The 57,671-nt window shown below is 43.4% G+C and carries 53 protein-coding genes and 1 pseudogene (2 of these 54 cut by a window edge); 47 read left to right on the top strand and 7 right to left on the bottom strand.

The window, feature by feature from the left end; all coding sequences use genetic code 11:
- On the top strand, window positions 1-453 hold the 3' end of the coding sequence (locus MHB78_RS21590) for an N-acetylglucosaminidase (protein WP_052948505.1). The gene continues 2,181 nt to the left of window position 1, outside the view; 453 of the gene's 2,634 nt are visible here — the last part of the coding sequence; the start codon falls outside the window, past its left edge; it ends in the stop codon at window positions 451-453.
- Window positions 454-483: 30 nt separating this feature from the next.
- Here MHB78_RS21590 and MHB78_RS21585 read toward each other — a convergent pair whose 3' ends face one another.
- Together MHB78_RS21585 and MHB78_RS21580 are read right to left on the bottom strand one after the other, a co-directional pair.
- Complete coding sequence (locus tag MHB78_RS21585; protein WP_046130108.1) at window positions 484-1,647, bottom strand: CDP-glycerol--glycerophosphate glycerophosphotransferase; 1,164 nt, start codon at window positions 1,645-1,647, stop codon at window positions 484-486.
- Between the two features lie 19 nt (window positions 1,648-1,666).
- A complete protein-coding gene (locus tag MHB78_RS21580; protein WP_046130172.1) occupies window positions 1,667-2,446 on the bottom strand; it encodes a WecB/TagA/CpsF family glycosyltransferase in 780 nt (259 codons plus the stop codon).
- A gap of 404 nt (window positions 2,447-2,850) precedes the next feature.
- Between MHB78_RS21580 and tagD the strand changes: the two genes are divergently transcribed.
- The 4 genes from tagD to MHB78_RS21560 all read left to right on the top strand — a co-directional run bounded on the left by tagD (window position 2,851) and on the right by MHB78_RS21560 (window position 10,023).
- Window positions 2,851-3,240: a glycerol-3-phosphate cytidylyltransferase gene (gene tagD / locus MHB78_RS21575; RefSeq protein WP_023857183.1), complete on the top strand. Its 390-nt coding sequence runs from the start codon at window positions 2,851-2,853 to the stop codon at window positions 3,238-3,240.
- 126 nt (window positions 3,241-3,366) lie between these two features.
- On the top strand, window positions 3,367-4,908 hold the full coding sequence (locus tag MHB78_RS21570) for a glycosyltransferase family 2 protein (protein WP_046130107.1): 1,542 nt from the start codon (window positions 3,367-3,369) through the stop codon (window positions 4,906-4,908).
- Window positions 4,909-4,956: 48 nt separating this feature from the next.
- Window positions 4,957-7,092, top strand: a complete 2,136-nt coding sequence (locus MHB78_RS21565; RefSeq protein WP_046130106.1) for a CDP-glycerol glycerophosphotransferase family protein — start codon at window positions 4,957-4,959, stop codon at window positions 7,090-7,092.
- A 261-nt stretch (window positions 7,093-7,353) separates the two neighbouring features.
- Entirely contained in the window at window positions 7,354-10,023 is a 2,670-nt protein-coding gene (locus tag MHB78_RS21560) for a glycosyltransferase (RefSeq protein WP_046130171.1), read from the top strand.
- 83 nt (window positions 10,024-10,106) lie between these two features.
- Here MHB78_RS21560 and MHB78_RS21555 read toward each other — a convergent pair whose 3' ends face one another.
- Window positions 10,107-11,429, bottom strand: coding sequence for a glycosyltransferase family 2 protein (locus MHB78_RS21555; RefSeq protein WP_231947401.1), 1,323 nt, complete (start codon window positions 11,427-11,429; stop codon window positions 10,107-10,109).
- A gap of 345 nt (window positions 11,430-11,774) precedes the next feature.
- On the opposite strand from MHB78_RS21555, the gene MHB78_RS21550 reads away from it, so the two are divergent.
- Together MHB78_RS21550 and tagH are read left to right on the top strand one after the other, a co-directional pair.
- Window positions 11,775-12,590, top strand: coding sequence for an ABC transporter permease (locus tag MHB78_RS21550; RefSeq protein ID WP_046130105.1), 816 nt, complete (start codon window positions 11,775-11,777; stop codon window positions 12,588-12,590).
- Between the two features lie 20 nt (window positions 12,591-12,610).
- On the top strand, window positions 12,611-14,191 hold the full coding sequence (gene tagH / locus MHB78_RS21545) for a teichoic acids export ABC transporter ATP-binding subunit TagH (protein WP_046130104.1): 1,581 nt from the start codon (window positions 12,611-12,613) through the stop codon (window positions 14,189-14,191).
- Between the two features lie 51 nt (window positions 14,192-14,242).
- Here tagH and galU read toward each other — a convergent pair whose 3' ends face one another.
- Window positions 14,243-15,121, bottom strand: coding sequence for a UTP--glucose-1-phosphate uridylyltransferase GalU (gene galU / locus MHB78_RS21540; RefSeq protein ID WP_046130168.1), 879 nt, complete (start codon window positions 15,119-15,121; stop codon window positions 14,243-14,245).
- A gap of 222 nt (window positions 15,122-15,343) precedes the next feature.
- On the opposite strand from galU, the gene wecB reads away from it, so the two are divergent.
- Window positions 15,344-16,486: a UDP-N-acetylglucosamine 2-epimerase (non-hydrolyzing) gene (gene wecB / locus MHB78_RS21535; RefSeq protein WP_046130103.1), complete on the top strand. Its 1,143-nt coding sequence runs from the start codon at window positions 15,344-15,346 to the stop codon at window positions 16,484-16,486.
- 37 nt (window positions 16,487-16,523) lie between these two features.
- Here wecB and MHB78_RS21530 read toward each other — a convergent pair whose 3' ends face one another.
- The gene (locus tag MHB78_RS21530) at window positions 16,524-17,450 is read right to left on the bottom strand and encodes a LytR family transcriptional regulator (RefSeq protein WP_046130102.1); all 927 of its coding nucleotides are present in this window, start codon (window positions 17,448-17,450) and stop codon (window positions 16,524-16,526) included.
- Between the two features lie 194 nt (window positions 17,451-17,644).
- Here MHB78_RS21530 and MHB78_RS21525 point away from each other — a divergent pair, with 194 nt between their 5' ends.
- The 13 genes from MHB78_RS21525 (at window position 17,645) to MHB78_RS21465 (ending at window position 33,070) form a co-directional block, all read left to right on the top strand.
- Complete coding sequence (locus MHB78_RS21525) at window positions 17,645-17,962, top strand: DUF3221 domain-containing protein (RefSeq protein ID WP_046130101.1); 318 nt, start codon at window positions 17,645-17,647, stop codon at window positions 17,960-17,962.
- Window positions 17,963-17,997: 35 nt separating this feature from the next.
- The gene (locus tag MHB78_RS21520; RefSeq protein ID WP_046130100.1) at window positions 17,998-20,115 is read left to right on the top strand and encodes a SpoIID/LytB domain-containing protein; all 2,118 of its coding nucleotides are present in this window, start codon (window positions 17,998-18,000) and stop codon (window positions 20,113-20,115) included.
- Window positions 20,116-20,206: 91 nt separating this feature from the next.
- Window positions 20,207-21,694, top strand: coding sequence for an N-acetylmuramoyl-L-alanine amidase (locus MHB78_RS21515; protein WP_046130167.1), 1,488 nt, complete (start codon window positions 20,207-20,209; stop codon window positions 21,692-21,694).
- A gap of 237 nt (window positions 21,695-21,931) precedes the next feature.
- A complete protein-coding gene (locus MHB78_RS21510) occupies window positions 21,932-22,591 on the top strand; it encodes a sugar transferase (protein WP_046130099.1) in 660 nt (219 codons plus the stop codon).
- 23 nt (window positions 22,592-22,614) lie between these two features.
- Complete coding sequence (locus MHB78_RS21505) at window positions 22,615-24,063, top strand: MOP flippase family protein (RefSeq protein ID WP_046130098.1); 1,449 nt, start codon at window positions 22,615-22,617, stop codon at window positions 24,061-24,063.
- Window positions 24,064-24,065: 2 nt separating this feature from the next.
- Window positions 24,066-25,247 carry a glycosyltransferase family 4 protein gene (locus MHB78_RS21500; RefSeq protein ID WP_046130166.1) on the top strand — a complete coding sequence of 394 codons (1,182 nt, stop codon included), beginning with the start codon at window positions 24,066-24,068 and terminating at the stop codon, window positions 25,245-25,247.
- A gap of 123 nt (window positions 25,248-25,370) precedes the next feature.
- The gene (locus MHB78_RS21495; protein WP_099047126.1) at window positions 25,371-26,702 is read left to right on the top strand and encodes a UDP-glucose/GDP-mannose dehydrogenase family protein; all 1,332 of its coding nucleotides are present in this window, start codon (window positions 25,371-25,373) and stop codon (window positions 26,700-26,702) included.
- Window positions 26,703-26,719: 17 nt separating this feature from the next.
- Entirely contained in the window at window positions 26,720-27,649 is a 930-nt protein-coding gene (locus MHB78_RS21490; protein WP_046130096.1) for an NAD-dependent epimerase/dehydratase family protein, read from the top strand.
- Window positions 27,650-27,715: 66 nt separating this feature from the next.
- A complete protein-coding gene (locus MHB78_RS21485; RefSeq protein WP_046130095.1) occupies window positions 27,716-29,173 on the top strand; it encodes an O-antigen ligase family protein in 1,458 nt (485 codons plus the stop codon).
- Between the two features lie 27 nt (window positions 29,174-29,200).
- Window positions 29,201-29,878: a hypothetical protein gene (locus tag MHB78_RS21480; RefSeq protein WP_231947400.1), complete on the top strand. Its 678-nt coding sequence runs from the start codon at window positions 29,201-29,203 to the stop codon at window positions 29,876-29,878.
- 29 nt (window positions 29,879-29,907) lie between these two features.
- Window positions 29,908-30,666, top strand: coding sequence for a glycosyltransferase (locus tag MHB78_RS21475; RefSeq protein ID WP_046130094.1), 759 nt, complete (start codon window positions 29,908-29,910; stop codon window positions 30,664-30,666).
- A gap of 18 nt (window positions 30,667-30,684) precedes the next feature.
- Entirely contained in the window at window positions 30,685-31,863 is a 1,179-nt protein-coding gene (locus tag MHB78_RS21470) for a glycosyltransferase (protein WP_046130093.1), read from the top strand.
- A gap of 142 nt (window positions 31,864-32,005) precedes the next feature.
- Window positions 32,006-33,070, top strand: coding sequence for an MraY family glycosyltransferase (locus tag MHB78_RS21465; protein WP_046130092.1), 1,065 nt, complete (start codon window positions 32,006-32,008; stop codon window positions 33,068-33,070).
- A gap of 51 nt (window positions 33,071-33,121) precedes the next feature.
- Here MHB78_RS21465 and MHB78_RS21460 read toward each other — a convergent pair whose 3' ends face one another.
- Window positions 33,122-34,213: an LCP family protein gene (locus tag MHB78_RS21460; protein WP_046130091.1), complete on the bottom strand. Its 1,092-nt coding sequence runs from the start codon at window positions 34,211-34,213 to the stop codon at window positions 33,122-33,124.
- 14 nt (window positions 34,214-34,227) lie between these two features.
- Window positions 34,228-34,866, bottom strand: coding sequence for a YigZ family protein (locus MHB78_RS21455; protein ID WP_046130090.1), 639 nt, complete (start codon window positions 34,864-34,866; stop codon window positions 34,228-34,230).
- A 219-nt stretch (window positions 34,867-35,085) separates the two neighbouring features.
- Between MHB78_RS21455 and MHB78_RS21450 the strand changes: the two genes are divergently transcribed.
- The 26 genes and pseudogenes from MHB78_RS21450 to MHB78_RS21325 all read left to right on the top strand — a co-directional run.
- On the top strand, window positions 35,086-36,243 hold the full coding sequence (locus tag MHB78_RS21450; RefSeq protein ID WP_046130089.1) for a histidine kinase: 1,158 nt from the start codon (window positions 35,086-35,088) through the stop codon (window positions 36,241-36,243).
- Window positions 36,244-36,325: 82 nt separating this feature from the next.
- Window positions 36,326-37,015, top strand: a complete 690-nt coding sequence (gene degU, locus MHB78_RS21445; RefSeq protein WP_046130088.1) for a two-component system response regulator DegU — start codon at window positions 36,326-36,328, stop codon at window positions 37,013-37,015.
- A gap of 120 nt (window positions 37,016-37,135) precedes the next feature.
- On the top strand, window positions 37,136-37,978 hold the full coding sequence (locus tag MHB78_RS21440) for a DegV family protein (protein WP_065894697.1): 843 nt from the start codon (window positions 37,136-37,138) through the stop codon (window positions 37,976-37,978).
- Window positions 37,979-38,096: 118 nt separating this feature from the next.
- Window positions 38,097-39,506, top strand: a complete 1,410-nt coding sequence (locus tag MHB78_RS21435) for a DEAD/DEAH box helicase (RefSeq protein WP_046130086.1) — start codon at window positions 38,097-38,099, stop codon at window positions 39,504-39,506.
- 55 nt (window positions 39,507-39,561) lie between these two features.
- The gene (locus MHB78_RS21430) at window positions 39,562-39,864 is read left to right on the top strand and encodes a competence protein ComFB (protein ID WP_046130085.1); all 303 of its coding nucleotides are present in this window, start codon (window positions 39,562-39,564) and stop codon (window positions 39,862-39,864) included.
- Window positions 39,852-40,540 (top strand): annotated as a pseudogene (locus MHB78_RS21425) (phosphoribosyltransferase family protein). The gene MHB78_RS21430 and the pseudogene MHB78_RS21425 overlap by 13 nt, the downstream one beginning before the upstream one ends.
- Window positions 40,541-40,597: 57 nt before the next feature.
- Window positions 40,598-41,017 carry a TIGR03826 family flagellar region protein gene (locus MHB78_RS21420; RefSeq protein WP_046130084.1) on the top strand — a complete coding sequence of 140 codons (420 nt, stop codon included), beginning with the start codon at window positions 40,598-40,600 and terminating at the stop codon, window positions 41,015-41,017.
- A 79-nt stretch (window positions 41,018-41,096) separates the two neighbouring features.
- Window positions 41,097-41,363, top strand: coding sequence for a flagellar biosynthesis anti-sigma factor FlgM (flgM, locus tag MHB78_RS21415; protein WP_046130083.1), 267 nt, complete (start codon window positions 41,097-41,099; stop codon window positions 41,361-41,363).
- Between the two features lie 21 nt (window positions 41,364-41,384).
- Window positions 41,385-41,861 (top strand): flagellar protein FlgN, encoded by a 477-nt coding sequence (locus MHB78_RS21410; protein WP_046130082.1) that lies wholly within the window; start codon window positions 41,385-41,387, stop codon window positions 41,859-41,861.
- A 17-nt stretch (window positions 41,862-41,878) separates the two neighbouring features.
- Window positions 41,879-43,402: a flagellar hook-associated protein FlgK gene (gene flgK, locus MHB78_RS21405; RefSeq protein ID WP_046130081.1), complete on the top strand. Its 1,524-nt coding sequence runs from the start codon at window positions 41,879-41,881 to the stop codon at window positions 43,400-43,402.
- 9 nt (window positions 43,403-43,411) lie between these two features.
- Window positions 43,412-44,329 (top strand): flagellar hook-associated protein FlgL, encoded by a 918-nt coding sequence (gene flgL / locus MHB78_RS21400; RefSeq protein ID WP_046130164.1) that lies wholly within the window; start codon window positions 43,412-43,414, stop codon window positions 44,327-44,329.
- Between the two features lie 44 nt (window positions 44,330-44,373).
- The gene (locus MHB78_RS21395) at window positions 44,374-44,940 is read left to right on the top strand and encodes a DUF6470 family protein (RefSeq protein ID WP_046130080.1); all 567 of its coding nucleotides are present in this window, start codon (window positions 44,374-44,376) and stop codon (window positions 44,938-44,940) included.
- A gap of 21 nt (window positions 44,941-44,961) precedes the next feature.
- Window positions 44,962-45,393, top strand: a complete 432-nt coding sequence (gene fliW / locus MHB78_RS21390; RefSeq protein WP_046130079.1) for a flagellar assembly protein FliW — start codon at window positions 44,962-44,964, stop codon at window positions 45,391-45,393.
- Complete coding sequence (csrA, locus tag MHB78_RS21385) at window positions 45,387-45,611, top strand: carbon storage regulator CsrA (protein WP_046130078.1); 225 nt, start codon at window positions 45,387-45,389, stop codon at window positions 45,609-45,611. The genes fliW and csrA overlap by 7 nt, the downstream gene beginning before the upstream one ends.
- Window positions 45,612-45,741: 130 nt before the next feature.
- Window positions 45,742-46,629: a flagellin Hag gene (gene hag / locus MHB78_RS21380; protein WP_046130077.1), complete on the top strand. Its 888-nt coding sequence runs from the start codon at window positions 45,742-45,744 to the stop codon at window positions 46,627-46,629.
- A 279-nt stretch (window positions 46,630-46,908) separates the two neighbouring features.
- Entirely contained in the window at window positions 46,909-47,787 is an 879-nt protein-coding gene (gene hag / locus MHB78_RS21375) for a flagellin Hag (RefSeq protein WP_065894695.1), read from the top strand.
- A 278-nt stretch (window positions 47,788-48,065) separates the two neighbouring features.
- Entirely contained in the window at window positions 48,066-48,953 is an 888-nt protein-coding gene (gene hag / locus MHB78_RS21370; protein ID WP_065894693.1) for a flagellin Hag, read from the top strand.
- Window positions 48,954-49,139: 186 nt separating this feature from the next.
- Entirely contained in the window at window positions 49,140-49,478 is a 339-nt protein-coding gene (flaG, locus tag MHB78_RS21365; protein ID WP_046129455.1) for a flagellar protein FlaG, read from the top strand.
- A 16-nt stretch (window positions 49,479-49,494) separates the two neighbouring features.
- Entirely contained in the window at window positions 49,495-50,979 is a 1,485-nt protein-coding gene (locus tag MHB78_RS21360; RefSeq protein WP_046129456.1) for a flagellar hook-associated protein 2, read from the top strand.
- Window positions 50,980-51,000: 21 nt separating this feature from the next.
- On the top strand, window positions 51,001-51,402 hold the full coding sequence (fliS, locus tag MHB78_RS21355) for a flagellar export chaperone FliS (RefSeq protein ID WP_046129457.1): 402 nt from the start codon (window positions 51,001-51,003) through the stop codon (window positions 51,400-51,402).
- Window positions 51,402-51,743, top strand: a complete 342-nt coding sequence (locus MHB78_RS21350; protein ID WP_046129458.1) for a flagellar protein FliT — start codon at window positions 51,402-51,404, stop codon at window positions 51,741-51,743. Before fliS ends, MHB78_RS21350 begins: the two co-directional genes overlap by 1 nt.
- Window positions 51,744-51,752: 9 nt before the next feature.
- On the top strand, window positions 51,753-52,130 hold the full coding sequence (locus tag MHB78_RS21345) for a hypothetical protein (RefSeq protein ID WP_046129459.1): 378 nt from the start codon (window positions 51,753-51,755) through the stop codon (window positions 52,128-52,130).
- A 293-nt stretch (window positions 52,131-52,423) separates the two neighbouring features.
- Entirely contained in the window at window positions 52,424-52,984 is a 561-nt protein-coding gene (gene raiA / locus MHB78_RS21340; RefSeq protein WP_046129460.1) for a ribosome-associated translation inhibitor RaiA, read from the top strand.
- 167 nt (window positions 52,985-53,151) lie between these two features.
- Window positions 53,152-55,677, top strand: coding sequence for a preprotein translocase subunit SecA (gene secA / locus MHB78_RS21335; RefSeq protein WP_046129461.1), 2,526 nt, complete (start codon window positions 53,152-53,154; stop codon window positions 55,675-55,677).
- 61 nt (window positions 55,678-55,738) lie between these two features.
- A protein-coding gene (gene prfB / locus MHB78_RS21330; RefSeq protein WP_099047125.1) for a peptide chain release factor 2 occupies window positions 55,739-56,840 on the top strand; the annotation gives its coding sequence in 2 pieces (ribosomal slippage) (window positions 55,739-55,810 and window positions 55,812-56,840; 1,101 coding nt in all).
- Between the two features lie 213 nt (window positions 56,841-57,053).
- On the top strand, window positions 57,054-57,671 hold the 5' portion of the coding sequence (locus MHB78_RS21325) for a YitT family protein (protein ID WP_046129463.1). 237 nt of this gene lie beyond the right edge of the window; only the first 618 of its 855 coding nucleotides appear in the window; its start codon is at window positions 57,054-57,056; its stop codon lies off the right edge, out of view.

Raw genomic sequence — 57,671 nt, 5'->3', positions numbered from 1 at the left:
TTAGCCGGAAAGGGCCAGGCATTCATTGATGCCGCGAGAGCATACAGCATCAACGAACTGTATCTCATCTCACACTCCCTCCTTGAAACAGGGAACGGCACCTCGCAATTGGCAAAAGGAACGACATTCAACGGCAAGAAGGTCTACAATATGTACGGCGTCGGGGCGTATGACAGCAACCCGCTCTACTACGGCTCAAAATACGCCTATGAACAAGGCTGGTTCACCCCGGAAGCCGCCATTATCGGCGGAGCCAAATTCATCGGCCAAACGTACATCCACAATCCGGCCTACAAGCAGGATACGCTCTATAAAATGAGATGGTCTCCGAACGCCCTGCATCAATATGCGACAGACATCGGCTGGGCTTCCAAGCAGGTCAGCAGGATGTACAGTCTTTATACATTGCTTGATGATTATACGCTGTATTATGATGTGCCGGTTTATCGATAGGCTGGCACAAAAAAGACCGGTCCTGCTCCATTAGGAACAGGCCGGTCTTTTTTTTCCTTCAAGCATATGTTGTTCGATAAACTCGAGCAGCTTCCTGCTGGCATCGCCTTTTGAATACTCATTCCACTCATTTGAAAACCGTTTAACCTCTTCATGCGCATGGTGAAGGTTCTTTAATTCCTCAAGAAGCATGCCGCGGGTGATGCAGGCTTTCCCAGGGATCACCGCTTCATAGTCATCAATCAGTCCCCGCTTTTCATCATACTCCTTTAAATCATACGTATAAAAAAGCATCGGTTTATCCAGCAGGGCGTATTCGAAAGGGATCGAGGAATAATCCGATATCAGCACGTCGCTTGCATGCAGAAGATCCTTTAACGGAAGGTCTGAAACGTCCTTGATCATGCCTTCATATTCCTCAAGCCCTACATGTTCGCGGACAGCCGGGTGCAGCTTGACCCAAAGCAAAAATTCTCCCTTTAATTCTTCAGAGAGGTGCTCTTTTGAGAAAGGGAGTTTTACGCTTGTCATATTATAGTCTCTGTATGTCGGCGCATAAAGGATGACCTTTTGCCCCGAAGTTTCCAAAGGGCGTGTCTCAATTTTAAAATACTGATCAGTCAGGGGAACGCCTGTCCGCAATATCTGCTCATCCTTTACACCGAATGAGCGCCTGAAAATGTCTGCCATCTTCTCCGATCCGACAGCGATATAGTCAAATGAGGCGTATACTTTTTTAAACCTCTTCATATCTGCGGGCGTTCTGCGGCGGTTTCCGATATCCTCAAGGCCGAACTTCTTCAGCGCGCCGTTTGCATGCCAAATCTGGATGCACTTCGTCTGCGGCCGTTTGCAAAGCACGCTCGTCAGCAAAAAATAATTATCCGTAATCACGCATTTGCTTTTGAACATGCTGTAAACGGCCCGCATCAAATGAAAAGGATTTTTTTCATTTATGACGCATGATGAAACAGACGGGTATTCATTAGCAAGAGAAACCGCATGCCGGGTATACAGCACTTCCAATTCAAACGGACAGCCTGAGTCCTCATATTCATTTAGGAGCGCTCTTGCGTTATCCTGGAAGGAAACGAGAAGAACGGCTCTGTTTCGGGGCTTCACCCTTGCCAGCATAAAGCTGATCACCGAAAGGAAGCCGGAATAAAACATGACGAGCAAAGATCGTATATTCATGATTCAGCCTAATCTCTTTCTATGCATCGATTTGTTTTGACCGCTCTTTCACCTGTTCAGGATAGTAGCTCTGTTTTTGAACCTTTTCTTCTTTCAGAACAGTAAAAGCATATTTCGGGATATTGAGCATCCGTTTCCATCTTGAAGGGTTTGTCAAAAGCCGGTACAGCCATTCAAGGTTCAAGCGAATCAGGAAGTTCGGCGCGCGTTTTACCGTGCCGCTGAAAACGTCGAAACTTCCGCCAAGCCCGATTGCAATGGCCTGCGGAAACAGATGCTTATATTCATAAATAAACCTTTCCTGATGCGGATAGCCGAGAGCTACGAACACCATGTCAGGCTTGGCCTTCGCGATGCGTTTGGCCACCGCTTCTTTGTCCTTGGCATAGCCGTCTGAATAACCGACAATGCTGATGCCCGGGTATTCAGAAGAGATGCGGTCCACGACCGCTTGATTGACTTCTTTCTTCGCACCGTATAAAAAGATTCTTTTCTGTTTTTCGTTGGCGATCTTCAGCAGGTTGACAAACACATCATATCCCGCAATTCTTGATTTTAACCGGTTATTCGTCAGCTTTGACATCATCACGACGCCGATGCCGTCGGGCAGTATAAAATCCGCTGCTGACAAAACGTCGCAGTAGCTGCTGTCTTTCGCAGCTGCATATCCGATTTCTGGGTTGACGGTGGCGATATAAGCACCGACCCGCTGATTAATGTATGACTTCTCAAGATGATGCAAAAAGCCGGATAAATCGGCGTTTACATATGACAGGTTATAAATTCGCTCTGTTTGCAACATCGTCTCCTCCTTCCGATATAAAAGTCCAATTTATATTTAAACGAAATGAAAATGTCTAAGAAAAAAACAGCCCAAAAATTCCATCGGTCTAACGTATATTTTAACATAGATGATTCATAAAAGCTTAACAATATCTTTACAGCAGATTAAGATTTTTTACGCTGTCTTCAGACATCAGACGAAACGGGATGAATCTTAAAACAAAATTTGGAATTTCATTTGCTATTTACAATGCTTAACGTTTAATATGCAATGTGCTATAATAAATGATCAGTGAAGACATGCGGAAAAATTGTCTTTTTTTAGTGAAGAGTATACGTGTTTTTCGGATAGAGAAATTTCGGAAAGTTAATCATAGTTGTTTTTGAACGTTATAGATTAGGAAGGAGAGTACATTTAACATGAAGAAAGTCATCACATACGGAACGTTCGATTTATTGCATTGGGGACATATCAAATTATTGGAACGCGCCAAACAGTTGGGCGATTATCTTGTCGTAGCGATTTCTACGGACGAGTTCAACCTTCAAAAACAGAAAAAAGCTTATCATAGCTATGAGCACCGCAAGCTCATCCTGGAAACCATCCGCTACGTCGATGAAGTCATCCCGGAAAAAAGCTGGGATCAGAAAGTCCAGGATGTCATCGACCATGATATTGACGTTTTTGTCATGGGGGATGACTGGGAAGGAAAATTTGATTTCTTAAAAGAACACTGTGAGGTCGTCTATCTGCCGAGAACAGAAGGAATTTCGACGACAAAGATCAAAGAGGAAATCGCCGGCCTGTAATGGAAAGAGAAATAGAGTTCTTTCAAGAAGTACTTTTCCTGAAAAAGGAAAAGTACTTCTTGTAATTTTGAGCTTGTTTAGCTATATTTGTATTGCACAAATTCCTATGGATAGAGGAGAAAATAAATGAATATAAATCGTTTATTTAACTTTAAACGAACTGAAAAAGAGGAAGATATTCTTCAAAAACATGGTTTTCAGGTATTAAATAGAGATGCTTTAGAAGAGAAAAAAGAAGTGGCAGTAGTCGTTCCCGTCTACAATGCGGAAAAGTATCTCAAAGAAACGGTAGACTCGGTCATCAGACAAAATTTCGGTTTTCATCGCATATCTTTAATCTTGGTTGATGACTGTTCAACAGATCGTTCAAGGGAAATCCTGAACGAATATGCAGACCTTTATGGAAACATCACGGTCGTTCTTTTAGAAACCAATACCGGAACGCCGGCCCATCCGAGAAACCTGGGAATCGAATTGGCAAATGCGAAATACATCACGTTTCTTGATGCAGACGACTGGTTTGCCCCGAATGGAATTCTAAGTTTATATAAAATACTAGAAGAGAGTCAAGTCAACTACGCGGTAGGGAAAACCATACAGGTTGAAGCAGGCGGTCAAAAAATAATCGGCAAATATGAATCTGTGAAGAAAAGACTGAATGTTTCTCCGCTTTCGATTCCGCACATTTTTTATCATCTTGGCCCGCGCGCTAGAATGATGCGCCTCGATTTTATCAAGGAAAACAAGATCAGGTTTCCTGAAATGAAATTTGCGGAGGACAAGCAGTTTTTCATGGATGTTTTATTTAATTGCCGTGAAATTTCAACCACAACAGACCCTGTCTACTATCTGAACCGGCTGGATGAAAATAACGGTTCACTGACGAAACAGACAAATATTATAGAAAAAACAGACTCAAACATAGCCGTCATGAAATACGTTTTGAGTAAAAAACTGGACAAAGATATAGAGAAAATGGCTATCAACCGCCTGGTTGAATTCGATGCCATTACCCGTCTTTTTGACAGGCACCACTTCTTAAAGAGCGAAAGCAAAGAAGAGTATTATGAAAAGTTCAAAGAAATTCTGGGGATCTTAAAGAAAACAAAATACGATATTTCCGAAACGTTTTTCAAGCCGATGCATAAAATCGCCTTTGATCTATTGAAAGAAAAACGGTATGACGAGATCGAACAATTATTCCGCTGGTCGAAAAAGGAGCCTAATAAAAAAATCGTCATTAAAGGTGATACAGCTTACTATGAAGGCCCTTTAAAAGATGAAGCATATAAACTGATCGAAATACCGCTGTATGCAGAGGTAAACAGCCACGAATTTAACGATGATGTATTTGTCATGAATTTTTCCGCTTACGGCAAACAAAGAGTCAATATAAACGGAATACAGTTTCAGCACAGGGAAAAAGCCAATATTGATCATGATTTCAACGTGACTGCAGAAGATGACGGTTCCTACAGCCTGAAGCTGACCATTCAACAATTGGCTGACCTGCGCGCAGGTGGATATGTCATGTATCTTGTGTATAATGATTATGAAAGAATTAATTTAATAAAGGATACAGATGTTAAATCTGAGAAAGACATCAATCAAAAAACGTATATTTTTTATAAAACCGTAAAAGGCAATATTTCTTTGAAAATAAAGTGAAAAACGTTCTGCTAATTGGATTTGATAAAAGAGGAGTAGACTTATTTTATGGTTAATGCAGTTGCAATAAAATGCAATTTAATCGATCTAAAAATGAAAGATTGGCAGGTCCACCTCGTTTTCTCTTTTGAAAGCTCAGCCCCTGCTGAAGAAATTGGTCTGCTGGCAGTCAATCGGAAATCAAAGGAAGAGCTGCAGTTCCCCTGCGAAAAAGTGGGGGGATCAGAAGAACAGCGATACAAGACAGTCATCAATTTAGAGGACCTTTTAAGCCATGTCAGAGGGACGGGGTGTGTTGATTTCTATGCGACATATCGGATGACTGAGGACATGACTGACATCCTTCTGAAGAAAAGAATGAAGACAGAGTTTCAACCGATTGAACTTTCCTGGAAGCGGGATGATGAAGCAGGAGTTTTCTTCCTTCCGTATACGACCAAAAAAGGAAACTTTTCTTTGAAGGTTCTGACGAAAAAAGCCGTTGCTGAAGTTGAGCGTGTCGAATTAAATCCTGAAGGTGAATTGACGCTTAAGGGATATGCTTTTTTGCTTGACAGTGAAGGATTCGGCGTCAAGCAAAGACGGCTTGTGTTAAATGAAATCTCGGATTCAGAGGAAAAAAGGCTTTTCCAATTTCCTTTGGAAGAAGAAAAAAATGCCGGTTTTACCGTGCGAATCGGTCTTAAAAAGCTTTACGAAGAAAACGTTATGCCTGCCATGTTTCAGTTTCATATCGAATTTATAGGCAAAGACAAAGATCCCGAAACAGGCGAGGAAGTCGTTAAACGAAGCAAAGCGTTAATGCTGAAAGATAAAGCGAATCCGCAAAACAGCCAATTTACGATTCTCGAAACGGAAAAAGGCCCGGCGCGTTTTCATGTCTATCCGCAAAAGAAAAAGAGAATGATGCGCTTAAGAATGAATGATTATACATTTAAAACAAGGGCTGTTTATTTCGTCGTCGGGAAAAAGAACAGGGCTGTTTCCTTTTTCCGCAGAAGAAAAAATAAACTGAAGAAGAAAATAGACAGAGGCGTGAAAAAGGCATATTATTTCACCTTCGGACTTGCTGCAAAACTGCCCGTCAAAAAGAAGACCGTCATTTTTGAAAGCTTCGCCGGAAAGCAGTACAGCTGTAATCCGCGGGCGATTTACGAATATATGAAAGAGAACAAACCGGATTACGACATGTATTGGAGCGTAAATCCGGATTATACAGATATCTTTGAGGAAAAAGGCATTCCTTACATCAAAAGGTTTACCCTGAAGTGGCTGTTTGCCATGGCAAGAGCCGAATATTGGGTTGTAAACAGCCGCATGCCTTTATGGATTCCAAAGCCGAAGCACACGACATATCTTCAAACATGGCACGGCACGCCGCTAAAACGTCTTGCCGTCGATATGGATGAAGTCCATATGCCAGGCACCAACACGGAAAAATACAAAAAGAATTTCACGATGGAAGCATCAAAATGGGATTATCTAATCTCGCCGAACGCATACTCAACCGAGATCTTTGCCCGTGCATTCCAATTCAATAAAACGATGATCGAATCCGGCTATCCGAGAAACGATTTTCTCCATACGGACAACAATGCCGAAACGGTTCGCGCATTAAAAGAAAAAATGAAGCTGCCGGCTGACAAAAAAGTGATCATTTATGCGCCGACATGGCGGGATGATCAGTTTTATAAAAAGGGAAAATACAAATTTGACCTTGATTTGGATTTGGCGAAAATGAGGGAGGAAATCGGAGATGACTATGTGATCGTCCTCAGGATGCACTACTTGGTGGCTGAAAACTTCGACCTTGAGCCATACCAAGGGTTTGCATACGACTTCTCTTCATATGAGGACATCCGCGAGCTTTACATGGTATCCGATTTGCTGATCACGGACTACTCTTCCGTCTTCTTCGATTTTGCAAATTTGAAGCGGCCGATGATTTTCTTTGTTCCCGACATTGAGACATATCGCGATAAACTGCGCGGCTTCTACTTTGACTTCGAAAAAGAAGCTCCGGGCCCGCTCGTCAAAACGACGGACGCAGTCATCAAAAAAATCAGGGAAACGGAATCGCCGGACTACCGCCTGCCGGATATATTCGAGCCTTTCTATGAGAAGTTCTGTTATCTGGAGACGGGGAAATCGTCTGAGCGAGTTGTGGAGAAGGTTTTTGAATAGTTGAAACAAAAAGAGCCGTTGCATTTGCGATGGCTCTTTTGTCTATAACTAGGTAATTCCCCCCCTGTAAACTGTCCCATAATTGGTCTTAACTTTTAAATAGAATTATGTTATTATAGTTCCCATGTATAAATTCAAAGATATGAAAACATGTTTATTTTTCTTGGAAATCGATTTAATTCTGTAGGTTCTTGTGCAGTCAATTTTGAAGAGAGCATAAAAATTTATTTTTTTATAAATAATCAATTAAAGGGGATTATAATGAAGAAAAAAGTGAAAATAGCAAAAAGAAAAGTGAAATTTCTATTAGATCCATTTAGAACTTATAGAAATAATATTAACTTTAAACGTTCGGTCGATTATACTGTAAATTTTAAAAAAAATGATATCGATTCTAATATAATACTCTATGAATCATACCATGGCAAAGCTATGAATGACAATCCTTATGCATTATTTAAATTTTTAGTGAATGACGAGAAATATAAGAGATTTACTCATGTCTGGGCCTTAAATGATCAAGAGGACAACCCTTATGCCGAAAAGTACAAAAATTCAAAAAATGTAAAGTTTGTTAAAGTACATAGTGAAGAGTATATAAAGTATTTAACTAAAGCAAAATACTTAATTAATAATGTTACATTCCCTCCTTATTTCCAAAAAAAAGAGGGGCAGATATACGTTAACACTTGGCATGGAACCCCTCTAAAAACTCTCGGTAAAGATATGGAAGGCCCTATTGGGCAACATAAAAATATTCAAAGAAACTTTCTGCATTGTGATTATATTCTTTCACCTAATAAGTTTACTTCGGAAAAATTGATAGACTCGCATGACTTAAGAGGTCTGTATAACGGGGAAATCATTGAAGAGGGCTATCCAAGGATGGATTTAACTTTTGATACAGATAAAAACGAAATAAGAAAAACATTAGATAATATAATAGAGTTTGATCCAAATAAAAAAACTGTTCTTTATGCGCCAACGTGGAGAGGCGAGGTTGGAAATGTTTCCAATATTAATGAGGAGCTCATCAATCATATTACAGAGTTAAACGAGAAGCTTCCTAGTGATTATCAACTTATTCTAAAGGTACATACACTTTTATTTAAACACATCAAACATAATGAAGTATTGATGAAGAAATGTATTCCTGATTATATAGATACAAATGAATTATTATCAATTGTAGATATATTAATAACGGATTATTCAAGTATATTCTTTGATTACATGGCGACTAATAAACCCATCATTTATTTTATGTATGATAAAACACAGTATTTAAAAAAGCGTGGTATGTACCTGGATGTTAATACTCTGGCTGGCCCCATTTGTCAAACAACCGATGAAGTTGCAAAAAATGTAGAAAATATAGAGTATGTACAAAAAAAATATCACTCGATTTATCATGAAATGAATAAAAAATTTATAAAAAGAGTTGGAGATTCTACCGAAAAGGTAGTAAATATAATTTTTGATGAAAATAGAAAAAAAGATGATTGTATATTTGATGTTAAAGAGCCGGATAAGAAAAATATTTTAATTTATTGTGGAGGATTTCTCAATAACGGGATAACTTCTTCAGCTATTAATTTATTGAATAATATTGATTATGATAGGTACAATGTAGTCGTAATTGATAAGGGTTCCTATGACTCTGAGTCTTCTTACAATATAAATAGGTTAAATGAAAAAACTAAGAGAGTTTATCGAGTTGGAAGCATGAATTTAACAATCAAGGAATGGTACTTGCATGGTTTAATGAATCGAAGAGGATATACTGAAGAACTTGCAAGAAGAAACCCCGGGGAAATTTATCAAAGAGAAATCAATCGTATGCTGGGGAATGCAAAGATTGATATTGCAATTGATTTTAGTGGCTATGTACCTTTTTGGACAATGATAATGGCTTTTGGTGATTTCTCTAAGAAAAGCATATACCAACATAATGATATGTATGCAGAAACGAAAAAGAAGATAAATGGGAAATATAAGCATAAACAGAAGTTGGGTATTGTTTTTTCGCTCTATAAACTATTTGATAAAGTTGTGTCTGTTGCAAAACATACTAGGGATTTAAATGTCAAAAGCCTAGAAAAATATGTAGATTCAGAAAAATTGGTTTATGTGCATAATTCTCTGAATGTAGAAAAAATAATTAATGCTGTCGAAAAACATGACTTAACTATTCAAAAATTTGACGGAGAAGAGTATATTATTCAAAAGGAAGAAGTAAATGGAGGACTTTTGAGTATAAAAGGCATTAAAGTTCCTAATGAAAATGGAATCAATTTCGTCAATATGGGAAGATTATCGCCAGAAAAGGATCAAGAGAAATTAATTAAGGCATTTTATCAATTAGTTAATAAATATGACGATTTAGATATTAAACTTTATATTATTGGTGATGGAGTTTTAAAGGGGAAATTGACTGAATTAGTTAAAAGAATGGATATTGAAGGAAAAGTAATATTCACAGGACAATTGAAAAATCCATTTTATTTAATCAATAAAGCAGATTGCTTTGTTTTATCTTCAAATCATGAAGGTCAACCCATGGTATTGCTGGAAACTCTAGTTTTAAACAAACCTATTATTGCTACTGATATTGCCGGATCTAGGAGTATATTGGAAGATGGATACGGAATACTTGCTCAAAATAATATTCAAGGCCTTTTGATTGAAATGGAAAAATTCGTCATACAAAAAAGTTTCAAAGATAAAGTTTTAACAATAAAAGAAAGAATTAGTGGCCAAAATTGTAATCAAGCACTTTCTGAAATAAACGAATTACAAAAAGACCTTGATTATAAAAAGAAATATAAAAAATTTGACTACGAAAATTATAATATTCAGGCTATGCAAATGTTTTATAGGGAAGTTTGTTTTGAAGAAATTGAAATTCAATCTCAAAGTTTATCAGTCTGATCTTACACTAAAGCTATGCTATTAAATATAAAAGAAAACCCGAATGGAGATCGTAAATGTCTCATTCGGGTTTTTGAGATATTTTAAACAAACCACCGAATATGAAAAGGATACCATGACAATTCATCAGCATTTTTATTGGTAACCCCTAGAAGCTTTAGTCGTCCATTTGGTTGGACCTGCCAATATGCAGAGCTTGTATGAGACGAGACGTTTGTATATTGGAAGTTTCTATCAGGTGCTAAATCTTTTGGAAATTCGATATATTCACCAGCATTTCCGTTTGAAATACCTTTTATCGCACCTGATAGTTCCACTTCGTTTCCAATCCTTCTTATCCTAGGGATAGTGTCTTTGGCATATACTTTAGCGTTATTTAACAATTTAACATCATTATAAATATAGCCGGTATCGTCTTCTTCTTCATTTTTAACGGCTCTATCAAAATTATTTTGTGCTGAACTATTATGTTTAATTTCGTAAAGATGATTTATAGCTGCTTCAAGGTCTTTTATTAACATATACTCCAACGATTTTTCATTGTCTATATTTGTGTACTTTAAATTCAAATTATTAATATCTAACGGCTCATATATCAATTCCTTTTTAAAAGCGTCTTTATCGGTGCTTTTATAAAGGTATAAAAATAATTCATCAGAAGTTAATTTCACATTTTTGTCTAGCAGGTATTTATATGAGTTTCTCCAATGGATACCTATTGTACTTTCAGCATTCAGAAGTTTAGGTTTGTTAAACATAAGTGAAATCCAATTCAGAATGTTTTTATTAATGAATTGACTTGTTGATCTATAAGGGAAATGTGCTATTTTTAAATTTAATTTACCATTTATTTTTTGCTTCCCTTTATAATAAACATAATGATTTCCATTGCCGATCTTATAGTCAATATAGTGCTTCTTATCATGACAAATCATCGATTTGGCAGATTGGTATTTTTTTCTTCTGTATCTGATTTTATCTAAAATATTTTCGTTAAATGGAACATCTTTAAAATACACATATTCTAGTCTATCCATTTGATATACATTTCCTGGGATAATATTGTTTTTTATTTCATTGATATCACCATAAATAAACTCATCCGCATCTAAAAAAATTATTGCTTCAAAATTAAATTCATTTGAAATTCTAGCATATGCATCTGTAGTTTTTTTGTTTTGTTCAAATGAAGGGTCGTTGTCTTCCCAAAGGGTTATCGGTAATCCTTCTTTTGATAAATTCTCTAATATTTTTTTAGTGCCATCGTTCGGCCGATTAATAGAAATAAACATATGATCCAAGTATTTTAAATTATATCTAACGAATATTTCTATTATATCTGCCTCATTTTTAACCATTGTAAAAGAAACAATCTTTTTTTTATCATCCGTTCTTTTTTTTTGCATTTTAAGCAGCTCCTAGGTTTTTATTAGAAATGATATGTACTGGATTTTAATGGAGTACTGATCTTTTGAACTAATATTACTTACTATTCTAAACGAAAAAAAGAAATTAACAAGTTTTCGTAAAATTTTAAAAATTTTTATCTGAAGAGATTGTGAACAAATTTTATGACCAGCTAAACGAATAATAATCTTTTTCCCGCAAAAATAAATTATATGGTTGAATACCAATAATTAAAAAGTGGTCCTTAATGAAAAAAACCTTATGATCTGTTACAATAATGAGCGGTGCTTTTAAAAGTAAAGTTACATGCAAAAGCCCCAAATTTTAACCTAAGGAAGATTAGAATGAATGCATTGGTGAAGGTTCTAAAAGAGGTATTTTCTTCGCTTCCGCTGATTATGCGGCTTGCGGTTTATGAAACGAAGTCAAAGTATCAAATGAATTATTTGGGTGTTGTTTGGCAGTTTCTAAATCCGCTGATCCAGATTTTAGCTTATTGGTTTGTGTTTGGAACCGGAATTAAAGGCGCCAGGGCAGATGTTGACCATTACCCGTTTATTATTTGGATGCTTGCCGGCATCATTCCATGGTTTTTTATCAGCCCGACGATTCTTGATGGATCAAACAGTGTATATAAAAGAATTAACTTAGTGTCTAAAATGAATTTTCCGGTCAGCTCATTGCCTGCCGTTGTGATTGCTTCCAATTTATTCAGCTATTTAGCGATGACGTTCATCTATGTTTTAATACTTTTGGGAAGCGGGCATTTTCCAACGCTGCATTGGCTGCAATATTTTTATTATCTGTTCTGTATGCTCGCGTTTATGTTTTCGTTCAGTTTGCTTAATTCGACCATCAGCGTTTTAGTGAGGGATTATCAATTTTTGCTTCAGGCCGGGACAAGGCTGCTGTTTTTCCTGATGCCGATCTTTTGGGATGTGGCGCACAGCTTGGCGAACAGGCCGCATGTGTTGGCGGTCTTAAAATTAAATCCGCTTTTCTATATTATAGACGGCTTCAGAAACAGCTTTTTAAACGGGAATTGGTTTTTTGAAGATATAAACTATACCTTGTATTTCTGGATATTCACCTTGCTGTTATTGACGGTGGGCTCGATCCTGCATATGAAATTCAGGGACAAGTTTGTTGACTTTCTTTAATAAAGTAAGGAGATTATATGATGAAACTAAAAGTTTCGTTTCGAAATGTTTCAAAACAGTATCATCTGTACGAGAGACAGTCTGAAAAGATAAAAGCGCTGTTTTTGCCGGACAAAAATGATAAAGGGTTCTTTGCCGTGCGAAACGTCTCCTTTGATGTTTATGAAGGGGAGACCATCGGCTTTGTCGGAATCAACGGATCCGGAAAATCGACGATGTCGAATCTGCTGGCGAAGGTGATTCCTCCGACAACCGGTGAAATCGAGATGAATGGACAGCCGTCCCTGATCGCGATTTCTGCCGGGTTGAACAACCAGTTGAGCGGGAAGGACAACATCCGGCTTAAATGCTTGATGATGGGATTGACCAACAAAGAGATTGATGAGCTTTACGATAAAATCGTCGAGTTTGCCGATATCGGGGATTTCATCAATCAGCCTGTCAAAAGCTATTCAAGCGGGATGAAATCGCGCCTCGGTTTTGCGATCTCAGCCCATATTGATCCTGATATTTTAATTATTGATGAAGCATTGTCCGTCGGTGACCAGACGTTCTATCAAAAATGCGTCGACAGAATTAATGAATTTAAAGAGCGCGGAAAAACGATTTTCTTTGTCAGCCATTCGATCGGCCAAATCGAAAAAATGTGCGACCGCGTAGCCTGGATGCATTATGGCGAAATGCGCATGTTTGATGAGACCAAAAAGGTTGTCAAGGAATACAAAGCTTTTATAGACTGGTTCAATAAGCTGTCGAAAAAGGAAAAGAAAAAGTATCAAAAAGAACATATCGAAAGCCGGATGCGTGCTCAGGAAGAAGAGAAAACGGTCCGCCGTTATGAAAAAAAGAAGAAGCCTGAAACGATCGCAAATGTAATTCAAATTGCCGTTCTTACGGCACTGCTCATCGCAAGTGCGGCCGCGATGTTTGTCAACACCCCTTTGCGGACGGCTGCGTCATCAGGTGCGGAAACGAAAAAAATCGAAAAGCATCATGCTGAACAGAAAGCAGGGAATTTTACTGCGGTGAATCAGCCCGCATATGTGACGAATGATCGTCTTCAGACATACAGCGACAAAGAAATGAAACACAAAACGTCCGTTTCTTTGCCATTCGGAACAGCAGTGACGCTGGTGTCCCAAAATAAAAAACAGGTGAAGATTACGTTTAACGGAAAAAGCTATTTTGCTGTTAAAAATGGTATTTCTTTGGAGAAAAACTTTTCTCATGCCGGTTTGTCAGTGAATGCGTTTCAGCCGTACTTTACAGAAAAACATCGATCCTCATACGAATATTTTCTTTCGTTTCTAGGGAAAGACAAGGCAGTCTTGCAGTCAGGGCTTAGAGGAGAGGAAGTAAAAACGTTTGAGGACGGAAGAGACAGCTTCCATCTCGGTTATGAAAACGTCAGCTATGTGTTAGATGGCGGGAAGGCGGCGGAGGTTGTGTTTTATGATCTGCAGCCTGTCAGCCCGTCGTCGCTGCGGCTTCAAGAAGATCAGGTGACATTTGATAAGGATCAGAAGCGGTTTATCGTCAAAACAGATAAGCAGACGTTTATCGTCGACAATGAAAAGCATACGCTGAGCGTTATTCAGTAACATGAAAAACTGGCAGGATCTTCTTCCTGCCAGTTTTTGTTTTGCGCTGAATTAGATTTCTTCTTTGTTCAAGAGTCCTTCCATAAATGGAACAAGTTTTGATTTCAGCTCAGAATCCTGCATGGCGAATTCAAGCGTCGTTTGAATAAAGCCAAGCTTTTCACCGACGTCATATCGCTTGCCTTCAAAGTCGTATGCAAAAACGCGCTGAATTTCATTTAATTTTTGGATCGCGTCTGTCAGTTGAATTTCTCCGCCTGCTCCGACTTCCTGTTTTTCTAAATACATGAAGATTTCAGGAGTGAAGATGTAGCGGCCGAGGATCGCCAAATTGGAAGGGGCAGTTCCCGGTTTTGGTTTTTCAACAAAGTTCTTCACCTGGTATCGGCGTCCTTCTTTTGTGAGAGGATCGATGATTCCATAGCGGTGTGTTTCGTCTTCAGGCACCTGCTGAACGCCGATGATGGAAGAAAGGGTTTTCTCATATTCATCCATCAGCTGGCGCAGCCCAGGCGTTTCTGCCTGAACAATGTCATCCCCGAGCAAAACGGCAAAAGGCTCATTGCCGATGAAGTTGCGCGCACACCATACAGCATGTCCGAGTCCTTTTGGCTCTTTTTGTCTAATATAATGAATGTCAGCCATATTGGATGCTTTTTGAACCTTTTCAAGCAGTTCTTTTTTTCCTTTTTCTTCAAGGTTGCGTTCCAGTTCAGGCGCATGGTCAAAATGGTCTTCGATGGCGCGCTTTCCTTTACCGGTTACGATAATAATATCTTCAATACCGGAATCGATTGCCTCCTCAATTATGTACTGGATTGTCGGTTTGTCGACAATGGGAAGCATCTCTTTCGGCATTGCTTTCGTTGCCGGGAGAAAGCGGGTACCAAGCCCTGCCGCAGGTATAATGGCTTTTCTTACTTTTTTCATCAATAAAGCACCTTCCTTAATCTTTAAAGAATCTTTTTTGCAATGGTTTTCATGCTTTCTTTAAACTTTACCACAATTCGTGAGTTTTCACACGTATTAGCAGTATGAAGAAAGTCATTTGCTTATTCTTGACGAATGATGCAGCACAACAAGCATGTTATGATAAAATACAATCAATAATTGCGATAACGTATCGTCAGTGAAAAAGGAGAATATGCCGAAATGAAAAAACTTAAGATCATGACAGTATTCGGTACAAGACCTGAAGCGATTAAGATGGCTCCTCTTGTGCTCGAATTAAAAAAACACCCGGAGATTGAATCGTATGTAACGGTTACCGCACAGCACAGGCAGATGCTTGATCAGGTGCTTGACGCGTTTCATATTCGGCCTGATTTTGATTTGAATATCATGAAGGAACGGCAGACATTGGCCGACATCACGTCAAATGCGCTGACAAAACTTGACCGGCTTTTTCAAGAGATCAAACCTGATCTTGTACTTGTGCACGGTGATACGACGACCACGTTTGCAGGCAGCCTTGCCGCTTTTTATCACAGGATTTCAGTCGGCCATGTCGAAGCCGGATTAAGAACCGGGAACAAATATTCTCCATTTCCTGAGGAATTGAACCGCCAGCTGACAGGTGCGATTGCAGACTTTCATTTTGCGCCGACAAAGCAGGCGGAGGCCAATTTGTTAGCGGAAAATAAAAATGCAGATTCCATTTTCGTTACGGGAAATACAGCCATCGATGCCTTGAAAACAACGGTGCGGGAGGAATACTCGCATCCGCTTCTCGATCGGATGGATGGCAGCCGGATGATTCTGTTGACCGCGCACCGCCGCGAAAATTTAGGCGAGCCGATGGAAAACATGTTTCGGGCGATCAGGCGGATCACGGAAGAATTCGGAGACGTACAGGTTGTTTATCCGGTTCATTTAAATCCCATCGTCAGACAAGCTGCCGAGCTGCATTTCGGCGGTTCGGACAAGGTTCATTTAATTGAGCCGCTGGAGGTGATCGATTTTCATAATTTTGCTTCCAGAGCGCATTTCATTTTAACCGATTCCGGAGGTGTGCAGGAAGAAGCGCCTTCGCTCGGAAAACCTGTTCTCGTATTAAGGGATACGACAGAACGGCCTGAAGGCGTAAAAGCCGGAACATTAAAACTGGCCGGGACGAATGAAGAAGATGTATACGAGCTGACGAAGCAGCTGCTGAATGATCCTGATGAGTATCAAAGAATGTCAAAAGCGTCGAACCCATACGGTGACGGAAATGCGTCCAAGCGCATCGTAGCTGAGATTCTCTACCGGTTTGGCTATCGGACGGACAAGCCTCTTCCGTTTAATGAACATTAAAAACGAGCTCCGCATTTCGTGTGCGGAGCTCGTTTTGTTAATTGTTAAGCCCAAGGCTTTCTTTTAATTCTTTTGAAATCGATTCACGGTCGCTTTCGTAGACCTTATAGTAATAGATTCTGTTAATTTTGGTTCCCTGACCTTTAAGCTGGTGCTGCATGACATTGTTGCGCGCTGATTTGTAGTTTGACTGAATATCCCACATATCGTCAAACGTGAGATTTGTTTTCACGTTGTCTTCGATTACTTTAAACATATCGCCGAATTTCGTTACGGAAGAGATGTTCGCCCCTTTTTTGATGATGCCTTCAATGACCTGGCGCTGGCGTTCCTGTCTTCCGAAGTCGCCTTTTGGATCCTGTTTTCTCATCCGGGTGTAAGCAAGCGCTTCTTCCCCATTCAGCGTGATTTCGCCTTTCTTGAATGAATATCCGTCATAGCTGAAGGCAAACGTGCTGTTCACCGTAATTCCGCCGAGCGTATCGACAATATCTTTGAAGCTCTCCATATTCACTTTCACAAAGTAATCTACAGGCACGTCCAAAAAGTGTTCAACCGTGTCGACGGTCATTTGGGTTCCTCCGAAGGCATAGGAGTGGTTGATTTTGTCCATCTTTCCTTTGCCGATGATTTCGGTGTACGTATCACGCGGAATGCTCACCATTTCTGTTGTATTCGTTTTTGGATTCACCGTCATGTAGATAAGCGAGTCGGCCCGTCCTTTATCACCTTTCCTTTCGTCAACGCCCATGATTAAGACCGCGATTGGATCCTTGCTGTTGACGTCCACCTGCTTGTCCCGTTTATCAGACTTTCCGAGATCCTCATGAATGCTGGCGACGGTTGAGGCTGCTTTATTCCAAAGGTAGTATGCATAGCCGCCGGTACATAAAACGAATAAGCCAATAATCGTTAAAATAATGAAAAGGATTTTCCTTTTCTTTTTTCTTTTTTCAGCTCTCATCATTTTCCTCGCTTTAAAGTTTTTATAATCTGATTTGATTATAAATTTTAAAAATACTAGAAACAACTAATTTTTTCATATCTCTGGTTTTAATATTACAAGTAAATTAAATAGCACTTAAGAATGTTACAAAGAGCCGCATTCTTCTATAAAATTATAAATGTTTGTCGATAAAAAACAAGAGGTGATGAAAAATGAAGAAACTTGCGGCGTTTACGTTCTTTATGCTGCTCCTAGCCGGATGCGGCACTGCCGAACAGGCAAAGCAAGGCGAACAAACCGAGCAAACCAACCAAACCGACCAGGTTCAAACGGAGGACGGTACGTTCGTTGGACAGGCAGACTCTCATACGATTGAGGTGAAGATTAATAACGAGCCTGTCAGCTTAAACATTGTCGGTGACTACGAAGGTGACATCGATCAATTAAAAGACGGACAAAAAGTAAAAGTGACTTACAAAAAAGCCGAAAAAGGACAGCTTGAATTGAAAAAAATCGAAAGCGAGAAATAATTCAAGCCTGTCAATGAAGGGAGACATTTGGAGTCTTGAAAAAAACAAAGCAAGTGATGTTGTTTGCACTTATCATGATGTTGTTGATTACCCCTTCCGTTTCTTTCGCTGCGGATTCCATATCTGTCAAGCTGACCAACTATGTCGGCAATAAGACAAGTTTGGATATTTCAACCGCGGGATATTACAAAGTGACCGGCAGCAATGTCGCGGATACAAAACGATATGGCGGGGCAACGCGTTATGATACTGCAAACACCGTCGCTTCCAGCGAATGGAAAAACCCGTCTACTGTTATCGTCATGAACAAGGATGAGGAGCTTTTCAGAGATTCGCTCTCTGTCATTCCCTTGGCCAAAAAGTTAGATGCTCCGATACTGCTTTCTCAGCCGGACAAGCTTACATCAGCTACCGAAAGTGAAATCAAGAAATTAAATCCCGATAACATTTTGGTGATCGGCGGAGAGAAAAGCATTTCAAAAAGTGTCGAAAGCAAGCTGAAGAAATACGGAGCTACAAAAAGAATCAGCGGTAAGAACCGCTACGCATTATCAGAAAATATTGCAAAAGAGATGGGAAGCTATGATAAAGCGATTGTGGTAACAGGAAACGTTTATCAAGATGCGCTTGCCATTGCTCCTTATGCTGCTAAAAATGGGTACCCGATATTTTTGGCGGGTACGGATTATCTTCCTAATTATAAACTTCCTAAAAAAGTAATTGTGGTAGGAGGCACTTCAAGCGTCAGCAGCAAAGTAGAAAGCCAAATCAAAAAACAAGCCGATCAGATTACAAGAATTCCGGGCTCAACCAGATACGAGCTGTCTGCGAACATTATAAAATATTTAAACTTAAGCACTGACAAAGCAGTTGTTGTAAATGGCACTAAGTATGCAGACGTACTAATCGGCTCATCTATGGCAGCTAAACAAAACCGTCAGCTGCTGTTCGTCAAAAAAGATGAAGTGCCTTCAAACGCAAAATCCATATTTAAAGAAAAAGGGACGTATGCGTTTAATCTGATCGGAAGCACAAATTCGCTTTCAAGCAGCCTGCAAAGCAATCTGTCTAAGGAATTTTACTTAGTAGGCGGAAAATCTTATAACCTGAATGTCAGCAGCGGAAACATGAGTTTGAAAAATATCAGAACATTTGGAACCGCTGTTAAAATCCAGCCTGAAAAATACTCTACTTCAAACCGGATCAGCATTAACAACAAAGAATATTTAGGGACGGTCAATTTCACCGTGGAATCCGGAAAATACGTCAGACCAGTCAATGTTGATATTCCGTTTGAGGACTATTTAAAAGGGGTTGTGCCGAATGAAATGCCGGCAAGCTGGCCGTTAGAAGCGTTAAAAGCGCAGGCGGTAGCCGCTCGTACATATTCAGTCAGCAAAATCGGACAAACAGTTGCGGATACAACGGCGTTTCAGGTTTACGGCGGATACAGCTGGTCTTCAAACTCCAGCAAGGCTGTGGATCAAACGAAAGGAAAGGTTCTGAAATACAATGGCAGCCTGATCACTGCCGCCTATTCTTCAAGCAATGGCGGCTACACGGAAGCGAGCAGTGAGGTGTGGAGTTCAAAAGTTCCTTATCTGATTGCCCAAAAGGATTCCATGGATCCGCAAAACAGCTGGTCATTAACGCTGCCGAAAACACAAATTAATACCGGTTCTCTTAATATGAGCAGCGCCGACTCATGGTGGTCAAAAACGACAGAGGCGAATGCATCGCAGCTGAAAGGATTAAATAACTGGATCATTAAAAACAAAGAAACAAGTGCAGACGGCGTCAAAATTGCGGGCATCAGTTCCTTCTCCTTCAGCGGGAAAACACAAGGACAGCGCCCTAAGAATGCGTCGATCAAAGTCAATTACCTTGTGAAAAACGGATCAAAAGTGGCGAGTAAAACCGCAACGATTGATGTGTTAACGACGGATCTAAGAACGATGATAGGAGCTTCCGTTTTTAAAAGCACGTATGCGAGCGTGAAGGAAGAATCGAAACAGTTCGTCATTAGCGGAAAAGGATACGGCCACGGTATCGGCATGAGCCAATACGGAGCGAAAGCGAGAGCCGCGGCGGGGAATTCATATAGTTCTATTTTAAAATTCTATTATCCGGGGACGACGTTAACGAACTATTAAACTAACATTTTAAAGCGGAAACAGGAGGCAGCCTCGTCTCTTGTTTTCCTTTTTATTGCCGAATGATTTGAAATATTTGGAGGGGAAGATATTGCGATCATTATTAAAGGTCCTGACATTCAGCTTTTTAGGCCTTGTCCTATTTATACCTTCTGCGCTGGCAGACAATTCAGCAAACAGGATTTCCGGGAATACCCGCTATGCTACGGCAGTTGAGGCCTCTAAAAAGGGCTGGTCAACAGCCAGCACAGCAGTTATTGTAGGCGGGGATGCATATTCGGATGCGATTGCGGCCATCCCGTATGCTTATCAAAAAAATGCGCCTCTTTTATTAACAAATAAAACAAATCTTTCTTCGGAAACAAAAAACCGATTAAAAGAGTTAAAGACGAAGAATGTGGTGATTGTTGGAGGGACTCCTGCAGTATCGAACGGAGTAGCTACGCAAATTAAAAATTTGGGAATTTCGGTGAAACGCATTGCGGGAAGCACCCGGTATGAGACTGCAGCCAAAGTGGCCAACGCCATGTCAAGCACATCAAAAGCAGTTGTAGCAAACGGATTTGTATACCAAGATTCGATCGCTGTCATTCCATATGCGGCCCAAAACGGTTACCCTATTTTATTTACCAATGAAAAAACGTTAAACAGCGCTACTTCCGGAGCAATCAAAAGCAAAGGTATTAAACAAACGATTGTAGTCGGAGGAACAAACAGCATCAATGGCTCGCTGTATTCAAAGCTCCCGTCACCTACACGGATTACGGGAAAAAACAGATACGATCTCTCGGTTAATATTGCAAAGAAATTTGGTTTAAGTACGAGCAACACGTATATCACCAACGGCTTCCGTTTTCCTGATGCCGTCGTAGGAGCTGCCCTTGCTGCAAAACAAAACAAAGCGATCCTTCTGACAAATGGAGAAAATTTATCAAAGGAACCGAGAGCGTTCATCGGTGACAAAAATATTAAAACCTTCTCTGTAATAGGCGGAACGCCTTCTGTTGCTGCCAAAGTCGTCACTCAGCTTAAAAATCCGGCCGTCGGCAAAACGATCTTCATCGATCCGGGGCACGGTGACCAGGATCCTGGTGCAATCGGCAACGGCCTGCAGGAAAAGGATGTAAACCTGGATATCGCAAAACGGCTGAACAGCAAGCTGAACAGTGCGGGCGCTATTCCGGTGATGTCACGGTCAAACGATACGTTCTATTCGCTTGAAGAGCGGGTGAAAAAAGGAGCAAACGCGAACGCTGATCTGTTTATCAGCATTCATGCCAATTCAGCAGCCCCTTCAGTTGCCGGAACCGAAACATACTATGATGAAACGTATCAAAGCGCCAACAGCAAGCGGCTTGCCGAAGAAGTTCAGCCGCGGGTCGTCAGTGCGCTCGGAACAAAGGACAGAGGCGTTAAAACGGCGGGATTCTATGTGATTAAATATTCTAAAATGCCGAGCGTTCTAGTAGAAACGGCCTTTATCACGAATTCATCAGACGCGGGCAAACTAAAAAGCGCGACACTAAAAGATAAAGCGGCAAAAGGGATCAATGACGCCGTTTCTGCGTACTATAGATAGAAGACTTGAGAAGCCGATGTTTCGGCTTCTTTTTTTATGCCTTAAAATATAGTATGATAATTCCATTGATTCAAGAAAAAGGAGAGTCGATATCGCGGTTAACAAAAAATAAAAAGAATTTATAAAAAAATCACGCAATTAATATTCTTTAACAGGCCCTTTACATTGAGTTTACGTTCGTATGCTACACTGACGCAGAGATCACAAAGTACCAAACAAATCGTGAGGTGTATGTCAGTGAGCATGGACAAAAGCTTAAGAATGTATAATGAATATTCAAGCCAGCAAACCTATTCGTGCGCTCTATCTGAAAAAGCAGAACGTTATTTAAATGTAAAACGGGCAATGGATATCGTCCTTTCACTCATCGGACTCGCTCTTACACTGCCGGTGATCCTATTATTTTGTATCCTGATTTCTATAGAGACTCCGGGCTCTCCTTTATACCGCCAGGAACGCGTCGGCAAGGACGGAAAGCACTTTAAGCTGATCAAGCTGCGTTCCATGAGGATTGACGCTGAAAAGTCAGGGGCGAAATGGGCGGAGAAGGATGATCCGCGTATTACTGCGGTCGGATCTTTTATAAGAAGAACAAGAATCGACGAGCTTCCGCAGCTGATCAATGTGCTGGCGGGAGATATGAGCCTTGTCGGACCGAGGCCTGAAAGGCCGATGTTCACGGCGCAGTTTCATCATGAAATCCCGGGATTTAAAAACCGTTTAATTGTAAAGCCGGGGTTAACGGGGCTGGCGCAGGTAAACGGAGGCTATGACATCAGTCCGAGAGAAAAGCTGGTACATGATCTGTATTATATTCGAAATTTGACATTTCTTCTCGATTTGAAGGTTATGGTTAAAACAATTAAAGTAGTATTGACTGGTGAAGGAGCCAGATAATCCGCGAAAGTTAGGAAAAAGTTATGTCAACCATTACGAAACAAATTTTAAACGGTGCAAAATGGACAAGTGCCTCAACGTTGATCATCACGGTTATCCAGATTGTGCAATTTGCGCTGCTCGGCAATATGATGACAATCGCCGAATTCGGATTGGTCGGAATGCTGACGACCGTTACGGTGTTTACGCAAATCGTGCTTGACATGGGGTTCGGGGCCGCGCTGATTCAAAAAGAAACGGTCAATGAGCGTCAATTATCGACATTGTACTGGCTCAATATCATTACAGGGATCGCGCTGTTTGCCGGACTTTTTTTCCTGAGCCCGGTGATTGCGGGCTTCTATCAGCGGGATGAGCTTGTGCTGCTGATTCGCATATTGGCGGTGATGTTTTTGATCGCACCGGTCGGACAGCAATATCAATATTTGCTGCAAAAGGAACTGAGATTTCAAGTTCTCAGCAAAATCGAAGCCGGAGCAAATGCATTGTCTTTTGTTCTGCTGATCGTATTAATTATTCTGATCGATCCGATATTGGCCTACGTTTTGTCACAAGTTTTTCTAAATTCGTTTAAGGGTATCATGTTCTTTGCTGTATATTTAAAAAAATGGCGTCCTTCATTTGTTTTTGCGCCTTTGGAAGTAAAAGATTTTTTCTCTTTCGGCGCTTTTCAGCTTGCCACAAGGCTCGTCAACAGGCTTGGGGCAAATATTGACATGATTTTAATCGGCCGGTTTCTCGGCGCGGAGGCTTTGGGAATCTATAACTTGGCTTATCAGATTATTACGATTCCCGTGATGAGGATCAATCCGATCATTACAAGGGTCGCCTTTCCCGTCTTTTCCAAAAATCAAAGCGATAATACGACATTGCGGGAAGGCTTTCTGAATATGACGAAGCTTCTTGCGCTTGTGTCGTTTCCGCTTCTGATCGGGCTGACGACCGTATCTGACCTGTTTATCGACGTCGTGTTTGGAGAAAAGTGGCTTCCCGCTGTCCCAGTTCTTAACATTCTGGCAATTGTCGGTCTGCTCAGGGTTCTGATGAATCCGAACGGATCGGTTTTGCTGGCAAAGGGGAGAGCCGATCTGGCCTTTTATTGGGACAGCGGCATTCTCGTCCTTTACGGGCTGTCGCTTTATGCCGCTGTGCTGACAAAGGATTTAACGGTTGCCGCCTGGACGTACGCCGCCATCAGCCTGATCAACTTTTTTATCGGAAGGTGGCTCTTGAAATATGTCATCGAGCTGAAACTCGGGGATTATTTCAAGACAATCGGAAAACCGCTCGCCTTAACGGCGTTAATGGCCGTCGTCGCTTTCTTCTTGAGCGCGGGCACTAGACACCTGCTTCCGGAAGCTGTACTCCAGCTGGCCGTTTCGGTCGGAATCAGCGCAGTCTTCTACGGTTTTTTGGTCGGAAAGGTTTACCAGCGTGCTTTGAGAGCTCAATTTAGCAGAAAGGGCGGTTGATGTTGAAGGTACTTTGGATGACTAGCGTTTACCCCAGCAGCAGAAAGCCGGGGGAAGGGGTTTTTCATGAAACACAGGTGCAGGCATTGCGAAAGCTCGGCATCGATGTGACCGTGATTTGTCCGCTGCCTGTAAATCCTGCGCCTCTCAGGGTGCTGAAAAAACAATACCGGAGCATTCGCAACGTTCCTGATTATGAGGAGCGAAACGGAGTTTCCGTCTACAGGCCGCCTTATACTGCGCTGCCGGGACAGCTGAAATGGGCTCAGCCGCATCACCGGATGGCTAAATCGATTCTCCGCACAATCGAACAAAACGGCCTCCTTCCGGATGTCATCCATGCTCATTTTGCGATGCCTTCCGGAGGAGCGGCTGCCGTTGTATCGCAGAGGATCTCCATTCCATACGTCCTGACGCTGCATGGGAGCGATGTCAATATTTATCCTCATTACAGCCGAAGCGCATATCGGGCGTTTCTAACAGCGGTGCAGTCGGCGGCAGACGTTTTGGCCGTCAGCGATACGCTCAAGGACAAAGCAAAAGAGATGACAGGAGTTGAAGGCTCGGTGCTCCCGATCGGGGTCAGGCTTGACCGGTTCCAAAAGCCCTCCGCTTCAAAAGACGAATTGCGGGAGAAGCTCAATCTGCCAAAGGAACAGACGCTGCTCGTCTATATCGGCCGTCTCGTGAAGGAAAAAGGAGTGCTTGAGCTGGCAGAAGCCGTTCGGCAGCTTGACGGCAACTACAAAGCGGTTTTTATCGGTGACGGACAGGAAAAGAATGCGCTCAGGGAAAAAGCGGGAGAGAAAGCGATTTTGACGGGTCAAGTTGCGAATGAGCAAATAGCGGAATACCTTGCCGCATCAGACATTTTTGTTCTTCCTTCATATTCCGAGGGAATGCCGACCGTCGTCATTGAGGCGCTCGCCCTGAAGGTTCCGGTTTTGTGCACAGCGGTCGGAGGTGTGCCGGATTTGTTTGGAAAGCACCGGCATCTGCTTATAGAGCCCCGTTCTGTCCCCGATTTAAAGCGGGCGGTTCTCGGCTATACAGAAGAAGGAAAATGGCGGGAAAACATTGCAGAGGAGCTGTATCAGACAGTTCGCTCTCAATATGACGCCGGGCAGAACTCGGAAGCGCTCGCGAAGCGGTATGAGCGTATTTTGCACGCTGCCCGCCTTTGAAAAAGAAAGAAGCCGTTTAAAGCGGAAGCATTGCGTCCATGATGGAAAATATAGATAGAAACAATCATCGCCTAATAAAGCTATTGGATAGAAGGGTTAGCTTATGAGAAGGGAATGATGATATTGAAAAGAATAGCTGTTATTGGAACAGGATATGTTGGGCTGGTATCTGGAACGTGTTTTGCCGAGGTGGGAAACACGGTTGTCTGCTGTGATATAGACGCTGAAAAAATCAGAGGTCTCTCGGCCGGTATCATGCCGATTTATGAAAACGGGCTAAAAGAGCTTGTTGATAAAAACGTAGATGAAAACCGTTTGTTCTTTTCAACTGACATTCCCAAGGCGATCAGAGAATCCGACATTATATATATAGCAGTCGGGACGCCGATGTCAGAGAGCGGAGAAGCCGATTTGACCTATGTAAAATCGGTTGCCGAAACGATCGGAAGACATTTAAACGGCTATAAAATCATCGTCAACAAAAGCACGGTTCCTGTCGGTACAGGAAAGCTCGTACAATCGATCATCGAGCAGGCCTCCCGGGGCGGGCATCCGTTTGATGTCGTGTCAAATCCCGAATTTCTTCGCGAAGGAACGGCCATTTATGACACGATGAATATGGAAAGAGCCGTCATCGGGGCAACAAGCGAAAAAGCCGCGGCAATCATTGAAGAGCTGCATGAGCCGTTTCAAACGACAATCGTCAAATCGAATCTTGAGAGTGCGGAAATGATCAAATACGCGGCAAACGCATTTTTGGCAACGAAAATTTCTTTCATTAATGACATTGCAAACATCTGTGAAAAAGTCGGGGCCGATGTGTCCAAAGTTTCCGAAGGGGTCGGGCTTGACAGCAGAATCGGCAAGAAGTTTTTAAAAGCGGGAATCGGCTTTGGGGGTTCTTGTTTTCCGAAGGATACGATGGCTTTGCTGCAAATTGCCAAATCGGTCGGCTATCCTTTTAAAATGATCGAAGCGGTGATTGAGACGAATCGAAAACAGCGCGCCCACATCGTTCAAAAGCTGCTCGACGTGTTTGGAGATCTCGAGGGCAGAACGATTTCGGTCCTGGGACTGGCGTTTAAACCGAATACAAACGATATGCGCTCATCACCGGCATTGGACGTCATTCCGATGCTCAAAAGCCTCGGCGCGCATGTCAAAGCCTATGACCCGGTTGCGGTCCCTGAAGCGGAGCGTCTGCTCGGCAGCCAGGCCGTCTACAGCGATGACCTGTATGAAACCGTAACAGATACAGACGCGTGCCTCATTTTGACAGAATGGCCGGAGGTACAGCATATGAATATAACAAAATTGAAATCATGCTTAAACCAGCCTGTCCTGATTGACGGACGAAATCTGTTTGAGCTTGAAGAGATGAAAAGAGAAGGAATGATTTATCATTCAATCGGCCGCCCTGAGGTTCAGGGAGAGAAGATTTTAACAAAAGTTTAAAACGCGGGGTGTTATTCATGGAAAAAGTATTGGTGACAGGCGGATGCGGATTTATCGGATCACATATCGCAGAACAGCTGTTAAAAGAAAATTATCAAGTATCGATTCTCGACAATTTAACGACAGGGTATCTTTCAAACATTGACGGTCTTCCGGTGGATTTCCATCAGGAAGACATTACAAAGCCTGAAGCGATCGAGCTGATCAAGCGCATTAATCCTGATTATATTATACATTTGGCAGCACAGGTGAGCGTTGCGGAGTCAGTCAACGACTTTTTGAAGGATGAAAACATCAATATAAGAGGTTCATTGCATGTCATAAAAGCCGCCGGTGAATGCAGCGCGAAAAAAATCGTTTTTGCGTCGTCAGCCGCCGTTTACGGGAATCCCGAATATTTGCCTGTCGACACCCGTCACCAAACAAATCCCGGTTCACCGTACGGGCTGACAAAGCTTACGGTTGAACGCTATTTAAAGCTGGCCTATGACCTGTACGGAGTCGAATACTGTATTTTGCGGTACAGCAATGTTTACGGACCGCGCCAGGATGCAAAAGGAGAAGGAGGCGTCGTCTCGATCTTTTCCGACCTGTTGACGAGCGGCACGGCGCCGGTCATTTTCGGAGACGGAGAACAATCCCGCGACTTCATCTATGTGGGGGATGTGGCAGCGGCCAATGTTAAAGCGCTTAAAGCTCAATCAAACGTTTGTTTAAATGTTTCAAACGGCTTTTCCATCACGGTTAACGAGCTGTTTTCCGAAATGAAAAAAGCAACGAATTCGGCGCTTTCTCCGATCTATCAGGATGAAAGGCCGGGAGACATCCGCCACAGCACGCTGTGCAACGAAGAGACGAAAAAAATATTGAACTGGGAACCGCAAATGCCGCTTGATAAAGGGCTGGAGCAAACGATTTTCTATTATAGAAAAGAAATGAATGCATAAACATAATCGGCTGCTGGCTTTATGCCGGCAGCCCTTTTCCTAGCAGAAGCGGAAGGAGGGGGACAAATGAGTGTGAAACGTTCGGCGGTCAATGTGCTGATTTGGCTCGCAGCTTTGACCGCAGGCTTAGCTTTCACTCATCTTTTGGCTCAAACAAGCTCAAAAAAAATACTGTGTTTCTTTCTGTTATTGATCGCATTGGCCGTGATTCTGCTGCTCAAGCCTTATCTGTCATACGAGCAGCTGATGATGCCCGTCATCTATCTTCTCATTGCGGCGACCTTTGCCAATAATGCGTTTTTTTCGATCAAGCTCGGATTTTTCAGCCTGTTTCCGTACAGGATTCTTTTGATCGCTGCAGCTGTCTGGCTGATTTGGGAAATGCTGAACAGCCAAGATCCCATTGAACGTTGGAACCGCGTTCAAGTGAAGGGCATCCTTGCTTTTTTCGCTTTTTGGTTTTGTTATGGAATGATTTCGCTGCTTTGGGTCAAGTCTGTTACAGACGGATTGAAGTATTTATCATTGCTTGGGATGGGGATGTTTTTCGTTTTTCTGATCGTGATGTATTTTCAGAAGCTCGAACGGCTGCTCGCGTTTTATTACATATGGATGGTGATGACGGTCTTTTTGATGGTCATCGGACTGTATAACCATTTTACGCTGCACCATTTGCCAAGCTCGACGCTGTACAACGGGCCGCAGTATAAACAGCACTATCCGACATCCGTGTTTTTCAACCAAAACGATTTTGCGACGTTTTTGTCAATCAGCTTTTTCTTCTACGCCGCTTTTTTTAAAAATGTGAAAAACAGCTATTTGAAAATAGCAGGTTTGATCCTTGCGTGCTGCTCCTTGTATTTGATTGTTTTAACGGGCTCAAGGGCAAGCATTTTAGGGGTGATCGCGGGTCTTTTTCTTTACGCGTTCATTTTGCTGCCCCGTTTTTTGAAAAAGTGGGTCCTGATTGCCGCGGCCTGCGGGTTTGCCGCTTTTGCCGTGCTTTTTGCAGGGAAGATTACAAATGTCGTGTATACATTATTTCTAGCTCCTCAAACCGCGCACGATTTCAGTGAGCCGCTGCCGTCAAACGTCGCCAGGGCGAATCTTTTGAAGAATGCAGGGCATTATGTGCTCGACACATACGGGTTCGGCGTCGGTGCCGGAAACGTTCCTTATTATTTAGAGCACCACGCAATTTTTGATACCGATCAAGTGGTTGAGGTGCATAACTGGCTTGTCGAAATCATGGCGAATTTCGGGGTCATCATGATGCTCGGCTATGTAACGATGTACGGGTATCTCATGCTGTTATTGTATCGATTCTATAAAAGCAGGCTGACAAGCCGGTACAAACTTCTTTTGGAAGGGCTGCTCGCCGCCCTTATCAGCTTTCTCGTTTCAAGCATAAGCCCAAGTTCGATGTCAAATTTGTATTTCCATTGGGTGTTTCTTGCCCTGGTCATTGCGACCGTCAACACGCTTAGAATCAAAGGGACAGATGAAACCGAGCGTTTCAGGTAAGAATTTTAATAATAGGGAGAAATTCGTGTGAAACATTTAATGAAACGTATTGCAGGCAGAATCAAAAAGTATATCGTGCCGATTATCGCGCTTCCGCTTGTTCTGGGGCTGTTTGGGTATTTTATGCCGAAAGGCGCCGCTGCGCCGGCTGACTATACGGCAAGCGTCACCATCTCGACGGGGAATTACGGAGAATCGCTTTACAACAATGCAAAAGAGATTCCTCTATTGCTGAAAAATGATCCGTTTTTAAAAGAGGTTTTTCCCGAAATGGACGAAGAGGAGCTTGCAAGTATCAAGGAGGAGCTGGTGATCGACATCAGATCGGATTCGCTTTTTAATCTAAGCTATACAGGACCTGACAAAGAAGAAACATTGAATGTTTTGGAAAAAATCAAAGATGCTTATATGAAGGAAGATAAAAAGCTGTTTTTGAAAAGGGATCAAGTGATCGAAAAGAACATAAAAGCGCTTGAAGGCGAAACGGTCAGCGCTGATTCAAAAGTCGATAAACAGCGGTTTTTATATGAGCTGGAAACGAACAGGCTTGACTTGAAAGCGGCTGAAGAAATAGAGCCGTTAACCGCATTGGATAATGTAGCCGGCGGAATGTCTCCTAAAAAAAGAGCGGTACTGGGCGTTTTGATCGGTTTGGCGCTGTCGTTTTTTATCGTTGTTGTTCCGGAAGTTTTGAAAGAACGCTAAATTTTTGATTGGGGATGTGGAACAGGACCATGACGAGCCAAAAACCTTTAATCTCTGTCATTACACCTTCTTATAACGCGGAGGAATTTATCGAGAAGACGATTCAGTCTGTCATCGGCCAGACCTTTTCCGACTGGGAAATGATCATTGTGGATGATTGCTCGACAGACGGAACGAGAGATATGTTGAAACGTTATGAAGCAGAGGACGAGCGTATTCATGTCATCTATTTAAAGGAGAATGGCGGAGCGGCTGCAGCGCGCAATGCGGCCCTCAAAAAGGCAAAAGGCCGCTTTGTAGCGTTTTTGGACAGCGATGATGTTTGGAAAAAAGAGAAGCTTGAAAAACAGCTCGACTTTATGAGGAAGCATCAGCATGCCTTCACATTTACGGCCTACGAGCTGATCAGCCAAAACGGCGAGGCGCTGCATAAAACGATCGAAGCGCCTGAAAGCCTCACATATGATGACGTGCTGAAAAATACGATTATCGGCTGTCTGACGGTCATGCTTGACAGAGAACAAACAGGGGACATTCAAATGCCGGATATCAGGACCAGGCAGGATTTAGCGACATGGCTGTCCATTTTGAAAAGAGGCTTTAAAGCATACGGGCTGAACGAGCCTTTGGCAGAATACCGGCTCGTCGAAACGTCGATTTCGAGAAACAAGTGGAAGGCGGCTCAGAAAACCTGGTATGTATACAGGGAAATCGAGCGTCTGCATTTGATCAAGGCGACATGGTGCTTCGTCCATTATGCAAAAAATGCGGTAAAGAAAAGACTATAGCGCGGGAAGTGATGGAACGTGGGAGAGAAAAAAGCGATACACGTCGTCGTGGCGACGGGTGAATGGGGACAAGATCAATTAAGGTACAGAAGGCACCGCCTCGCTGAATTTCTGGCGGAGCAAAAAAATACGCGGGAAGTCATCTGGGTATGCCCGGCCGAAGAAGCCCCTTCAGAGGCGTTTACAAGGCTTCACAACGGCATTATGCAATTTGCGGTAAAGGACTTTTTGAAAAAGAAAATGTTCAGGTTCGCCCGCTACCGCGACGTCTTTTACCAAAAGAAACTGACGCCGTTGCTTGAGCGTTTAAAAGCGGCGGAAGGCGAGAACGTATATTTATGGTACACCTTCCCCGGTTTTCCGCTTTTGGCGGCGCTTTATGACTGGGAGCAAGTCATCTATGATTGCAGCGACCTTTGGGCGGCTCCGATCAGCGGAAAACAAAACCTCGCATCGGCTTTCAGGCAAAAGGTTATTTTTGAGGCGGAAAGCAGAATTATCAAAGCGGCAAATACGATTTTTTGCACTTCAGAATATTTGTGCCAAAATGTGAAAAACCGGCTGAACGGAGAGGACAAGCCGGTTTTTACAGTGGAAAACGGAGTCGAATACGACTTCTTCGCAGCGAATGACAAACGGGCGGACGTACTTGGCGAAAGGCAAGGCACCGTTTTAGGCTTTATCGGCGGAATTAAACCTAAGCTCGACTTTAAGCTGATCAAAAAAGCGGCGAGGGCGAAGCGGGACTGGACATTTTTATTTGTCGGCCCTGACGGAACGAATGGTGACGAGGATTTTAAAGACATGCTTGAAGAGGACAATGTTATCTGGACAGGCCCTGCAGCACCTGGAGACGTTCCGGCCTATATGAATGTCATCGATATCGGGATCATGCCTTATAAGTCTTCTCCGTATAACAATGCCGTTTTTCCTTTAAAGCTGTTTGAATTTTTGGCCGCGGGAAAGCCTGTCGCAGGCATGAACCTGCCTTCAACCGCAAAGGTGGAGAAAGAGAATGTATACCGGCATATGACGGGAAGCGATCCCTGCGCATTTATCGCCCTCTGCGAAGAGCTCGAGCGTTCGCATGATGACCCTTCGTCTGTGGAAAACCGCAAGAATACGGCGCGCAAAAAGGATTGGCGCCAGCTGTTTTTCATCATGCTCGGAAAACTGAATTTGAATAAAGATGCATAAGTTTACAGCGGATGATAATTTATGATGTTTCTTTTGGCTTGTGCTTGTTATAATAAATAATGAAATTGTATAATGGAGGAGTATGTCCAACTTTAATAACAATATAAACTATCCAGACTTCATTTAAAAAGGAGACTTCCTTATGTCTTATGAACGCACGGTTTTTGCGTTTTTTGTCTCTCTGATTGTTGTATTAATCATTACTCCGCTTGTAAAACGCATAGCAATCAAATCCGGGATCGTTGATCGTCCGGATAATCGAAAAATACACGAAAAAGTCATGCCAAGAATGGGCGGTTTAGCCATATTTATAGGAGTCTTGACCGGCTCTGTGGCCGGCGGCCTTTACGAAAACAGAATTACGGCTATTACGCTCGGCGCTTTTATGATTGTCATTTTAGGAATTATAGATGATAAATATAATTTAAGTGCGAAAGTTAAATTCATCGTTCAAATATTAGTCGCGTGCCTGATTGTCAGTACGGGGCTGAAAATGGAGTTTTTATCGATTCCGTTTTGGGACGTCCGTTTCGATTTGGGCTGGCTCTCATTTCCGTTAACGATTTTGTGGATCGTTGGAATCACCAATGCGATCAATTTAATTGACGGGTTGGACGGATTGGCGGCCGGGATATCCGTGATCGGCCTTTCGACAATTGCCGTCATGGCTTTTTCAGCCGACAAAATTTTGATTTTCTCATTATCGTTAGTCGTCATCGGCAGCACGCTAGGCTTTCTCTTCTATAATTTTCACCCGGCGAAAATTTTTATGGGAGACACGGGATCGCTCTTTCTCGGTTATGTGATTTCAGTCCTGTCGCTGTTGGGGCTGTACAAAAGCGTAACGCTTTTCAGCGTCGGAGTCCCGATCATCATTTTGGGCGTTCCTATATTTGACACGACGTTTGCGATCATCAGAAGGATATTGAACAAGCAGCCGATTTCGGCTCCTGATAAGTCGCATATCCATCACAGGCTGATGGCTTTCGGCCTGTCTCACAGAAAGGCCGTCATCGTCATATACTTAATCGGCATCATCTTCAGCCTATGCGCTATTATCCTGAAAACGGCGACTCTTTGGATATCAATCATCATCATCTTCGCCTTGATCTTGTTCATGCAGATCATCGCAGAGGTCACCGGACTCGTAAATGAAAAATACAAACCGTTCACAAAGTTTTATAAGCGGATGGTGAAAAGGAATTGACCTGAAATGCAAAACCCTGATTTCTTATTGAGAGATCAGGGTTTTTTTATTCTAATAAGAAGACGCGGACGCATCCGTAGAGCTGTCGGTGGAACTGTCCGTTCCGCCTGTTGTTGCGTCAGAGCTGTCAGACGATGTTCCGCTTGAGTCAGCGGTTGAACCCGGAAATAAATGATGGTTCAATTCATTCTGAACATTTGTCAGATTTTGCTCGTCTGCTTCAAAGTAATACACCCCGGCGATATTCAGATCCTGTCCGGTAATGCTTAGCGTCTCAATGTCGTCGCCTTTAAAGCCGCTGTATATTTCCTGAAGGGCCAAGGCTTGCGTAATTCTAAAGTTTGTTTTAATGTTTTTACTCGCCTTTTGGACAATCGTATCGATTTTGGCGAGGTTTTGCGGCTTGGAAATTTGATCGAGGGCAGCTTTCAGAATTTGTTTTTGCCTGTCGTTTCTTCCAAAATCCCCGCGCTTATCCTGCTTTCTCATTCTGGCGTAGGCCAGCGCTTGTTCGCCGTTTAAATGCATGTTTCCTTTTTTGAAATAAATTCTTTTCGTCTTGGAAACATCGCTTTTTTCGTCAAAATCAAACGGCACGTCTACATCGATGCCGCCGATTTCATCGATGACATCTTTGAATCCGTCAAAATCAACCGTTGCATAATAGTCAATCGGAATGCCTAAGAAATCTTCGACCGTTTCGATTGTTTCTTCTTTTCCGCCTTTTCCGTAGGCCGCATTGATCTTCGTTTTGGTTCCGGTTGTGTCACCGGCCAGCTGAACCCTTGTATCTCTCGGGATGCTCAGCATTTTCATCGTTTTTTGTTTTGGGTCGAGCGTTACGACAATAAGGGAATCGGTGCGGCCGCGTTCCCCTTTGGTCGCATAATTTTCCACACCCATAAACAAGATCGAGAACGGTTTTTTCTTGATGTCGACGACTTCATCGCGAAGCTTCGACTTCTCGCCCCGATCCAGTTGATCATAGGTGTCGTCAGCTGCAGAGATCGTGTTGTAAATCTTGTATATCCCCACTCCGCCAACCGCGAGAAGTGCGAGCAGCATAAGCAAGATAAACCGCTTGATAAGCTTCTTTTTCTTATTCTTCTTTTTGCGCACTTTCACTTTTACACGCTCAGCCATATATTTATTCTCCTTTAATGATAAAAAGCTTCCTCCAGATATATCTGAATGCCTTCTCTATTTTCGCTCTTGCCGTTTGTTAATTCGGTTATCCATTCTGTAAAAGCCTGCTTTTCGCTTTCTTTTACATACGTTTCAAATTCAACGTCGTCGGCGTAGTGGATGTCCTTGATTTGATAAGGGGACTCGCGCAGCTCGTTTTCCAGCTTGCCGATCCATGTATAGCCCACTTTGGTATGCATCACGCGCATCAGTTTGCGTTCGACGACGCCGACATGGTTCAGCCCTTCTGATACGGATTTTCCGTAAGCGCGTATCAATCCTCCGGCGCCGAGCTTGATGCCGCCGAAATACCGTGTAACAACGGCGCAAGTATCCTTCAAATTGCGTTTCTTTAATACTTCAAGCATCGGGACTCCTGCCGTTCCGCTCGGTTCTCCGTCATCGTTCGCCTTTTGAATTTGGTCGTTTTCGCCGATGACATAGGCGGAACAATTATGAGTGGCATTCCAATGCTGTTTTTTTATGTTATGAATAAAATCCTGTGCTTCTTTTTCAGTACTGACACGGCTTAAATGACAAATGAACCGGGACTTCTCGATTACGATTTCATGGGTTCCTTCGCCGGAAACAGTGAGATAGCTTTGAAGCATGTCATTTTACCCCCTGACAAGCCATGCGGATGTTCATAAAATACGAACAGACTTAGAATTTTCACGCGCATTTTGTTATGATTAAAGAGATATGGAAGGGAGATCATAATAGAACCAAAAAACAGAATACGCATTCTTTCATTATAATTCGACACGAATTTCAGTTCAATGAAATTTATGATAAAACTACATGACAATGCTGTTACGGAGGGAAAATGGGTGAGCGTTTCCAAAATGGACTCCAAAGTCTTGGATTCAATAATAATGAAGATGTTAAAAACCGTTGACGGGAGCAAGGATGAAGTATTTCAAATCGGCGAACAGTCCCGTCAGCAATATGAAGGCTTGGTAGAAGAGCTGAAGCAGATCAAGCAGCAGGTCAACGAAGTCATCGATCTCGGAGACAGGTTGGAGGTGCATGCCCGGCATGCGAGGAACCGTCTGTCAGAGGTCAGCAGAAACTTTCATAAATTCAGTGAAACGGAAATTCGCGAAGCTTATGAAAAGGCGCACAAACTTCAAGTTGAGCTTACGATGATTCAGCAGCGCGAAAAGCAGCTGAGGGAGAAGCGCGACGATCTGGAAAGGCGTCTCCTCGGTCTTCAGGAAATCATTGAGCGTTCCGAAGGTCTTGTCAGCCAGATAACTGTCGTTTTAAACTATTTAAACCAAGATCTTCGCCAGGTCGGCGTTTTATTGGAAGACGCGCAGGCAAAACAGGATTTCGGCTTGCGGATCATCGAAGCGCAAGAGGAAGAAAGAAAAAGGGTCTCGCGCGAAATTCATGACGGTCCGGCGCAAATGCTGGCAAACGTGATGATGAGATCTGAATTGATCGAACGGATTTTCAGAGACAAGGGGACCGAAGAAGGCTTTCAGGAAATTAAAAACCTCCGGCAAAACGTTCGCAATGCCCTTTATGAAGTCAGACGGATTATTTATGACTTAAGGCCGATGGCTTTAGACGATTTGGGCCTGATTCCGACGCTCAGAAAATACTTGAACACGATCGAAGATTATCATGGCAAAGCGAAAATCCATTTTCATTGCATCGGGGAATCGGAAGACAGGCGGATTGCACCGCGATTTGAAGTGGCGCTTTTCCGGCTGGCTCAGGAAGCTGTCACGAATGCCCTAAAACATTCCGAATCAACCGAAATTCATGTTAAAGTAGAAGTGACGAAAGATTTTGTTACGCTGATTATAAAAGATAACGGAAACGGCTTTGATTTAAAAGAAGCGCAAAAGAAGAAAAACAAATCGTTCGGTCTGCTTGGAATGAAGGAAAGAGTCGATTTGCTTGAAGGTACGATGACGATCGACTCGAAAATAGGTCTCGGGACATTTATTTTAATTAAAGTTCCGCTGTCATTGTAAAGATAATTGTAAAATAGAGACAAAAGACATATTGACCATAAAAGCGCTGTGTAGAACAATGAAAAATGGGGAGGCGTAGCTTGTGACTAAAGTAAATATTGTAATTATTGATGACCATCAGTTATTCCGTGAAGGAGTAAAACGGATTTTGGATTTCGAACCTACCTTTGAGGTAGTGGCTGAAGGAGACGACGGTGACGAAGCGGCTCGCATTGTCGAGCACTATCATCCGGATGTAGTCATCATGGACATCAATATGCCGAATGTAAACGGAGTTGAAGCGACAAAACAACTTGTCGATATGTATCCGGAATCAAAGGTCATAATTTTATCGATCCATGATGATGAAAACTATGTGACACATGCGTTAAAAACCGGAGCACGCGGCTATCTGCTTAAAGAGATGGATGCCGATACACTGATTGAAGCCGTAAAGGTAGTGGCTGAAGGCGGTTCTTACCTTCACCCTAAGGTTACGCACAATCTTGTCAACGAATTTCGCCGTCTGGCAACAAGCGGCGTGTCATCTCACGCTCAGCACGAAGTGTATCCAGAAATCCGCAGACCTTTGCACATTCTCACAAGGCGGGAATGCGAAGTATTGCAAATGCTCGCGGACGGAAAGAGCAACCGCGGCATAGGAGAATCTTTATTTATCAGTGAAAAAACGGTTAAAAACCACGTCAGCAACATCCTGCAGAAAATGAACGTAAACGACAGAACTCAAGCAGTCGTTGTGGCCATCAAAAATGGCTGGGTAGAAATGAGATAAAAGTGGACTTGCCATCGGCAGGTCTTTTCTTTTTTTAGAAAATCAAACTTTATAATGAAAAACAACTGTTTTTCTTTTAAAATAGGAAAAAAAGTATCTTTCATAAGGAAGGTTTATTTTATGAGAACAGCAGTAGTAACTGACAGTACAGCCTACATACCGAAAGAACTGCGGGATAATCACAATATACACATGATACCGCTCAATGTGATTTTCGGAGAGGCTTCATACAAGGAAGAGGTCGACATGAGCTGGAAGGATTATTATAAAGAAGTTAAAGCTCATGAAGATCTCCCGACGACTTCCCAGCCGGCCTACGGCGAATTGATCGCACTGTATGAAAAGCTTGGCGAAACATATGATGCGGTAATCAGCATCCATCTTTCCAGCGGAATCAGCGGCACGTACAACAGCGCCGTGTCGGCGGATGGAATGCTGGAAAACGTCAAAGTGTATCCGTTTGATTCGGAAATCAGCTGCATGGCTCAAGGTTTTTATGCGATCGAAGCGGCTGAGATGGCGGAAAAAGGAGCACCGCCTGAAGAAATCCTCAGTCATTTGGATCATATGAAAACCTCGATGAGGGCTTACTTCATGGTTGACGACCTATCCCATCTGCAAAGAGGGGGCAGGCTGAGCGGAGCCCAGGCTTTTATCGGAAGCCTTTTAAAAGTGAAGCCGATTTTACACTTTGAGAATAAGCTGATCGTTCCATTTGAAAAAATCCGGACGAGAAAAAAAGCCTTAAACCGCCTGTTTGAACTCTTTGATGAGGATGCCGGAACAGGCAAGCCTATGAGGGCGGTCGTCATCCATGCGAACCGGGAGAAAGAAGCCGATCAGATTATTGAAGAGCTGTCTCAAAAATATCCGCACGTCGAATTATACAAAAGCTATTTTGGTCCTGTGGTCGGCACGCATCTCGGCGAGGGGGCAATGGGCATTGCCTGGTATATAGTATAAACGCCAATCTCCGTTTGACAAAACGGAGATTTTTTGATTTTCCAAGGTGAAAACTCTGCAACTTTTTGATTTTGCCAGTTTTACAAAAAAACGGGCATGCAAGATACTAAATGTTAGATTGGAGGTGATCGTTATCGCTGGAAAGCAGCCCGCATCTGAATACTCCCGCAATTTACAGTCTTTGCTTGAATCCCGCCATCTTCTCAAAAGTGAACTTCCCTTTCCCGATGATGTGATTGATTGGCACATCCAAAAAGGCTTGATCAAAGCAGAAAAACCGATTGAAGAAACGACCAAAGGCTTTGTCTGCAAGCGGTGCGGCCAGGATCATCAGGCGCTTTTCGCCCGGTACCCTTGTTATGCATGCAATCAACAATGTGTCTACTGCCGTTCGTGCGTCATGATGGGCAGAGTAAGCGAATGTACACCCCTATTGACTTGGAAAGGCGGTGATCAATCTAAATGGCCGCCCGTCCGCATGGTTTGGGAGGGAATTCTTTCGGCGGGCCAGGAAAAAGCGGCAAGATCGATTATTGAAGCGATTCGAAAAAAAGAAGAGCTTTTAATTTGGGCGGTTTGCGGATCAGGCAAAACGGAAATTTTGTTTCAGGGAATCGAATTTGCTTTAAACCATGGCTTGAGAGTATGTATAGCCACTCCGAGAACGGATGTGGTGCTGGAGCTTGCCCCGCGCGTAAAGAAAGCTTTTGAAGGCGCAGAAATTGCCGCTTTATACGGAGGGAGTCCCGATAGAGGGATGCTTTCGCCTCTTATGATATCGACCACCCATCAGCTTTTCCGATATAAAGAAGCGTTCGATGTGATGGTCGTTGATGAGGTTGATGCGTTCCCGTACAGTTATGATCAAACATTGCAGTACGCCGTAGAAAAAGCAGGGAAACGGCAAAGCGCCCGAATTTATTTAACAGCCACCCCTTCCCGGGAAATGAAAAAACGAGCTGAAAGCGGGCGGCTCAAGGCCGCTCACATCCCGGCCCGGTATCATCGGAGTCCAATGCCTGAACCGTCATTTACGTGGTGCGGAAACTGGAAAAAGAGTCTCAAATGCCACATTATTCCTTTAGCCGTCAAAAGATGGCTTTTCAAACATAAAGAGCAAAAACAGCCGGTCTTTTTATTTGTTCCGTCTATTCCGGCGCTCAAATCTGTGGTTACCCTGTTAAAGAAGGAACATTTTCAAATCGAAGGCGTTTATGCCGATGACCCGGATAGAAATGAAAAGGTAAAACGGTTTAGGGATGGGACGCTTGATATCCTCGTCACGACGACCATTTTGGAAAGAGGCGTGACGGTCCAAAAAGCACAAGTCGGAGTGCTGGGCGCTGAATCGGCCGTTTTTGACGAAAGCGCGCTTGTCCAAATATCGGGAAGAGCCGGGAGGCACCCTCAATATACAACGGGTGACGTCCGTTTTTTTCACTTCGGCAAGACGGCGAACATGGTCGCAGCTCGCCGTCATATTCGCCGAATGAATAAAATGGCTTTACTGGAAAATTTGGTTGACTAGTCCGATAATCATGGTACAGTATACTCATAAGATGTGTATAAGGAGCGGTGCCTGAATGTTAGTCAATGCAAAGGAATCTGTTTTGGAAGAATTGTTTGATCAATATATTGATCAGCTCAATATGAGCTGCTTGTGTCAGAGATGCAGAGAAGATGTGCTCGCACTAGCCTTGAATGCGGTCAAACCGCAATATGTCACAGATCGTACGAAACTGGCATACATAAAGGCAGAGCTCGTTGACAAACAAAAAAATACATCGATGCTAGTCACTCTCGCAGAAGCGGCAAGAAGAGTCAATGAAAATCCGCATTGCGAACACAGAAAGAAAGGAAGGAAGGGTGTAAGCTGCTTTGTTTAATTTGTGAAGCTCCTCTTTCACATTCTCTTTCATGGCGTTCTTTTTTCTTTGCTCATGATGAGGAAAAAATATGCGGAGAATGTAAAGAGGGCTTTATCAAAATAAAAGGGACCGTTTGCCGTAAATGCGGGCGTCTGCAAGACGGCGAAAAGCTGTGCACCGACTGTCTGAAATGGGAAGCAAATCCGAAAACCCGCGGCCTCCTTGAGCAAAACCGCTCTGTATATCTTTACAATCCTTTCATGAAAGAAGTGCTCGCCCGTTTTAAGTTTAGAGGCGACGCTGAAATCGTCCACGCTTTTGCCCCTTCTTTCATCCGCACCTTTCAAGCGTGCTGCCGACATTCAGATGCCGTTATTGTCCCGATACCTCTCAGCGAAGAACGTAAAAAGGAAAGAGGCTTTAATCAGGCGGAAAGGCTTGCTTCCTTATTAAAAAGGCCTGTCATACATCCGTTGATCAGAACAGAAAATGAGAAACAGTCAAAAAAAAGCAGGACAGAGCGCCTTAAACAAAAAACGTTTTTAAAACGGACAAGGGTTCTGTAAAAGGAATGAAAATTCTCCTGATCGATGACCTGTATACGACAGGGGCTACCATTCATCAAGCTGCCCAATGTCTGAAAGCGGACGGGGGAGCAGATTCGGTATCATCTTTCACTTTGATTCGAAGCTAAATCATTTATTTTCCCTGCCGATATAAATGATAGAATTTAAGGATAGGAGTCAAAATTATGAATCAATTGGCGAATTGTCCAAAGTGCAACGCATTGTTTATGAAAAACAGCTTTCAAACCATATGTAACTCTTGTCTGAAAGAAGAAGAACGTTCATTTGAGACAGTATACAAATTCCTGAAAAAGCAGGAAAACCGGCAGGCTACGATGATTCAAATCGTGGAAAAAACGGGAGTAGAGGAAGAGCTCATTCTGAAATTTATCAGACAGAAGCGAATCCACATCTCTAATTTTCCGAACCTGGGCTACCCGTGCGACAGATGCGGAACGATGATTCGGGAAGGCCGGTACTGTGCCGCCTGTGAACAAGACATAGAATCGCAGATGAGCCAATTAGACCAGATGGAGCGCCTCGAAAAAGAAAAGCAGAATAGTTCCAAAGGCACATACTATACCTTTCAGCCTAAAAACAACTGATTCCCTAAACTAACTCGAAGCTCAGACGATAAAATGAGTATGATCATAGACGACTATGACGGAAAGTGAGAGGAATCCCATGAAGATCAACCAATACGGAACACAATCTGTTAATCCTTACCATAAATCTTTTGATAAAAAAGCAACGCCTTCTCAAATAAATCCTCAGCAGGAGGATAAAGTTGAAATTTCGGCAAAAGCCAAAGAGCTGCAAAAAGGACCTGATTTAATGATGGAACGCCAGGAAAAAATCGCCCGGCTAAAAGCGGCAGTCGAAAATGGCACATACCAAATCGACCGTACGGGAATAGCCGAAAAAATGGTTAATTTCTATAAACAGCAATAAAGTAAGGAGGAAGACGAATCGGTGAAACGGGTGATACAAGAGCTTGAACGCCTTTGTGTTCTGCATGAACATTTACTGACGCTGTCCGAACGAAAAACGGAGGCACTGAAGAAGAACGAAATAAAAGAACTTTCTGAGATTTTGACAAAGGAACAAAAATACGTGCAGGCGATCGAACAAACCGAAGAGGCGCGGATTGAAGCAACAAAAGAATGCCTCGGAAGGGCGGACACCACGATCAGCACATGCATCAGCGAGGCTGAAGGCAGCGACAAAACGGTGTTGGAGCAGCTGTTTGAAAGGCTGTTACAGCTCGTCACCCGTTTAAAAGATGTGAACGGTTTGAATAAACAGCTGACCATTCAGTCGCTTCAATTCATAACGCTCACATTGGACATGCTTCTTCCGAAAGAAGGAAACGCAAACTACGGAAAAACGCAGGAGCCGAGCCAACCCAGGGGCTCAAGCAGGCTGTCCCTATTTGATTCAAAGGCTTAGAACGGAGGGAAAGAAAGATGACGATACCAACTTTTATGGGACTTGAAACCGCAAGACGAGGGCTGGCCGCCCAGCAGGCGGCTTTAAGCGTAACATCAAACAACATATCAAACGCCAATACCGAAGGATACACAAGGCAGCGTGTCGCTTTTCAAGAGACCACTCCTTATCCGGTCGTATCAAGAAACGCTGTCGGACTTGCCGGACAAATGGGGACAGGCGTTGAAGTCGGCGCGGTTGAAAGGGTCAGAGACAGTTTTCTCGACTACCAATATCGGACGCAAAACACCAGTTACGGCTATTACGATTCAAAGGCCGGCGCTTTAGCGCAAATGGAAAGCATCATGAACGAATTAAAAGACAGCGGTTTAAACAACGTGCTCAATTCTTTTTGGAAATCGATCCAGGAATTGACGAGCAATGCGAACGAGTCGAGCGCGCGTTCTGTCGTTGCTCAAAAGGGCCAAGCTGTGGCAGATACGTTTAACGAATTATACAAATCGCTGACAACCGTTCAAAAGGACTTGGGGGATCAGATCGAACAAAGCACGATCACCATTAATTCGCTCCTTTCCCAGCTGAACAGCCTGAACGAGCAAATCGCCAATGTCGAACCGAACGGCTATCTTCCGAATGATTTGTACGATAAGCGGGATCTGCTGCTCGATCAGCTTTCTTCAATGGCAAATATCAAAGTCAGCTACAATAAATCAGGCGGCAATTCGCTTGCGACCGCAGAGGGAACCGTTTCCGTCGACATTATCGGCAGCGACGGCCAGTCTCTCGGCAAGGTTCTTGACGGAACAACCTTTACAACCAAGGAAGTGAAAGTCAATTATGACAATGATACAGGTCTGGTGACAAGCGTATCAATCGGCGGAACGGACATTAATGCAGACGCTTTTACAAGCAAAGGATCGCTGTTAGGCTTAATTGAATCCTTCGGCTACATGTCCGGCGGCAAAGAAAAAGGGACCTACCCTGAAATGCTCGCGAACCTGGATGAAATGGCGCTGGCCCTTGCAAAGGCGTTCAATGAAGTCCATCAAAACGGAGTGACATCCTCCGGTCAACCGGGCGGCCTTTTCTTTGAATTTACCGGTGGTGAGGCTGAGCCTGCAAAAGGAGCGGCAGCGAAAATAAAAGTAGCCGATGATATCATGAATTCCAATGGCCAAAATATTGCCTCATCGCTTAACGGAGAAACGAGCGATAACTCAAACGCGACAAATCTGGCAGCGGTTTTCACGAAAAAAATCGACATCGGCGGAAAGTCGACAACCGTTTTGGATTACTATGCGGGCATTATCGGCGAAATGGGCGTGAAAGCCCAGGAAGCGAACAGGCTTCTTTCCAATTCGGAGACGCAGCTCAATTCAGCAGAATTGAACCGGCAGTCGACGAGCGCCGTTTCGTTAGACGAAGAAATGTCCAACATGATTCAATTCCAGCATGCTTATAATGCTGCGGCAAGAATGATCACAGTGCAGGACGAAATCCTTGATAAGATCATCAACGGCATGGGTGTCGTAGGAAGGTAGGGATAAATGATGCGTGTAACCCAAGGTATGATCGCAAAAAATTCATTGCGTTATATCAATTCAAGCTACGGGAAACTGGATAAATTGCAATCGCAGATTTCATCGGGAAAAAAGATCACAAAAGCGTCGGACGATCCGATTGTCGCGATGAAAAGCCTGAAATACAATACGCAGCTCTCACAGGTGGAGCAATATAAAAGCAACGTTTCACAGGCTTACACATGGCTTGAGAATTCAGAAGATAACATCACAGAAGGTATAGACGTGATGGGGAAAGTTAGAGATTTGGTCGTTCAAGTGAAAAATGGTACGAATGGCGGAGCAGAGCTGGAGGCAACAGGGGTCGAAATCGGCCAATTAAAAGAACAGCTGATTCAAATCGCCAATACGCAGGTCAATGGACGCTACATTTTTAGCGGATCGAACTCAGATGTCGCACCGATCGTCAAAAATCCTGATGGTTCGTACACGTATAATTTTGAAAACTACACAAGCTCTTCCGACGTGAACTTTAACGTTTCCAGCAATGCGACATTGAAGGTGAACGCAAATCCGATTTCAGCCTTTGGCGGAACGTCAGGCAGCGGGCAAAATGTCTTTGAAATGCTGAATTCTCTTGAAACGGCTTTGAAATCGGGTTCACTTGACGGCATTGACTCTGACGCTGTTTTATCCGATATTGACCAGTTCACCAACACGATGAGCTCAGAACGGTCAGATATTGGAGCGCGCTACAATCGGCTTGAATTGATCGACTCCCGGTTAAAGTTGCAGGAAGAGACAGCCACAAAAGTGTTATCAGACAACGAAGATGTCGAGCTTGAAGAAGTGATCACCGATTTTATTACACAGCAGAGCGTTCACAGAGCTGCGCTTTCTGTCAACGCAAAAATCGTACAGCCGACATTGATTGACTTTTTAAACTAAAAGCGACTCTTTAAGAGTTGCTTTTTTTCAAGGAGGTAACCGTTATGCAGATGCCAAGGCTGATTATGGAAAGCGTCCAAGGAAGAATCGGTTTGACGACAACGCCGGCGGTCCAGAGCATCGAACAGCCGCACGCCGATTTGGAAATCGAGCAGCCCCCCGCTGACCTTGAGATTTCAGTGACGCCTTCAAAGCTAACGATTGACCAGACGAAAGCATGGGAAGACTTGGATCGGAAGCATATTTTTAAAAGGATAGAAGATGCTGCACAGCAAGGCTATCAGGACTGGCTTGACGGGATGGCGCGAACCGCTGAAGAAGGCGATGAAATGATGAGGATCGAAAACAAAGGCGATCCAATCGCCGAACAGTCAAGAAGAAACTATGAGCCTGAGCAGGTTCAGATCGGTGTCCATTTTACTCCTTCCTTTGATAGAGTGAAAATCGCATATGAGCCGTCCCAACTCAATATTGAAATAACGCCGCATAAGGCGATCATCAATGCGACGCCTCACAAACCGGTCGTTGATTATACGCCTGGCAAAGTGAAGGTTGACATGCTGCAATATCCGGAGTTAAAAATAGATGTGGAATATCCAAACCAAAAGTAAATCAGCAAAGGATCGTGACCAATGATCATTAAAACAAAATACCATGGAGAAACGCAAATTCAAGAAGAGCAAATCATTATGTTTGCAAACGGCCTGCCGGGATTTTCTGATGAGAAGAAGTTCGTCATCCTGCCGCTTTCGGAAGACTCCCCGTTCGTCGTTCTCCAGTCGGCGGAAACGGCCGAACTTGCTTTCATCGTGGCAAGTCCGTTTGTGTTCTTCAAGGACTACGGCTTTGATCTTGATGAAACGACGGTTGAATTTCTTGAAATTGAAGCGGCCGAAGATGTTGAAGTGATGGCGATTTTAACGATAGAAGAGCCATTTGAAAAATCAACGGCAAATTTGATGGCGCCAATCGTCGTAAACCGCAAAAAAATGCTCGGCAAACAAGTGATTTTGCACGACTCCTCTTATCAAACAAAGCATCTGATAGGAGGGGAATCATGCTAGTCTTATCTCGCAAACTCAATGAAGCGATTCAGATCGGCGATGATATTGAAGTGAAAATCATCGCGATTGACGGAGACCAAGTGAAAATCGGCATCGACGCGCCAAGGCATATCGATATCCACCGCAAGGAAATTTATTTGTCGATTCAGGAAGAAAACAGCCGGGCGGCTTCACTTTCGAACGATCTTCTGGTGAAACTATCCTCACAAAAAAAGTGAGGATTTTTTTATTTTTGTTATAAACAATTTCAGGGTTTCTCCGATATAAAGTATGTAGCAGGAAGGACAGCCTGAATGCTTCAAAACATGCACATGGACGTGCAATCAAATTTCAAGGAGGAAATACAAAATGAGAATCAACCACAACATTGCGGCGCTTAACACGCTGAACCGCCTGTCTTCAAACAACAGCGCAAGCCAAAAGAACATGGAGAAACTTTCTTCAGGTCTTCGCATCAACCGTGCCGGAGATGACGCAGCAGGTCTAGCAATCTCCGAAAAAATGAGAGGACAAATCCGCGGATTAGAAATGGCTTCTAAAAACGCTCAAGACGGTATCTCTCTTATCCAAACAGCTGAAGGTGCATTGACTGAAACCCATGCGATCCTTCAACGTATGCGCGAGCTTGTTGTACAAGCTGGAAACACTGGTACTCAGGACAAAGCAACAGATTTGCAGGCTATTCAAGATGAAATTACAGCTTTGACAGAAGAAGTAAATGGCATTTCTGATCGTACAGAATTCAACGGAAAGAAACTGCTGAATGGTGACTTCAAAAGTGGCACAGCAGATTTAGTCTTCCAAATTGGAGCGAACGCAGGTCAACAAATCAAAGTAAATATTAACGATATGGGTGCTGATGCACTTGGTGCAGTAGATGCTACTAATACTCTAGTGACTGGTCAAGCGGTTACAAATATTAATGTAACGGAATTCGCTAACGCTACTCCTGCTTTAACTTTTGACCAACAGCTTAAAATCGTTGATGATGCAATTAATACTGTTTCATCACAACGTGCAAAACTCGGTGCGGTTCAAAACCGTCTAGAGCACACAATCAACAACCTTGGTGCTTCTTCTGAGAACTTGACAGCTGCTGAGTCTCGTATCCGCGACGTAGACATGGCGAAAGAAATGAGCGAATTCACGAAGAACAACATTCTTTCTCAAGCTTCTCAAGCGATGCTTGCTCAAGCGAACCAACAGCCGCAAAACGTGCTTCAATTGCTTCGCTAATTGCATAAAAAAATTTAAGCTTGTCGGAAAAACCGTTTATTTGGTTTTCGACAGGCTTTTTTTGTTATATAAATCGGTTTTAAAGAAAAAAATTTATAAATCCTAATTAGATTTACTTGCCTGAAAATTTCGGATATAGAAAAATGTGCATTTTCATCTAAACAATCCCTCTTCGAGTCCGATATTAAAAATGTAACAGGCTGGAAGGACAACTGGCCTGTTTAAATCAAATAAGCACATAGACGTGCGATCAAACATATTTCAGGGAGGAAATACACAATGAGAATCAACCACAACATTGCGGCGCTTAACACGCTGAACCGCCTGTCTTCAAACAACAGCGCAAGCCAAAAGAACATGGAGAAACTTTCTTCTGGTCTTCGCATCAACCGTGCCGGAGATGACGCAGCAGGTCTAGCAATCTCCGAAAAAATGAGAGGACAAATCCGCGGTTTAGAAATGGCTTCTAAAAACGCACAAGACGGCATTTCTCTTATCCAAACAGCTGAGGGCGCATTGACTGAAACCCATGCGATCCTTCAACGTATGCGTGAGCTTACTGTTCAAGCAGGAAACACTGGTACTCAAGATAAAGCAACAGATTTGCAGGCTATTCAAGATGAAATCACAGCTTTAAAAGATGAAATCGATGGTATTTCGAATCGCACAGAGTTCAACGGTAAAAAACTACTGAATGGTGATTTCAAAACTGGTACAGCAGATCTAGTTTTCCAAATCGGAGCTAATGCTACACAACAAATCAAAGTAAACATTAATTCTATGTCTGCTACAGATCTAGGAACAGATAATACTACTTTAAACATCAAATCTTTAGACGTTACAAAATTTGCTGACAACGCAGCTGCTACACCTAATGATGGTTTCGATGCACAATTAAAAATCGTTGACGATGCGATCAACCAAGTATCTACTCAACGTGCTAAACTTGGTGCTGTTCAAAACCGTCTAGAGCACACAATCAATAACCTAAGCGCTTCCGGTGAAAACCTAACTGCTGCTGAGTCTCGTATCCGTGACGTAGACATGGCGAAAGAAATGAGCGAGTTCACGAAGAACAACATTCTTTCCCAAGCTTCTCAAGCGATGCTTGCTCAAGCGAACCAACAGCCGCAAAACGTGCTTCAATTGCTTCGCTAATTGCATAAAAAAATTTAAGCTTGTCGGAAAAACCGTTTATTTGGTTTTTCGACAAGCTTTTTTTGTTAATTAACCGGATTTGAAGGAGAAAACTTCTATAGAAATAATTAGCTTTATTTGTCTGAAAATTTCGGATATAGAAAAATATACATTTTTACCTAAACAATTCCTTATCCAGTCCGATATTAAATATGTAACAGGCTGGAAGGACACCCGGCTTGTTTCAATAAAAAGCACATAGACGTGCGCTCAAACATATTTCAAGGAGGAAATACAAAATGAGAATTAACCACAACATTGCAGCGCTTAACACGCTGAACCGCCTGTCTTCAAACAACAGTGCAAGCCAAAAAAACATGGAGAAGCTTTCTTCTGGTCTTCGCATCAACCGTGCCGGAGATGACGCAGCAGGTCTAGCAATCTCTGAAAAAATGAGAGGACAAATCCGCGGTTTAGAAATGGCTTCTAAAAACGCACAAGACGGCATTTCTCTTATCCAAACAGCTGAGGGTGCATTGACTGAAACTCATGCGATCCTTCAACGTATGCGTGAACTTACTGTTCAAGCAGGAAACACTGGTACTCAGGACAAAGCAACAGATTTGCAGGCTATTCAAGATGAAATTTCTGCATTGACAGAAGAAATTGACGGCATTTCTAATCGTACTGAGTTCAACGGCAAGAAATTGCTGGACGGCACTTTCAAAGATACCGGTGATGCAGCAACTACAAAAAGCTTAGTCTTCCAAATTGGAGCTAATGCTACTCAACAAATCTCTGTAAATATTGGAAATATGTCAGCTGACGCATTAGGTACTAGTGATACTTTAAACATTTCATCATTAGATGTAACTAAGTTTGCTGACACTGCATCTGACGCAGCTGGTGGTTTTAATGAACAATTAAAAATCGTTGACGATGCGATTAACCAAGTATCTACTCAACGTGCTAAGCTCGGTGCAGTTCAAAACCGTCTAGAGCACACAATCAACAACCTAAGCGCTTCTGGTGAAAACCTAACAGCTGCTGAGTCTCGTATCCGTGACGTAGACATGGCGAAAGAAATGAGCGAGTTCACGAAGAACAACATTCTTTCCCAAGCTTCTCAAGCGATGCTTGCTCAAGCGAACCAACAGCCGCAAAACGTGCTTCAATTGCTTCGCTAATTGCATAAAAAGATCCTGGCTTTTGCTAGGGTCTTTTTTATTTATAATGTCATGACAGGAATCCGATCAGTGGATTGCTGTTTTTTTATTTTGAATTTAAAAAGAGTTTTTTCCATAAATTTATTAAAATCTATCACTCGCTTAGCCGATATAAATTTTAGATCATAGCATAGGGGATGGTAAAAATTGTCGATCGGAAGACTGACATCTTTGGAACCTATTATTGATGCTTACAAGACGCAGATGATGAGCAAACAGCCGGAAGTTGGGGAAAAGGTGCAGCAGCATTCTTCAGAATTTTCATTTCCTCAGCTTGAAAAAACGGTACAGGGCGCCAATAAGCTTTTGGAGCCGTCGCAAGTTCATCTTCAGTTTGAGCTTCACGAAAAGCTGGGCGAGTACTATGTGAAGGTTGTGGACGATAAGACGGATGAAGTGGTTCGGGAAATCCCGCCTAAGCAGTGGCTCGATTTTTATGCGGACATGGCTGAATTTATGGGGTTAATAGTCGATAAATCAACATAGAAGAGGAGTGTTTCATATGGTAACGAGAATTTCAGGTTTGGCTTCTGGTATGGATATTGACGAGATCGTCAGCAAGTTGATGAAAACGGAGCAAGCTCCGCTTGATAAGCTGAAGCAAAAGAAACAGACGCTCGAGTGGCAGCGGGACAGCTATCGTGAAATCAATACGAAAATTAAAGACTTGCAGGAATTAACTTATACCATGCTTCGTCCGAGTACATACGGGGCGAAGAAAGTGACGAGTTCTGATGAGTCGGCAGTTACGGCGACAGGCACCACCAATGCAGCTTCAAGTACGATCCAGGTAAACAGACTTGCGACAGCCGCTACCTATAAATCTTCCAATCTTTCAGGCTACACCGGCAGCGATCAAACGCTGGCCTTTCAGGTGACAGCCCCTGGAGCAGCAGAAGCGAAAAAGATTGAAATCAAGGTGGCAAGCACGGACACATTAGATGACATCGTTTCAAAAATTAACAGCTCCGGTTTAGGTGTAACAGCGATTAAAGACAAGATTTACAACGGGTCGGAATATGTGGAAACGATCGCATTGACATCAAAAGCCACCGGTGCAGGCGGCAGCATTCAAGCTGCTGATGCCGCGACAGCAAGCTTCATGACAGATCAGCTCGGTTTTGCGCTTGACAGCGGCAACAAGCTGGTCGCCAGCCAGGAAGGGCAAAATGCAGAAGTTGTCATCAACGGATTGCAAATGGAGAAAACGTCCAACAATTTTACCGTCAATAATGTGACGTATACGCTAAAAAATACGACAAAAAGTGCAGTCTCATTAGACGTTTCTACTGACGTTGACACTATATTTAATCAAATCAAAGATTTTGTCACAAAGTACAATGATCTCGTCGATACGATCAACGGCAAGCTGACTGAGGAGAAATACCGCGATTATACACCGCTGACAGATGAACAAAGGGAAGCGATGTCAGATAAGCAAGTTGAGCTTTGGGAAGAAAAAGCGAAAAGCGGTCTGTTAAGAAACGATACTATTCTAAGCGGCGCAGCAAACCAAATGCGGACTGATTTTTATTCAAACGTTTCCGTAAATGGAGAATCGCTGCAGCTTACCCAGTTCGGCATTAAGACTTCAAGTTCATACAATCAGCGCGGTCATTTAGAGATAGATGAAGCTAAGCTGAAAGCGAAAATCAAAGAAGATCCTGATGCTGTGGCAAACCTCTTTATGGCGGGAACAAGCAGCAAGGATGAAAGCTATAACGAAAAAGGCATCGTGAGACGGCTTCAGTCTGTATTGACAGATACGAAAAAAAAGATTGAAGACAAAGCCGGAAACGCTAACATGTCAACCAACGATTACTCGATCGGGAAAAATTTAAAACAAGTCGCAACCGATATTTCCACGTGGACGGATCGTCTGGCGCAAATTGAAAACCGCTACTATGCGAAATTCACCGCGATGGATAAAGCGATTCAAAAATTGAACGAACAAGCGACGTACATTACGCAAATGCTTGGACAATAATCGGAATCTGGAGGATCAAGAATGGCTTTAAACAATCCGTATGCAGCTTATCAGCAAAATTCGATTAACATGAAAAGCCCCGGGGAATTGACGCTCATGTTATACGACGGCTGCCTGAAGTTTATGAAGCTGGCCAAACAGGCGATCGAACAAGGGGATATGGAAATGAAAAATACGAACCTTGTGAAAGCGCAAAACATCATCCAGGAGCTGAATGTAACGCTAAATCGGGAAGTGGAGCTGGCCGGATCAATGGGTGCGATGTATGAGTATATCTACCGCCGTTTAATCGAAGCGAATATTAACAATGACAAAGACATTGTGACAGAAGTCGAAGGGTATGTGAAAGACTTCCGCGATGCGTGGAAGCAGGCGATTCAAATCGAGCGGCAAGGCCGGTTCGGAACAGGCGGGCACGTATAATGGGCAAAGCAGAGCTGTTGTATAACGAAACGAAAAACATGCTCGCGAAGGTGAAGGATGCCCCTGAAAGCGATGAGCTGCTTCAGGCAATTGAAGATTTTCTCCAGAAACGCGATGGCTTGATCAAAGAGATCAAGCCGCCGCTTTCTCATGAAGAAAAGCTTGAAATGAAGAAGGTGCTTGAGCTGGAACCGCTGGTTGCCGCCGAATTGAAAAGGCTGCAGCAGGATATCAAAAAAGAGCTGCTTCAGGCGAAGAAAAAACGGACCCTTCATCAGACGTACAGAAATCCGTACAACAATATAACGATTGACGGCACGTACTACGACAAGCGCAAATAGGTGATAGCTTTGACGAGCACCTCTGATTATATGCTTTTATCAACTTATTATCAGCTGCTTTTTACAGTTGAGGAAGGGCTTTGCTACCTGATCGAGGCGGACCGGAATTTTGAAAAAACAGAAGGCGAACGGATTTTTAACGACCTCATCTATGCGTTTTTTCACATCGACTCGTCGCACGCTCTTCTTCTTTCCATTATGAAGACGAGCTGTGCCGAGTCTTCGATCCGTTCCTTTGACAAAGTCTTCCGCGGGTTTGACAGCCTGATTTATTATACTTTTCCTTCTGCTGAATTTCAGGACTACTTGCAAAACCGGTTTCTGCCTCTTTATCGACATTGGATGGCCGGGATTCATCGATGTATGGAGCCGTTTGTCATTCATTAATTTCGGAAATCGAAAAAGATAAATTTGAAACAATTTTAAGGGCATGTTCATCATGCCCTGTTTTCTCAATAAATCATGCAAGCTTTCCTTAAGCAAACCCGTTCTGATTTCTTCAGGTCATGAATATATTTAGGATTTAATAAAGGGATTTCGGCTGCCCATCTATACATAAATGGACAAACTTCGTCAAAATTCACGGATTTTTCACATAATTTTTACGTTTCGGCAGGAATGAAGAAGGGAAAAGGCGAAATATATTTACATATCCTTAATATAAAGGAGGCGTTCTTTTGATGGAGTTCAACGTCAGAGGAGAAAACATTGAGGTGACAGCAGCATTAAGGGAACACGTCGAGAAGAAAATTGGAAAGCTGAGACGTTATTTTGAAAATGATGTCGATGCGATCGTCAACGTCAATCTGAAGTTCTACAATGATCAGGAATCAAAGGTTGAAGTGACCATTCCAATGACAGACCTCTCCCTCCGTGCCGAGGTTCATCACGAAGATATGTACAATGCAATCGATCTCGCAGCAAACAAACTCGAACGTCAAATTCGCAAGCATAAAACGAAAGTGAACCGGAAGTTTCGCGAAAAAGGTTTACCGAAGGATTTGTTTGCGGAAGGGAACGGCATCGGCACAGCTTTGCAGGAAGAAATCGACGAAGAACAGCCTCAGGTTGTCCGTCAAAAACGGTTTAATTTAAAGCCGATGGATAACGAAGAAGCGATTTTACAGATGAATATGCTTGGGCACAGCTTCTTTGTATTCACGAACGCCGAAACCAATCTGACCAATGTGGTTTATCGCAGGAATGACGGAAAGTACGGTTTGATCGAACCCACTGAATAATAAAAGAATGCATGCATCCCCCTCGGATTTTCCGAAGAGGGGGTTTTTTCCGTCTCCGGGCGGTAAATTGTTTGGAAATGACAAAAGGTGTGATATGATATTGCATATATGAAAATTACTGTTTGCCTGGCTAATAAACAAGGAAATTTACAGAGGAGCGTTATTCTATGCTTGGAATTTTAAATAAAGTATTTGATCCGAATAAACGCACGCTCAGCCGCTATGAAAAGAAAGCGAATGAGATTGATGCGCTCAAGGCTGAGATGGAAAAGCTTTCAGATGAAGCATTGAGAAATAAAACGATCGAGTTTAAAGAGCGTCTTGAAAAAGGCGAAACGCTTGATGATCTGCTGGCAGAAGCGTTTGCCGTCGTCAGGGAAGCATCGCGGCGGGTTACCGGCATGTTTCCGTTCAAAGTTCAGCTGATGGGGGGCATGGCCCTGCACGATGGAAATATCGCTGAAATGAAAACGGGGGAAGGTAAAACATTGACATCCACGATGCCCGTTTATTTAAACGCGCTTTCCGGAAAAGGCGTTCACGTCGTGACTGTCAACGAATACCTGGCAAGCCGCGATGCCGAAGAAATGGGTCAGATCTTTCAATTTCTCGGTTTGACTGTCGGCTTGAATTTGAACAGCCTGTCAAAAGACGAGAAGCGTGAGGCGTATGCGGCCGATATTACGTATTCTACGAACAATGAGCTTGGTTTCGACTATTTAAGGGACAACATGGTTCTTTATAAAGAGGAAATGGTGCAGCGTCCGCTTCACTTTGCGGTTATCGATGAGGTGGACTCCATCTTAATCGATGAAGCAAGAACGCCGCTGATCATTTCCGGACAAGCCGCGAAGTCGACGAAGCTTTACGTCCAGGCCAACGCGTTTGTGCGTACGTTAAAAGTCGAGAAGGATTACACATACGATATTAAAACGAAAAGCGTTCAGCTTACTGAAGAAGGCATGACAAAAGCAGAGAAAGCGTTCGGCATTGAAAACTTATTCGATGTCCGTCACGTGGCCTTAAACCACCATATCGCCCAGGCTCTTAAAGCGCATGCGGCGATGCATAAAGACGTTGACTACGTCGTTGAAGACGGACAGGTTATCATCGTCGATTCGTTTACGGGCCGTCTGATGAAGGGGCGCCGCTACAGCGACGGGCTTCACCAGGCCATCGAAGCGAAGGAAGGACTTGAAATTCAGAACGAGAGCATGACGCTCGCTACGATTACCTTCCAAAACTATTTCCGGATGTACGAAAAGCTGGCCGGTATGACGGGTACGGCGAAAACGGAAGAAGAAGAATTCCGCAACATCTACAACATGCAGGTTGTAACGATTCCGACGAATAAGCCGGTGATCCGCGACGACCGTCCTGATTTGATTTACCGCACAATGGAAGGGAAATTTAAAGCGGTCGCCGAGGATGTCGCCCAGCGTTATATGGTCGGCCAGCCAGTCCTTGTCGGGACTGTTGCGGTCGAAACGTCTGAATTGATTTCCAAGCTGCTTAAAAATAAGGGGATCCCGCATCAGGTGCTGAATGCGAAAAACCACGAACGCGAAGCCCAGATCATTGAAAATGCCGGGCAAAAAGGCGCGGTGACGATCGCGACAAACATGGCGGGACGCGGTACGGACATCAAGCTTGGCGAAGGCGTAAAAGAGCTTGGCGGGTTGGCTGTCATCGGTACGGAACGCCACGAATCCCGCAGGATCGATAATCAGCTGCGCGGACGTTCAGGCCGTCAGGGAGATCCCGGCATTACCCAATTCTATCTTTCAATGGAAGACGAATTAATGAAGCGGTTCGGAGCCGAGCGGACGATGGCGATGCTTGACCGCTTCGGAATGGATGATTCAACGCCGATCCAGAGCAAAATGGTTTCGAGAGCCGTTGAGTCTTCACAAAAACGCGTTGAAGGAAACAACTTTGATGCCCGTAAACAGCTTCTTCAATACGATGACGTCCTCCGCCAGCAGCGGGAAGTCATCTATAAACAGCGTTTTGAAGTCATCGATTCCGACAATCTTCGTTCGATCGTGGAGAATATGATCAAGTCTTCGCTTGAACGAATCGTCGACTCATACACTCCGAAAGAAGAATTGCCTGAGGATTGGAACCTTGAGGCACTTGCCGAACATATCAATGCGAACTTCCTTGATGAGGGCGCACTTGAAAAGAGCGACATTTTCGGAAAAGAGCCTGAAGAAATCACAGAGCTTGTCTTCGACCGGATCAAAACGAAATACGATCAAAAAGAAGAAAGATACGGCGCCGAGCAAATGCGCGAATTCGAGAAAGTGATCGTGCTCCGCGAAGTGGATACGAAATGGATGGATCATATCGATGCAATGGATCAGCTTCGCCAAGGCATTCACTTGCGGGCATACGCCCAGACGAACCCGCTGCGCGAATATCAGATGGAGGGCTTTACAATGTTTGAAAACATGATCGCCGCCATCGAAGATGACGTGGCAAAATTCGTCATGAAAGCTGAAATCGAAAACAATCTTGAGCGCGAAGAGGTCGTTCAGGGACAGACGACAGCGCATCAGCCGAAAGAAGGCGATGATGCAAAACAAGCCAAGAAAAAGCCGGTCCGCAAAGTGGTCGACATCGGACGAAACGCTCCTTGCCATTGCGGAAGCGGAAAAAAATATAAAAATTGCTGCGGTCGAACAGAATAAAAAGAGGGATTCATCCTCTTTTTATTTTGACCTGGCGGAAATACTCGATGAGGTGAAGGAAATGGAATTAACTGAAATCAGACAGGAACTCGAAAATATGGCTTCTCGTTTAGCGGACTTCAGGGGGTCTCTTTGACCTCGAAACGAAGGAAGCAAAAATCGCTGAATTAGAGGAACAGATGGCCGACCCGGACTTTTGGGGAGACCAGCAAAAGGCGCAGTCGATCATTAATGAAGCAAATGCTTTAAAGGACTACGTCAACACGTATAAAGAATTAAGCGAATCGCATGAAGAGCTGCAGATGACGCACGATCTTTTAAAAGAAGATCCCGATTCTGATCTGCAAAACGAACTGGAAAACGAGCTGAAAGGCTTGACTAAGAAATTCAACGAGTTCGAATTGCAGCTTCTTTTGAGCGAGCCTTACGACAAAAACAACGCGATCCTGGAACTGCATCCGGGAGCCGGCGGAACGGAATCGCAGGATTGGGGTTCAATGCTTCTCAGAATGTACACGAGATGGGCTGAACGCCGCGGTTTTAAAGTGGAAACCCTCGACTATCTTCCGGGGGATGAAGCGGGGATTAAATCTGTTACACTGCTGATTAAAGGCCATAATGCATACGGCTATTTAAAAGCTGAAAAGGGCGTCCACCGTCTTGTCCGCATTTCTCCGTTTGACTCGTCCGGACGCAGGCATACGTCGTTTGTTTCTTGTGATGTCATGCCTGAATTCAATGAAGAAATCGACATCGAGATCCGGACGGAAGACATCAAGGTCGATACGTACCGGGCAAGCGGGGCCGGCGGTCAGCACGTCAATACGACAGACTCCGCCGTCCGGATTACCCACCTGCCGACCGGCGTAATCGTGACATGCCAAACGGAACGGTCGCAAATCAAAAACCGCGAGCGCGCCATGAAAATGCTGAAGTCGAAGCTGTATCAGCGCCGGATTGAAGAGCAGCAGGCACAGCTTGACGAAATTCGCGGCGAGCAAAAAGAAATCGGCTGGGGAAGCCAAATCCGCTCTTACGTTTTCCACCCGTATTCTCTCGTCAAGGACCACAGAACCAATACGGAAATGGGGAACGTACAGGCCGTCATGGACGGAGATATTGACAGCTTTATCGACGCTTACTTGCGTTCCAAACTTTCTTAAACACCTGGCACATCCATTAAGGATGTGTCTTTTTTTGCGGCTAAACCCGCCGGCAATTGATCATCCTAACGTCATAAGAGTGTGCACGCAGGCAGACGGGCTTTGTTTCTCTGCCGCTTTATCCCATTAGCACGTTATTTGACTGTTATTTACTTACAGTAGGCAACATGCTATACTCTCGATTGGTATCAGACTTGGCGGGGGATGACATATATGACACTAGACAGAACAAGAAGCCGTTTTTTTGCCGTCATGCGCGATTACGGCTATATTCTTTTAGGTTCGGCGATCGTCGGTGTGACGTTTAACATGTTTCTGCTGCCGAACCGGATCGCAGCGGGCGGAGTCAGCGGGATCAGCACCATTTTACAGTCGTTCGGTTTTGAGGCGGCCTATGTACAATGGGCTTTTAATATTCCTTTATTTATAGCGGGCGTGCTCATCCTTGGAGGAAAATTCGGGGTTAAGACGCTCGTGGGCTCAGTCTTTCTTCCGCTTGTCGTCTATCTTACGCGGGACATCAGCCCGGCGACTCATAATGCGCTTTTGGCGGCGATCTTCGGCGGAGTCGGAATCGGAGCGGGCATCGGGATGGTCTTCCTCGGAAGGGGATCGACCGGCGGAACAGCGCTGGCCGCGCAAATTATCCATAAATTCACCGGGCTGTCCCATGGCAAATGTTTGGCATTGATCGACGGAACGATCGTGCTGTCGGCGATGCTCGTGTTTACTATCGAGCAGGGGCTTTATGCGATGCTCGGCGTTTATATTTCAAGCAAAACGATCGATGTCATTCAGGTTGGGCTTACCCGTTCCAAAATGGCGATGATC

It is taken from the genome of Bacillus sp. FSL K6-0138, assembly GCF_037982765.1.
Classification (GTDB): Bacteria; Bacillota; Bacilli; order Bacillales; family Bacillaceae; genus Bacillus; species Bacillus glycinifermentans.
Note: the sequence above shows the minus strand (reverse complement) of the source record. Positions and strands in the feature narration are given on the sequence as shown.

Coding starts and splice junctions, on each gene's coding strand:
- MHB78_RS21550 (WP_046130105.1), top strand. CDS start 11,775: ATGAATGCATTGGTGAAGGTTCTAAAAGAGGTATTTTCTTCGCTTCCG.
- galU (WP_046130168.1), bottom strand. CDS start 15,121: ATGAAAAAAGTAAGAAAAGCCATTATACCTGCGGCAGGGCTTGGTACC.
- MHB78_RS21505 (WP_046130098.1), top strand. CDS start 22,615: ATGTCAACCATTACGAAACAAATTTTAAACGGTGCAAAATGGACAAGT.
- MHB78_RS21585 (WP_046130108.1), bottom strand. CDS start 1,647: ATGAATATACGATCTTTGCTCGTCATGTTTTATTCCGGCTTCCTTTCG.
- hag (WP_046130077.1), top strand. CDS start 45,742: ATGAGAATCAACCACAACATTGCGGCGCTTAACACGCTGAACCGCCTG.
- MHB78_RS21555 (WP_231947401.1), bottom strand. CDS start 11,429: ATGCAAAAAAAAAGAACGGATGATAAAAAAAAGATTGTTTCTTTTACA.
- fliS (WP_046129457.1), top strand. CDS start 51,001: ATGGCTTTAAACAATCCGTATGCAGCTTATCAGCAAAATTCGATTAAC.
- MHB78_RS21570 (WP_046130107.1), top strand. CDS start 3,367: ATGAATATAAATCGTTTATTTAACTTTAAACGAACTGAAAAAGAGGAA.
- MHB78_RS21420 (WP_046130084.1), top strand. CDS start 40,598: ATGAATCAATTGGCGAATTGTCCAAAGTGCAACGCATTGTTTATGAAA.
- MHB78_RS21395 (WP_046130080.1), top strand. CDS start 44,374: ATGCAGATGCCAAGGCTGATTATGGAAAGCGTCCAAGGAAGAATCGGT.
- MHB78_RS21490 (WP_046130096.1), top strand. CDS start 26,720: ATGGAAAAAGTATTGGTGACAGGCGGATGCGGATTTATCGGATCACAT.
- raiA (WP_046129460.1), top strand. CDS start 52,424: ATGGAGTTCAACGTCAGAGGAGAAAACATTGAGGTGACAGCAGCATTA.
- MHB78_RS21460 (WP_046130091.1), bottom strand. CDS start 34,213: ATGGCTGAGCGTGTAAAAGTGAAAGTGCGCAAAAAGAAGAATAAGAAA.
- MHB78_RS21485 (WP_046130095.1), top strand. CDS start 27,716: ATGAGTGTGAAACGTTCGGCGGTCAATGTGCTGATTTGGCTCGCAGCT.
- tagH (WP_046130104.1), top strand. CDS start 12,611: ATGAAACTAAAAGTTTCGTTTCGAAATGTTTCAAAACAGTATCATCTG.
- secA (WP_046129461.1), top strand. CDS start 53,152: ATGCTTGGAATTTTAAATAAAGTATTTGATCCGAATAAACGCACGCTC.
- MHB78_RS21475 (WP_046130094.1), top strand. CDS start 29,908: ATGACGAGCCAAAAACCTTTAATCTCTGTCATTACACCTTCTTATAAC.
- wecB (WP_046130103.1), top strand. CDS start 15,344: ATGAAAAAACTTAAGATCATGACAGTATTCGGTACAAGACCTGAAGCG.
- MHB78_RS21350 (WP_046129458.1), top strand. CDS start 51,402: ATGGGCAAAGCAGAGCTGTTGTATAACGAAACGAAAAACATGCTCGCG.
- csrA (WP_046130078.1), top strand. CDS start 45,387: ATGCTAGTCTTATCTCGCAAACTCAATGAAGCGATTCAGATCGGCGAT.
- fliW (WP_046130079.1), top strand. CDS start 44,962: ATGATCATTAAAACAAAATACCATGGAGAAACGCAAATTCAAGAAGAG.
- MHB78_RS21560 (WP_046130171.1), top strand. CDS start 7,354: ATGAAGAAAAAAGTGAAAATAGCAAAAAGAAAAGTGAAATTTCTATTA.
- MHB78_RS21360 (WP_046129456.1), top strand. CDS start 49,495: ATGGTAACGAGAATTTCAGGTTTGGCTTCTGGTATGGATATTGACGAG.
- hag (WP_065894695.1), top strand. CDS start 46,909: ATGAGAATCAACCACAACATTGCGGCGCTTAACACGCTGAACCGCCTG.
- MHB78_RS21530 (WP_046130102.1), bottom strand. CDS start 17,450: ATGAGAGCTGAAAAAAGAAAAAAGAAAAGGAAAATCCTTTTCATTATT.
- flgL (WP_046130164.1), top strand. CDS start 43,412: ATGCGTGTAACCCAAGGTATGATCGCAAAAAATTCATTGCGTTATATC.
- MHB78_RS21565 (WP_046130106.1), top strand. CDS start 4,957: ATGGTTAATGCAGTTGCAATAAAATGCAATTTAATCGATCTAAAAATG.
- hag (WP_065894693.1), top strand. CDS start 48,066: ATGAGAATTAACCACAACATTGCAGCGCTTAACACGCTGAACCGCCTG.
- MHB78_RS21525 (WP_046130101.1), top strand. CDS start 17,645: ATGAAGAAACTTGCGGCGTTTACGTTCTTTATGCTGCTCCTAGCCGGA.
- MHB78_RS21430 (WP_046130085.1), top strand. CDS start 39,562: ATGTTAGTCAATGCAAAGGAATCTGTTTTGGAAGAATTGTTTGATCAA.
- flgK (WP_046130081.1), top strand. CDS start 41,879: ATGACGATACCAACTTTTATGGGACTTGAAACCGCAAGACGAGGGCTG.
- MHB78_RS21465 (WP_046130092.1), top strand. CDS start 32,006: ATGTCTTATGAACGCACGGTTTTTGCGTTTTTTGTCTCTCTGATTGTT.
- MHB78_RS21455 (WP_046130090.1), bottom strand. CDS start 34,866: ATGCTTCAAAGCTATCTCACTGTTTCCGGCGAAGGAACCCATGAAATC.
- tagD (WP_023857183.1), top strand. CDS start 2,851: ATGAAGAAAGTCATCACATACGGAACGTTCGATTTATTGCATTGGGGA.
- flgM (WP_046130083.1), top strand. CDS start 41,097: ATGAAGATCAACCAATACGGAACACAATCTGTTAATCCTTACCATAAA.
- MHB78_RS21440 (WP_065894697.1), top strand. CDS start 37,136: ATGAGAACAGCAGTAGTAACTGACAGTACAGCCTACATACCGAAAGAA.